We start from the raw sequence: 57,671 nt of genomic DNA, 5'->3' as shown, positions 1-57,671 counted from the left end.
CGCATCCTTTTGGCCAACTTCGCGAAAGGACGACGAAATGAGGATCACGATCATCGGCACCGGTTATGTGGGCTTGGTCACGGGCGCCTGCCTGGCCGAGCAGGGCAACGACGTGTTTTGCCTCGACCTCGACGCCGCAAAAATAGCCCTGCTCAACGACGGCGGCATTCCGATCCACGAACCTGGCCTGGTCGACGTCGTCCTGCGCAACCGCAACGCCGGCCGGCTGGTCTTCTCGAGCGATATCGGGGCCGCCGTCGCCCATGGCGAGCTGCTGTTCATCGCTGTGGGCACCCCGCCCGACGAGGACGGCTCGGCCGACCTGACGCACGTGCTGTCGGCGGCCGAGAGCATCGGCCGCCACATGACTGGTTTCAAGGTCGTGGTCGACAAATCGACCGTGCCGGTCGGAACCGGCGACCGGGTCGGCGCGATCATCGGCGGCCATCTCGCGCTGCGCGGGGTCGACGCCACGTTCTCGGTGGTCTCCAATCCCGAATTTTTAAAAGAGGGTGCCGCGGTCGAAGACTTCATGCGGCCCGACCGCATCGTCATCGGCCATGCCAACGACAAAGAGGGCGAGCGCGCGCGGCTCCTCATGACGCAATTGTACCGGCCGTTCAACCGCCACCGCGAGCGCACCCACTGGATGGACGTGCGCTCGGCCGAGTTCACCAAATACGCCGCCAACGCCATGCTCGCGACCCGCATCTCGTTCATGAACGAGCTGGCCAACCTGGCCGACCAGGTCGGGGCCGACATCGAGGCGGTGCGCCGCGGCATCGGCTCGGACCCGCGCATCGGCCACGGCTTCCTGTACGCGGGCGCCGGCTACGGCGGCTCCTGCTTCCCGAAAGACGTGCGGGCGCTCTCGCACACGGCGTCCCAGCACGACCTCGAACTGCTGATCCTGCGCGCCGTCGAGACCGTCAACGAGCGCCAGAAACAGGTGCTGGGACGCAAAGTGATGCGCCGCTTCGGCAGAGACCTCGCCGGCAAGCGATTCGCCGTCTGGGGCCTGTCCTTCAAGCCCAACACCGACGACATGCGCGGCGCGCCGGCGCGCGTGCTGCTGCGCGAACTGATCGACAGCGGCGCCAGCGTGGCCGTGTTCGACCCGGTCGCCATGGACGAGGCGGCGCGCGTGTTCGCGCGCGACTTCACCGCCGACGAGCTGGCCCGCATCGACTTCGTGGCCGGCCCGATGGAGGCGCTCGACGGCGCCGAGGCGCTCGTCATCGTGACCGAATGGAAGGCCTTCCGCAGCCCCGATTTTGCCCAAATCAAGGCGCGCCTGAATTACCCGGTCATCTTCGACGGCCGCAATCTGTTTCAGCCGCAACTCATGGCAGAATACGGCATTGAATACCACGGCATCGGCCGTTCCGCCCTGACCCGAACCCATTGACCATGACCACAGCCAACAACATCATCACAAAAACAAGCATCAGCAGCGAAATCAGCGCCGACGCCATCCCGCGCGTGGCCGCCCCGGTCCTCGACACGGTCCGCATCCTCGTGGTCGGCGACGTCATGCTCGACCGCTACTGGTTCGGCGACGTCAGCCGCATCTCGCCCGAGGCCCCGGTGCCGGTGGTGCGCATCGAGCGGCGCGAGGAGCGCCTCGGCGGCGCCGCCAACGTGGCGCGCAACGCCGCCGCGCTGGGCGCCCACTGCGGCCTGCTCGGCGTGGTCGGTGCCGACGAGGCGGGCGCGCAGGTGGCGCAATTGCTCGTCGATTCAAGCATCCACAGCTACCTGCAGCGCGACGAGGCGATCTCGACCATCATCAAGCTGCGCGTCATCGGGCGCCAGCAGCAACTGCTGCGCATCGACTTCGAGGACGCGCCGACCGAGGTCGTGCTGCGCGACAAGCTCACCCAGTTCAACGCCTTGCTGCCGGAGTACGACGTCGTCATCCTGTCCGACTACAACAAGGGCAGCTTGGTCAACGTGGCCGCGATGATCAAATCGGCGCGCGCGGCCGGCAAGATCGTCATGGTCGACCCCAAGGGCGACGATTTCTCGCCGTACGCGGGCGCGACCATGCTCACGCCCAACAAGTCCGAACTCAAACGCATCGTCGGCAGCTGGAGCAGCGAGGACAAGCTGACCGAAAAGGCGCAGGCGCTGCGCGCCGAGCTCGGCCTCGACGCCCTGCTGCTGACGCGCTCGGAGGAGGGCATGAGCCTCTACACCGAACAGCAAGTGCTGCACATGCACGCGGCCGCGCGCGAGGTCTACGACGTCTCGGGCGCGGGCGACACGGTCATCGCGACCATGGCCGCGATGCTCGGCGCCGGCATGCCGATCGGCGACGCGCTGATCACCGCCAACCGCGCCGGCGGCATCGTCGTCGGCAAGCTCGGCACGGCGACGGTCACCCGCGCGGAGTTGTTTGGCTGAAGCGGTAAATAATTTCGATACTTTAATAAGGGCCTCCCACGCTTTCGCGAGGGAGGCTTTTTTTCGCCCTTCCGCGCGTAGATAAAAATGTAACGTCATCCCCGCGAAGGTGCAAACGCATGCGTTTTCCCCATGCAGGGCTTGCCTGCACGCGGAGTTTAAAACTTCAGGCTTGGGAATCCGTGCGGAATCGTTTCGGCCAATTGCAGGAACGACGAGGAATGTTCATACCCAAGTTCTGGCGAAACGATTTCCGACCCATTTGAGGACCGGATCGGGCCCCTGCCAGCATCCCCGTTTTCGCCCTTGATTGCCCTCAATCGAAGCGGTCAACTCGGCCATTGGCGCGGCGTTGAACAGGGCAGGAAAGGCATCCGCCATTTCGTGTTCTGAATCAATGGAGATATTCAACATGATCAAGAAATTGCTTTTTGGAGTAGCAGGGATGATCGCCGCGACCGGTTTCGCGTTCGCCCAGGTCGACGTCAACAAGGCCGACGCTGCAGCGCTCGACGGCATCAAGGGCGTGGGACCAAAGATGTCGAAAGCTATCCTCGACGAGCGCACCAAGGGCGGTGCCTTCAAGGACTGGGCCGACTTCCAGACGCGCGTGAAAGGCGTCGGCGAGAAGAGCGCGGTCAAGCTCTCGACCAACGGCCTGCAAGTCAATGGCAAGGCACTCAACGGCGCCGCCGGCCCCGCGCCGTCGGCCAAACCGGCCATGCAGCCCGTGACGGCCAAATCGACCGCGCCCGCGGCGGCCGCGAAGAAGTAAACACGCGCGTCCGCAGCGGCCGCGAAAGAGTAAACACACCCGCCCGCGCAGCATTCCAACCGACCCCGCCGGCACGCCGCCGCGGGGTTTTTTTACGCCTGTCAGTACACCAAATTGCTTGGCGACATGCGAAGATGGCGCGTGCGGCGACCCGGCCGCGTCTCCCAAGGATTCGACCCATGGCAACAATTCCACCTTCCTCCCTGCTGCTGGCAGGCTTGTTCACGCTCGCCTGCGGCGGCGTTGCGGCCGACGCCCGCGCGCATGCCCCAGCGCCGGCCGCCGCCCCCGACATGGCCCGCAGAAAGCCCCAGATCGCGCGCATCGTGGCCGACATCTCGCCCAAGCGCATCGAGGCGCACATCGCCAAACTGGTCTCCTTCAAGACGCGCCACACGATGTCCGAGACAGTCTCCGAGACGGTCGGCATCGGCGCGGCGCGGCGCTGGATCAAACGCGAGCTCGAGAGCTGCGGCGCCGGCGCCGGCGCCCGCCTGCAGGTCGCGTTCGACAGCCACATCACGCCCGTCTCGGCGCGCATCTCGCGCCCCACCGAGGTCGTCAACGTGGTCGCCACGCTGCCCGGCACCCAGGGCGCGTCGAAGGAGCGCATCTACGTCGTCAGCGGCCACTACGACTCGCGCAACACCGACATCATGGACGCCACCGGCGACGCCCCCGGCGCCAACGACGACGCCTCCGGCACCGCGGCCGTGATGGAGATGGCGTGCGTGATGGCGCGCCACAAGTTCGACGCCACGCTGGTCTTCATGGCGGTGGCGGCCGAGGAGCAGGGCCTGCTGGGCGCGACCCACTGGGCCGAACAGGCGCGCCTCAACAATCTCAACATCGGCGGCATGTTCACCAACGACATCATCGGCAGTTCGCGCGCAGACGACGGCCGCGTCGACAACGGCCAGGTGCGCCTGTTCTCCGAGAGCGTGCCGGCCGCCAAGGAAATGAGCGAGACCGTGCGCACGCTGCTTAACACCGGCGGCGAGAACGATTCGCTGTCGCGCCAGTTGGCGCGCCACGTTAAGGAGGTCGGCGAGCGCTACGTGCCCGGGTTCAAGGTCAACGTGATCCAGCGGCGCGACCGCTACCTGCGCGGCGGCGACCACATGCCCTTCCTCGCGCGTGGCTACGCCGCGCTGCGCTTCACCGAGCCCAACGAGGACTTCGCGCACCAGCACCAGAACCTGCGCACCGAGAACGGCAAGGTCTACGGCGACCTGGTCGAATTCAACGACGTCGACTACATCGCCAAGGTCGCGCGCGTCAACGCGGCCGCGCTCGCGTCGCTCGCGCTGGCCCCGGCCGCGCCGCAAAAAGTGCAGATGCGCACCGACATGCTCGAGAACGATTCGCGCCTCGTGTGGCAGCCCAACAGCGAGCCCGACCTGGCCGGCTACCGCGTGGTCTGGCGCGAGACCACCGCCGCCCAGTGGCAGGGCTCGGTGTTCGTCGGGAATGTGAGCGAGGCCACGCTCAAGCTGTCGAAGGATAATTATTTCTTCGGCGTGCAGGCGGTCGACCGCGACGGCAACGTCAGCGTCGCGACCTACCCGACCCCGCTTCGTTGAGCTTCAACACGCGCCGCGCCAACTCCGATTAGAATGGTCTTTTGTTCCATTGCAAGAGACCATCCATGTCCTACCTGACACTCGAAGACACCATCGGCAACACGCCGCTGGTGCGCCTGGCGCGCCTGCCCGGGGCCGACGCGGCCGCGCGCAACAACATCATCCTCGGCAAGATGGAGGGCGACAACCCGGCCGGCTCGGTCAAGGACCGCGCCGCCATGTATATGCTCAGGGGCGCCGAGGAGAGCGGCCGGATCAAACCGGGCGACACGCTGATCGAGGCCACCAGCGGCAACACCGGCATCGCGCTGGCGATGGCAGCCGCCATCCGCGGCTACAAGCTGCTGCTGCTCATGCCCGAGACCATGTCGATCGAGCGCCGCCAAAGCATGTCGGCCTACGGGGCCCAGATCATGCTCACGCCCCAGACCGGCGGCATGGAGTACGCGCGCGACATGGCCGACCAGCTGCAAAAGGATGGCCGGGGCATCATCCTCGACCAGTTCGGCAACCAGGACAACCCGCGCGCCCACTACGAGGGCACCGGCCCCGAGATCTGGCGCGACACCGGCGGCCGCGTGACCCACTTCGTCAGCGCGATGGGCACCACCGGCACCATCATGGGCGTCTCGCGCTACCTCAAGGAGCAGAACGGGGCGGTCCGCATCATCGGCGCGCAACCCGAGGAGGGCTCGCAGATTCCGGGCATCCGCAAATGGCCCGAAGCCTACCTGCCGAAAATTTTCGACAAATCGCGCGTCGACCAGGTCGAGAGCGTGAGCCAGGCTGCGGCCGAACAGATGGCGCGCCGGATGGCCGCCGAAGAGGGGATTTTTTGCGGCATCTCGGCCGCCGGCGCCTGCGAGATCGCGCTGCGCGTGTCGCAGACGGTCGAGAACGCGACCATCGTGTTCATCGTCTGCGACCGCGGCGACCGCTACCTGTCGACCGGCGTGTTCCCGGCCTGATCGGCTGGCGTCGGGCCGCACTCAAAATCGTCCCGCCGAAACTCAAATAGCGGAAACCCACATCGGCGAGGACGATGCCTTTTCGGCTTGGTTTCTTGCCGGTCTCGCCCCTGGCGGGCAAATCACACAAGCACAAACGACAACGTCCCCGGACGGGGCGCACGCGTTGCGCGCGACCCGTCCGGGGACGTCATTGAGGCGGCGGCCGCGCCAGGCGGGCCGCCGCTTTTTTTAACTTCGACAACAAGCGCGGGGGCGGCCGGGCCGCCCGCGCGTTACGCTTGCGGCTCGCCTTCTTTCGGCTTGAACTGCTTGTCGCTGATGCGGAACTTGTTGCGGCGGTCACCCATGAGGTAGCGCAGGTCGCGGATCGACAGGTCGCTCACCTCGTGCATGCGGATCAGCAGCGATGCGCCGACCGGCAGGCGGTGGTGGCGGATCTTCGAGATCACCGGTGGCGCCACCTCGAGCGCGCGCGAGAGCGCGGCATCGTTTTTGAGGCGGAGGTTTTCGATCAGAGTGTCGAGTAATCTGTTTGGATTGTATTGCAGCAGATCATCGCCATCCGAATCGCTGTTCATATCAATGCCGACTTGGTTTGTCATGATGGTTTGGTTCCTGGTTAAGATTTCGTGCTTCGTTAAACACCCGGAGTTCGCATTGCGGTCGCGGGTTAGGCAGTACTTACGCGTGACACCGGGGTAACACTTTTTAAAAAATATACACAATTGTACAACGCATTTCGATTCTAATACTCAAGAGCAATAAAATTAGGTTATTCAGTGGCAACTCTGTTGTCTTGTCGCAACATGGATGCAGTGCAATTCTCTCACATAACCACGGCGGGTTTCATTGATTTCTTGGAATAATTGATTGTAAAATAATCGGCCATGGGTTGCCGCACGGTACGACGGGTTGAGCGACGATGCCCAGCGTTGGCTGGGGTATGCCCGATTGTGCCCGCGTCCGCATAGCGCGGCGTGGCAGATTTCCGGGGGCTCGCCCGGGGGGATTGGTGCCGCAGAAACGCAAAACGCGGCCCGCGACGGGCGCCGCGCTTACATTCATTTACAAATTATCAAGCCGCTTCGCACTGCCGGTTTGAATCTCACCTCAATTATCACGGTTGCTGCGCGCGGCGCGGCCCAATTCGATGACCGACATCGCATAGAAGAAGCTGCGGTTGTAATGGGTGATCGCGTAAAAATTGTCGGTGCCCAGCCAGTATTCGGTCGCCTCCGGGCCGTTTTGCAGGTCCACGAGGCCGAACAGCATTCCAGGCGGCAGCGGCTGGCCGCTGGCGACGCCGGCCTCGCGCAGTTCCTGCTGGCCGTACTTGGCCGCCAATCCCTGCCCGATGAATTTCTCCCACGCCATGCTCGGCGCCACGTCGACCGGATACGCGAGCGGGCCGGCCTGCTCGCGCTTCCAGCCGTGCTGGACGAGGAAATTGGCGACGCTGCCGATCACGTCGGCGCGCGAGTTGTGCAGGTCGACGACGCCGTCGAGATCGAAGTCGACGCCCCAGGCCAGCACGCTGCTCGGCATGAACTGGGGCAGGCCCATGGCGCCCGCGAACGAGCCGAGCAGCGAGAGCGGGTCGACCCCGCGCTGGCGCGCGAGCAGCAGCGCGGCCTCGAGCTCGCCGCGGAAGAAGGCCATGCGCGCCTGCTTGTTCGGGGTCTCCGGATAGGCGAAGCCGAGCGTCGTGAGGGTGTCGAGCACGCGGAAGCGGCCGGTGTTGCGGCCATAGATGGTTTCGATCCCGACGATGCCGACGATGATTTCGGCCGGCACGCCGTAGGCCTTCTCGGCGCGCGCGAGCGTCTCCGCGTTCTCGTTCCAGAACGCGGTGCCGGCCTTGATCCGGATCGGCTCGACCATCAGCGCGCTGTAGGCCTGCCAGTTTTTCGGCTTGCCCGGCGGCGCCGGTTTGACCAGCTGCACCGCCGAGTCGACGAAATTGATTTGCCCGATCAATGCGCGCAGCGCTTCGCGCTCGAAGCCGTGGCGCTCGCTCATGAGGTCGGCGAATTCGCTGACCGCCTGCCACTCGCCGAAGTTGACGCGCTCGCCCTTGTAATTGACCGCCGCGGCCGTGGCCGCGGCGTTGCGCTTGGCGTTGGCGATGGCCCTGGCCTGGGCCTTGGTCTTCGGGGCCTTTTTGGCCTGCTTGACGGCCTTGGCGTGGCGTCCGGCCTTGGCGCCGCTTTTGGTGCTATTTTTGGTGCTATTTTTGGTGCTATTTTTGGTGCTATTTTTGGTGCTATTTTTGGTGCTGGCTTTGGTGCTGGTTTTGGTGCCGGTGCCTTCGGCGGCGATCGCGCCGTGCGCCACCGGTGCGGCAGCGACGGCGAGGGCGAGCAGGGCGGGGAGCAGGGCGGACGGCTTCAGGTGCTGCAGAAATTTCATCGTGGTTTTGTCTGTGGTGCGGCCGCCGCCGGCGACGGCCGCGACCTGTGATTAATTTGTGGCCTTGGCCGCGTTCAGCAGGCGCCGCAGCGTGCCGGCCAGCTTGGGCTGGGGCGCCCGCGGGCCGTATTTGTGGGCGCTGTACAGCGCGAGGAAGCGCGTGGCCGCGGCCTTGTTCGCGGGCGCCATTGCGTGCGCGCCGACCCGCGCCGCATACGCGCCCGGCCCCTCGTGGGGGGCGCGCGCGAGGCCGGCCTTGGCCAGCTGCTGGCACAGTTGCGAGTATAACGCATCGATCGGATCGGTTCGCGAGCGCAACTGTAACGTGCGCACGAGCACCGCCCCGGCGGCGATCGCCAGCAGCGCGAGCAGCACGTCCCAGTAGCCGAGCACGGCGCGCAGCGAACCGAGGAAGCTGCGCTGGCGCTCCGGCGTGTAGTTGAGCACCCACTGGTTCCAGCCGTTGTTGACGGCGCCGATGCGCAGGCGCAGCTCGGTGAGCCACGGGCTGGTGTGGGGATTGAGGTTGATCACCGCGCCCAGGCTTTCGATCCCGAACGGCGCCTCGCGCTGGCGCGCCCGCGCGCCGCTGCTCTGGATGCGCTCGGGCGAGACGGCGGCGGTGGGGTCGACCCGGGTCCAGCCGCTGCCCTCGAACCAGACCTCGGCCCAGGCGTGGGCGTCCATCTGGCGCACCGTAAAAAAGCCGTCGAAGGGATTCGCCTCGCCGCCCTGGTAGCCGGCCACCACGCGCGCCGGCACCCCGGCCGCGCGCATCAGGAACACGAACGAGCCGGCGTAATGCTCGCAGAAACCGGCCTTGGTCGTGTACATGAATTCGTCGACCGAATCGCGCCCGAGCAGGGGCGGTTCGAGCGTGTAGCTGAAGTTCTCGCGGTTGAAGCGCGCCAGCGCCGCCTGCACCCGCTGGCGCGGGTCGTCCAGTTTGCGCAGTTCGGCGCCGGCCTGCATGGTCAGCGGGTTGTAGCCGGGGGGCAGCTCAAGCCACGCCGCCATGTTTGCCGGATCCTGCTGCGCCTGCAGCGTGAACTGCGGATTCGACACGACCTCGTAGCGCACCCGCTGCTCGAGCGCGAAGTCGGCCCGCATTTCGAGCTCGCCCGTCACGCGCACCGGATTGCCGTCCATGTAGGGCGGCTTTACGGGCGCCTCGAGCGCGAACAGCCAATTGTTCTTGAACGGCTCGAGCGTGACCTGGTGCCGGATGCCCGGGCCGCGCAGGGTCAGCACGAGCGGATCCGCTTTTGCGGCCGGCGCGCCGAGCCGCTGCGGCATCCGGCTCCAGGTGCGCCCGTCGAACCGGCTCAGGACGATGCCGCGCCAGTACATCTGCGACTGCGGCGGCGCCGGGTCGATGAACTTGACGCGGAAGGCGGTCTCCTCCGACTGCGCCAGGCTCGACAAATTACCGGGCGACATGCTGTCGGACATGCCCGTGCGGCCGGACTTGGCGTCGCCCGGCATGCCCCACAGCGGCCCCTGGATGCGCGGGAAGAACACGAACAGCAGCACCGCCAGCGGCGCGGCCAGGCCGAGGATGGTGGCGCCGAGGCGCAATCGGCCCAGCAGCGGCGGGCGCTGACCAGTGTACTGGAACGAGAGCTGGGCGGTGAGCAGGGTGACGATGGCGACGACCATCAGCAGCGCGCTGCCGATCCCCTGCGCGTAAAAGAAATGGGTCAGCTGCAGGAAGAAGCACAGGAAGATCACCACGAACAGGTCGCGCTTGGCGTGCATCTCGAGCATCTTCATGGTCACCAGCAGCACCAGCATGGCGACCCCGGCCTCGCGCCCGAGCAGCGTGTGGTAGGTCCGGTAGACGCCGAACATGGCGCCCATCGCCACCGGCAGCAGCAGCGCCAGCGGCGGCATGCGGGTGCCGCGGAAGGTGATCAGGGCGCGCCACAGCAGCATCACCGCGCACAGCGCCGAGATCCACCCCGGCAGGTGGTCCGCGTGCGGCGCGATCACCAGCAGCGCGGCGGCCAGCAGCAGCAGGGTGTCGGCCTTGTCGCGCGCCAGTCCGAAGGCTAGGCGCGCGAGCGCTCCGCGCTGGGCCGGGGCGGCGGTCGCGCTCATGCGCGCTCCCCCGCCAGAGCGTGCAGCGCGAGCGCGCGCAGGCAGGCGGCCCGGTGCGCGTCGCCGAGCGCCGGCGCGAAGTCGTGGCGGCCGATGCGCAGCGCGTAGGGCAGGGCGCGCTGCTCGGCGTCGAGCACCCAGCGCGTCATGCGCGACAGGCGCAGCTCGAGGTCGAGCGTGCCCGGCAGCGCATTGAAGTCGAGCACCAGGTCCTCGCCGGCGCCGCCCTCGAAATGCTTGGTCACGAGCTGGCCGCCAAGTTCGAGGTCGAGCCGCGCGATCTGGCGCCACGCCAGGCGCCGCATCGGGTCGCCCTGCTGGAAGCTGCGGATGCCGGCGAAGTCGTCCTCGCCGGCGCGGCCATGGCCCTCGGCGCCGGTTCCGCTGAGCAGCGGCAGCGGCTCGCCCAGCTTTTCGGGGAAGGGGTAGACCAGCACCCGCAGGTCGGGCTGCCAGTAGCTCCAGGCGTTGAACAGGCCGAGCGGGAAGCGGGTCGCCAGCCGCACCCGCGGCGCGGCCAGCCAGCCGCGCCCGATGGTGGCGCAGCTCAGCGTGGTGGCGGCCTCGCCGCCGGCGCCCGCGTCGGCCACGTGGCGCGCCTCGCCGGCGCTCTGGAAGTCGATCCACAGGGCGTAGCGCGCGCGCGCCGTGCGGTTGATGATGTGCAGCTCGAACAGCGCCTCCTCGCCCGCGAACACGGGCTGGGCGCGGCCCGGGCGCAGGTGCAGCGCCACCAGGTTGCGGTGGGTGAGGTACATGTCGACGACGGCGCACAGGCCGACCCCGAAGGTGAGCGCGTAGCCGAGCCCGAGGTTGTAGTTGACCGAGCCGACCAGCAGCAGCAGCACCAGCCCGAAGAAGCCGACCCCGGCCCCGGTGGGCAGGATGAACACGCGCCGCTGGTTCAGGTAGACCTCGCCCGGCTCGGCCCCGCGCAGCTGGAACAGCCACTTGTCGGCCTTGCGCCGCACCAGCTTTTTGACGCTCGTGAACATGCGCGGCCGTTTAGACGGGGACCGATTTCTGCAGCTGCAGCACCAGGTCGCGGCTGGCCAGGGCGATGCCGTGGGCCGACTTGAGCGGGCGCAGGCGGTGCGCGCAGACCGGCACCAGCACCGCCTGCACGTCCTCGGGGACCACGTGGTCGCGCCCCTCGAGCGCGGCCCAGCCGCGCGCCGCGTGCAGCAGCGCGATCGCCGCGCGCGGCGACAGGCCCTCGGCGAACAGGCCGTCGCGGCGCGAGGCCTGGGCCAGCGCCTGCACGTAGTCGACCAGCGCGCTTGAGGTGTGGATCTGGCGCAGCGACTGCTGGGCCGCGAGCAGCTCGGCCGGCTGCATCGCCGCCTCCAGCGACTTGAGCATGCTGCGCCGGTCCTCGCCCATCAGCAGGGCGCGCTCGGCGGCGGCGTCGGGGTAGCCCAGCGACAGGCACATCAGAAAGCGGTCGAGCTGCGACTCGGGCAGCGGGAAGGTGCCGACCTGGTGCGCCGGGTTCTGGGTCGCGATCACGAAGAACGGCTCCGGCAGCGCGCGCGTGACGCCATCGGCGCTGACCTGGCGCTCCTCCATCGCCTCGAGCAGGCCGGACTGGGTCTTGGGGGTGGCGCGGTTGATCTCGTCGGCCAGCAGCACCTGGGTGAAGATCGGCCCCGGGTGGAACACGAAGCCGTTCTTCTCGCGCTCGTAGACCGAGATGCCGGCCACGTCGGCCGGCAGCAGGTCGCTGGTGAACTGGACCCGGTTGAACTTGAGCCCGAGCGAGATCGCCAGCGCGTGCGCCAGCGTGGTCTTGCCGACCCCGGGCACGTCCTCGATCAGCAGGTGGCCGCCGGCCAGCAGGCAGGTCAGCGCCTGGCGGACCTGCAAATCCTTGCCGACCACGATCTGGGTGACCTGGTTGGCGACAGCGTGCATTTTTTTTAACATGTGTTTGTCTTTGTGAGCCAGATTGAAGTCCGCGCCGGTATTTGGGCCCGCCGCATGGTAGATTACCGCCATCGGCGCCCCGGGTGCCGTCACCACGACCCGTCCCGGCAATTCTATGCGAGAACGGCGTTGCCGGTGCAACACATTTTATGCGGCGGCCCGCGCGCTCGCCACAGAAACGACGATATGAGCACTGCGATCTATTCCCATCCCGACTGCCTGCTGCACGAGATGGGCGAGTGGCACCCCGAATGCCCCGCGCGCCTGCAGGCCATCGACGACCAGCTGATCGCCTCGGGCGTGGCGGCGCTGGTCGAACGGCGCGAGGCGCCGCTGGCCGCGCTCGCCGCGATCGAGCGCAACCACAGCGCCAACGCGATCGCGCTGGTGCGCGAGAACTGCCCGGCCGCGGCCGGCTACTACCCGATCGACGGCGACACCTCGCTCAACGCGGCCAGCTGGCGCGCCGCGCTGCGCGCGGCCGGCGCCGCCGTGGCCGCCACCGACGCCGTCATCAAAGGCGAGATCGAGAACGCGTTCTGCTCGGTGCGCCCGCCGGGCCACCACGCGCGCCGCACCGAGGCGATGGGATTTTGCCTGTTTAATAACATCGCGATCGCGGCGCGCCACGCGCTCGAGGCGCACGGCCTCGAACGGATCGCCATCGTCGACTTCGACGTGCACCACGGCAACGGCACGGCCGAGGCCTTCGCCGCCGACCCCCGGGTGCTCATGGCGAGCTTCTTCCAGCATCCGTTCTACCCGTACAGCGCGCCCGAGCCGCTCAGCGCCACCCGCGTCAACGTGCCGGTGCCGGCCAACAGCGACGGCGCGCTGGTGCGCGCGCTGGTGTCCGAGCACTGGCTGCCGGCGCTGCGCGCGCACCGCCCGCAGATGATCTTCATCTCGGCCGGCTTCGACGCCCACCGCGAGGACGACATGGGCGGCATGGGCCTGGTCGAGGCCGACTACGCCTGGATCACCCAGCAGGTGATGGCGGTCGCGCGCGAGTTCTCGCAGGGGCGCATCGTCAGCTGCCTCGAGGGCGGCTACAACCTGTCGGCGCTCGGGCGCAGCGTGGTCTCGCACGTCAAGGCGCTGGCCCGGCTCGACTGACGCCGTGCACGTCAAGGCGCCGGCGCGGCTCGACCGGGCCTCGCGCGCCAAGGCGCCGGTCCGGCGCGGCTGCTCGACGGACCCCGCGCGTAACGACATGTAGATTTTTGTATCGTTAAAAAGACAAAACCGAGCACATCCTCTAGAAATATTCAAAAAACCGAGCGTTCGCTCTAAAACACTTTGACTTAGTTTTGTGACATCGGTAGATTCAACCCAACGCCGATAGCACGGTCGTACTTTTCCCACTGTCCCAGCTTCGCCGTCTTCCGTCTTTTTTCTTCCATGTTGTCAACAAGGAGTGAATTAATGAGTAGATTCATGCGCATTGCCCTTTCCGCCCTTTTGCTGTCGCTCACCGCGGCCACCAGCATCGCCAGCGCCGCCAACTACACCCTGTGGGTCAACGGCCGGGGCGGCGGCGGCGTCGCCGGCGACTACAACAATTTCGGCGCCTGGGGGCCATCCAGCACCGCCGCCGGGGTCAACAAGAAGGCCGTCAACTGGGACGGGCGCAGCAGCATCGCGAGCCAGAACAGCAAGGTGCGCGACGCCCTCGACTGCTTCTGCACGGGCGCCAACTGGTGCTACGTCGCCACCCACAGCGCGGGCGACCTGATGATGGGCTACACCATGGCCAACTACGGCGGCTCCTCGCGCATGAAGAAGAACGCCTCGCCCGCCGCCGGCGGCGTGTGCGGCAACTCGGACGGCACCGCGCAGACCGGCTGGAACATCAAGTGGGTGCGCGCCGCCTCGGGCGCGGGTGGCGGTTCGGAGCTCTCCGACGTCGGCTCCTGGACCACCTCCGAGCCGCTGGTGCAGGACCTCAAAACCACCACCGCGCGCGCCCTGTACAACCACAACACCACGCGTGGCGTCTGGTTCTACATGTACGCCGGCGCCAAGGGGACCCTGTATTCGGGCATCCTGCCGGGCCAGGACGACGAGGCCATCGCCTACCACAGCAGCGGCGGGGTGTCGGGCAGTTCGGGCGGCGCCTACTGCAACTATGCAGACTGGTTCTGCAACGACCTGACCATGGGTTCGGGCGTCAACGAGGGCGGACAGGCCAAGTGGAGCTACCATTCGGTGGTGTTCCGCGACAACGCCGAGGCCTACAACCACTACGGCGCCGGCAACTGGCAGGGCATCGTCGGGGTGGTGCGCACCGCGATGGTCAATAGTGCCCTCTAAGGCATTGCAATGGTGGGTGGCGGGCGGCGTGCTGGCAGCCACCCTCGGCGCCGGCCTGTATGTCTGGGCCGGCGACGATCCGGCTGCGGCGCCCGAGCCGGCGCCGGCGGCGCAAGCCCCCGGCGCGCCCTTGATGGCGCCGGCGCTGGGCGCCGCGGCCACCCCGGCCGCGGCGCAGGAGCGCGCCGCGCGCAGGCAGGTCCTGAGCGAGAACGTGCAACTGACCGACCACACCTATTGCGACTACCGCGAGGCGAGCAAATACCCGGTCGAGTCGCGCCCCGTGGCCGACCATCCCGACCAGATCTACCCCAACGCCCCGATCACCGAATCGGGCCCGATGCGCACCGACGGCGGCGGCGCCGATTCAAAAGTGCGGATTCAAAGTTCGCAGTCGCGCGTGTTCCTGGCCGCCGGCGAGGGCGTCGCGTTCTCGCTGCGCGCCACCGACGCCGACGGCAAGGTGCTGCCGCTGGTGGTCACGCGCGCGCTGGCCAAGGGCGTCGCCAAAGAGGGCGCGCGCGCCACGCCGCAGGCCACGCTCGCCTTCGCCGATAACGGCGCCGGCGCCGACGCGGCGGCCGGCGACGGCGCCTTCGCCGCCGTGCTGGCGCCGGCCCAGGGCGCGCTGGCCTCGTTCAACGGCACCATCCGCACCGAGGTGCGCTACAGCGCCGGCGGCAGCAACGGCGTGATCATTTTCGACGTCATCCACACCCCCGAACTGCCGGCCACCTGGACCGGGCAGGTGCGCGAGGCGACCGAGTCCGGCTCGCTCCATTTCTACCTCGGCGCCCAGATGCGCACGGCCGGGCGCTACATCGTCACCGGCCGGGTCGACGACGCCAGGGGCCAGCCGTTCGCGCTGCTCACTTTCAACGACGTGCTGCCGGCCGGGCCCAACGAGGTCAAGCTGACCGTGTTTGGCAAGCTGCTGCTCGACAAGGCGCCGGCGCTGCCGCTGGTGCTGCGCGACGTCGATGGCCATCTGCTCAAGGAGAACACCGATCCCGACCGCGCGCTGATGCCGCGCCTGGCGGGCACGGTGTACGCCGCCAAGGGCAAGCAGATGAACAGTCTGTCGGGCGCCGAATGGGACAGCGAGGAGCGCGGCCGCTACCTCAAGGAGTTCGGCAAGGATTTGGTCGCGGCGCGCGCGGCGCTGGCGCAATTCGACCCGGCGCAGCCGCTGCCGGCGGTCGGCTGCGCGGCCGGCGCGGCGCTGGTGGCGGCGCAGGCGGGCGCCCGCTCCAACTGAAATCGGAGGTAAAAGCCGCCGTTGGCGCGCCGACCCCGTAAAATAGCGCCTCAATAGCAGAATCTGAGAGCACAGCATGTCGATACAATGGTACCCGGGCCACATGAACGCCGCGCGCAAGAAGGCGGCCGAGTCGATGGAGAACACCGACTTGGTCATCGAGGTGCTCGACGCGCGCCTGCCCGAGGCCAGCTGCAACCCGATGGTCGAGGAGTTGCGCCTGTTCCGCCAGCGCCCCTGCCTCAAGATCCTCAACAAGATCGACCTGGCCGACCCGGCCGCGACCGCCGCCTGGAGCGCCTACTACAACGCGCAGGAGGGCGTGACCGCCTACGCGATGACCACCAAAAAGCCCGGCGACGTGGCCCGCATCCCCGAGCTGTGCCAGGCGCTGGCGCCGCACCGGGGTGTGCCGACCAAGCCGCTGCGGATCATGATCATGGGCATTCCGAACGTCGGCAAATCGACCCTGATGAACGCGCTGCTCAAGAAAAAGGTCGCCAAGGTGGGCGACGAGCCGGCAGTGACCAAGATGCAGCAGAAGCTCTACCTCGGCAAGAACATGATCCTGGTCGACACGCCCGGCATGCTGTGGCCGAAAATCGCGCTCGCCAGCGACGGCCTGATGCTCGCCGCCAGCCACGCGATCGGCTCGAACGCGCTGATCGAGGACGAGGTCGCGGTGTTTTTGGCCGACGAGCTGCTGGCGCGCTATCCGCAACTGCTGACGGCGCGCTACGGCTTCAAGACCGAGGGCATGGACGGCATCGCCGTGGTCGAGGGCGTGGCGGCGCGCCGCGGCTTCCGCCAGAAGGGTGGCGACCTCGATTTCGAGAAGGCCTCGCATATCTTCCTGCAGGATTACCGCACCGGCGCGCTCGGGCGCATCAGTCTCGAGACGCCCGAGACGCGCGGCGCGCGGCTGGCGCAGCACGCGGCCGAGATGGCGGCCAAGGCCGCCGCCGCCGCCGAAAAGGCGGCCGAAAAGGCGGCCAACGCCTCGCGCGGCAAGCGCGGCACCTGAGAGGCTGAGAGTCTTTCGATCATGCCCGCTCATCACGCCAGAAAGCGCCAGTTCGTCGTTGCAAATGCTCGCCATAGCCCGCTATGGCTGTGCTTTGCGCCTCGATCTGCCGCTTTCTGGCGGGCTGCTCGGACACGCACGAAAAACTCTCAGCCTCTGAGTGCGCAGCTAGGCACGCAGCAAGGCACGCGGCCAGGCAACCCGCCGAGCACTCGGCTGAGCATTCGTCTAAACACGAACGCACCATGGTGGGGTGGACCCGCAACCCTGTCGGGCATCCATGCTCGTTTTGCTTGCTCGTTTAGTCGCGTTTGCCGTTATTCCGTCTCTGTTTGATTGCGCAAACTAGCGCGAGCGCGGATGCGAAAAAACGAGCACGAACCAGACGGGCAAACGCGCACGAATGCCGGAGAGGGCCGCTGCCGCCCCTCCTAGGGCCGCTCGGCTACTGCCCAGACGGCTTTTCCGTTTTGCGGTGCATTCCCAGAATGATGAGGGCCCCGATCGCTGGAAGGAACCAAACCAACGCCAACTGTGCGACTTTCTGGCCACCTTCGGAATATGGATCTCGCATCACAACCAAAGTTGCCCATAGCAGCATCAAGATATACCCCGTAATGATGCAAACTAACAAGATCTCCATTGCTGACTCCCTCGCTGCCGAATCTTCGTTAACGCATATTCTTGAATCCAGCTGTGTTCGCGTGAGCGTCTGCTCTTGGCCGACAACTCCCTAATGTACTTGACGGCTGCGGTACCGTCCGATCTCGGCAGCTGCCGCCCCGAAGCGGTCACACATATCCCAGCCCAGTTCGCTCCCTCGACGATGTGCCGCTGTGAGACAATCGGGGACATTCAATTGATCGAGACAGCCCTATGCTGACCGCACCGATGCCATCGGACGAACCGGAGCGCTTGCGGGCGCTCGAACGGCTCGGCGTCCTAGACTCCACGCCCGAACGTGAGTTCGATGCCCTGGTGGCAATCGCTGCCTTGGTGTGCGGCGTCCCGATCGCGCTGGTCAGCCTGATCGACCAGGACCGGCAATGGTTCAAAGCCAATGTTGGCCTGCCCGGAGTTACAGAGACCCCCCGCGATGTGGCGTTCTGCGCTCACTCGATCCTGGACGACGGCATTTTCGAGGTGCCTGATGCCTTGGCCGACCCTCGCTTTGCCGACAACCCGCTGGTGGCCACGGCACCAGGCATCCGATTCTACGCCGGCGCCACGCTGCGCCTGAGCGACGGTGCGAACGTGGGTACGCTGTGCGTGATCGACCGTGTGCCCCGCCGTCTGAGCGAGAAGCAACGCGAAGCGCTGCGCCTGCTGTCGATCGCTGCCGTTCAGGCGCTGGAATCGCGTCACATGGCACGGGCTTTCGCGGCCAGTGAAAACCGCTTTCGCACGCTCAGCGAGTCATCTCCGTTAGGCGTGTTCGCCACCGATGTGGCCGGCGCCTGCACCTACACAAATGCGCGCTGGCAAGCCATCTACGGCCTGAGCGACGCCGAGGCTCTGGGTGACGGCTGGAGCCACACGCTGCACCACGACGACAAGGCCGCTGTCTTCGCCCAATGGCAGCACGCAGCGGAGCTGAAGCAAGAATTCGATATGGAGTTTCGGGTCCGCCGCCACGACGGTACGGTGCGCCATGTGCGCTCTGTTGCGCGCGCCATACTCGATGGCGATGACGAAGTCACCGGTTACGTGGGGTCGGTGGAGGACATCACCGAGCGCTTGCAGTCGCGCCGGGCACTCGACGAAGAGCGCGTGCGCCTGGCAGCGATCATTGAGGGCACCGGCGCGGGCACCTGGGAGTGGAACGTTCAGACCGGCGAGACGCGATTCAATGGCCGCTGGGCCGAGATTGTTGGGGCCACCTTGGATGAGCTTTCCCCCACCACTATCCAGACCTGGGTCGATCTGGGCCACCCCGAGGACGTGGCGCGATCCAGTGTGCTGCTTCAGGCTCACTTTGCTGGCGATACGGTGGCCTACGAATGCGAGGCGCGCATGCGCCACCGCGATGGCCATTGGGTCTGGGTGCTCGACCGCGGCAAGGTACTGACCCGCACTGTAGATGGCCAGCCCGAGTGGATGTTCGGGACCCACCTGGACATCACGGCACGCAAGGCGCAGGAAGATCGGTTGCGCAAGAGTGAGGAATTGCTCAACCGAACGGGTGCCCTAGCACGGGTCGGGGGCTGGGAAGTGGACATTGCCAGCGGCAGCATCCATTGGTCCGAGCAGACCTGTCGCATCCACGGTGTGGAGCCCGGCTACCTGCCCCAGCTGGCCGAGGCAATCGACTTCTATGCGCCGGAAGCGCGCCCCGTCGTCGAGGCGGCCGTGGCGCAGGCCATGGGCGACGGTACGGGCTGGGACCTGGAACTGCCGTTCATCCAGAAGGGCGGTCGCAGGATCTGGGTGCGTGCGGTGGGCCACGCGGAGTTTGTGGACGGAAAGCCGGTGCGGCTGTACGGCGCCTTCCAAGACATCACCCTGAGCGTGCAAGATCGCTTGGCTCTAGAAGCGGCTCAACAGCGCGCCACGCTGGCGACCGAAACCGGTGGCATCGGGGTATGGGAACTGAACGTGCAAACCGGCGTACTCACTTGGGATGCCCTGATGTACGCGCTATACGGTCTGCCAGAGGGATTGGGTACGGACGGCTACGAGCTCTGGGCTCGCCATCTTCACCCCGCCGATCGAAGCCGCTCTGAGCTAGAGTTCAAGTCGTCCTTGGAAGACGGTGCCGACTTTCGCTCCGAGTTTCGTGTGATCTGGAACGACGGCTCCGTGCACTTTCTTCGTGCCGCTGGCAGTGTGACGCTTGACGCCGCGGGCCAGGCTCTGCACATCGTGGGCGTGAATTGGGATGTGACGCCACTTCGCGAGCTCGCCAACCAACTGGCCGAACAGCATGAGCTCCTGCGCGTGACTCTGCAGTCGATCGGCGACGCCGTGATCACCACCGACGCGCAAAGCCAAGTGACCTGGTTGAACCCGGCAGCCGAGCGCATGACCGGCTGGCTGTCCAGTGAAGCACTCGGGCGACCACTGACCCAGGTCTTTCACATCGTAAACGAAGAGACCCGCCATCTCACCGAGAACCCTGTGGCCACCTGCCTGGCACAGGGCAAGATCGTGGGCCTGGCCAATGACACGGTGCTCATCTCGCGCAATGGGGACGAGTTCGACATCGTCGATTCCGCTGCACCGATCCGCAACCCGAGTGGCGACGTGCTCGGCGTCGTGCTGGTCTTTCACGACGTGACTGAACAGCGGCGCCTGTCCGGCGAGATAAGCTACCGCGCCACGCACGACGCCCTCACGGGCCTAGTCAACCGGGCCGAGTTCGAGACCCGGTTGCGCCGCACCTTGGACAAGGCACACGAGGACCGCAGCGAGCATGCCATGCTGTATATCGACCTCGACCAGTTCAAGCTCGTGAACGACGCCTGCGGACATTCGGTGGGCGACCAGCTCCTGCAGCAGGTGGCCAAGCTGCTGCGCGAAGCCGTGCGTGCGCGCGACACGCTGGCCCGCCTGGGAGGCGACGAATTCGCGGTCATCCTGGAGTACTGTATGTCCGACCAGGCCCAGCGCGTGGCACAGCAGATCTGCGACCGCATGGAGGAGTTCAGGTTCGTGCACGAAGACCGGCGCTTCCGGATCGGCACCAGCATCGGCCTGGTGCCCGTGGACAGCCGCTGGGCCAACACGGCCGCCGCCATGCAGGCGGCAGACACGTCGTGCTACGCCGCCAAAGAGGCGGGCCGCAACCGCGTGCATGCCTGGTTCGACACCGACCAAGCCATGCGTACACGCCATGGCGAAATGCAGTGGGCCTCACGGTTGGAGCAGGCGCTCGATGAAGACAGGTTTGTGCTCTATGCGCAGCGCATCGAAGCCCTTGGCGAGGGCTCCACGGGCCTGCATGCGGAAGCGTTGATCCGCCTGCTGGACAGCGATGACAGCCTGATCCCTCCGGGGGCCTTCCTCCCGGCTGCAGAGCGCTTCCACATGGCCACGCGCATCGATCGCTGGGTACTCAAGCGCGCCGTGCAGCAGATCCAGGACATGCCAGATATAAATGCTCTCGACACTCTGTGCATCAACCTGTCAGGGCAGTCGGTGGGCGACCGGGCGTTTCACCGGCATGCCATCGCCGCGTTGACCGAAGCCGGCAGCGCGGTCTGCCGACGCATCTGCCTGGAGATCACGGAGACCGCCGCCGTCACCAACATGGCTGACGCCGCGATCTTCATTGAACAGGTCCGCGCTCTCGGGGCCAGGGTGGCGCTCGACGACTTCGGGGCCGGGGCTTCGTCGTTCGGCTACCTGAAGACCCTCAAGGTCGATCTGCTGAAGATCGACGGCAGCTTCATCCGCGACGTGCTCGACGACCCGCTGGACGCCGCCGCTGTGCGATGTTTTGTTGACGTGGCCCGGGTGGTGGGGGTCAAGACGGTAGCCGAGTTTGTGGACCGGTCTGAAGTGCTGGCGCGCGTTCGTGAGATCGGCATCGACTACGCACAAGGGTTCTTGCTACACAAACCCGAGCCGATCGAGAGCCTGTTCGGCGCTCCCGCGCGACTCGCGCGGGACTGAGAGGCTGAGAGTCTTTCGATCATGCCCGCTCAGCACGCCAGAAAGCGCCAGTTCGTCGTTGCAAATGCTCGCCATAGCCCGCTATGGCTGCGCTTTGCGCCTCGATCTGCCGCTTTCTGGCGGCTGCTCGTGCACGCCCGAAAAACTCTCAGCCTCTGAGTCAATTTAGCAGCTCGTCGCCACATTAAGGTGTCACGTTGACACACGTGCATGCGAGGCGCTCCGGGCCAGCGGCGGGCGACGCCTGTTCGACTCAAGCCACTGAGGTTATCTGAAGGAGGGTAGCCAGACGCGGTTGCCCACGCCCAGCCCCCGAGGAACCGTGCATGATAGTTTCCCATCACACGGCTCGAGCAGTGGAAAGGCCAGAATAACGCTGACCCGGGAACTCGGCATATACCCCGAGCACCCTTCGCGATACGCGCTTGCAGCCGTCATACATGTCTTGCGACAACGTTGGAGGCGAACACGCCCGTGCTGCTGCGTCCATTTGCTTTCCTCCACATTAACGGTTCTCCAAACTATCTCGCGATGTACCACCTGCCGGACGTGGGCCCACTTTCGTGCCAGGTATCCTTAAAACCTGTATCCGCACCATTACAGCACGGCGTTCGATTTTTCCGACATCCTACTCCCGCACCACCATAGGCAAACCTTGCGGCCGGCTGTCCCTAAAGGGAGCGATACGGGGTTTCCACGTTCCACTTGCAAAAGTACGTCGGGTTAGGCGGTTGCTTTCGACCGGGAGGCGTATGGGTCACGAAAGCGCACAGTCAAACACGCTGTTCCCACCTCCATTACCGTTTTGGTGCAAGCGTAAAAGCCACTTCCGCTTGTTCCAGTTGACGATCATTAACGCAGCGTTCAACGCCGCGATCTGTGCCGTGTTGTCCTGGTCCTGGGTAGAGACGCGGGCATATCCGATTCGCATTAGCAACCCTTCCTTACTTGAATTCGGTTGCGGCCGGGTCGGGCTGATCTGGGCTGGACCGATTCTCCAGGCGCGCCCTCGACAACGCCACCGCCTCATGCAGCTTTTGCTCCAGCAGTTGCCGGGACGGCAAGCCGGTCAGGTACTCGGCGACGTGAATGCCGCTTTGGTCAAGTTCCAGCAGTTCTATCTGTTCACGGTTCTTGCCCGTGCAAAGGATGATGCCCAGCGGCGGCGCTTCGCCCGGCTCTTGTCCATGTTTGGCCAGCCAGCGCAGGTTGAGCTCCATCTGGCCCTTGTCGGCCGCCTTGAATTCGCCGAGCTTGAGTTCGATGGCGACCAGGCGCCGCAAGCGGCGGTTGTAGAACAGCAGGTCAATGTAATAATCGTTGCTGTCAATTTGCAGCCGTTTTTGGCGGGCGACAAAGCTAAAACCAGCCCCCAACTCCAACAGAAAATTTTCCAATTCACGCAGGATGGCGTCTTCGAGATCCTTTTCAAGGTAGCGATCGCGCAACCCGAGGAAATCCAGCACATAGGGATCCTTCAGCACGAGGTTCGGGCCTAGTCCCCCTTGGTCGCGCAAGGTCGCCAGTTCGCTCGTCAGCAGCTCGTCCGGCTTGCGTGAGAGCGCCGTGCGCTCGATCAGCATGGAGTCGAGCCGACCCTGCAAGGTGCGGGTGCTCCAGCCCTCGCTGCGGCACATCTCCAGGTAGAACTCCCGCTTGAGGGGATCGTCGATATAAATCAGGCTGCGCAAATGGGTCCAGCTCAATTGTCTACTCAGCGCGTAGACAATCTCCTCGGCCTCGAACACCTCGTCAAAACGCAGCATGTGGCGCAGGTTCTTAGCGCCGAATCCGCGCCCGTGTTCGACTTCCAATTGCCGCGCCAGCGAAGCGACGAGCTGCTCGCCGTAGCCAGTGTCATTTTTAGAAGATGCCTGCACGTAACGTCAGGAGTCGGCTGCACCCGTTACTTATAGGGCGACGTATAGAGCACCTTGCCGATCTTGAGCCTTGCAGCAGCCTCGCGAACGTTCGCGAACGCCTGGCCGATCGCATGCAACTTGGCGGTTGATCTCCGGAATTTGCGGTGCTGCTTCGTCGTGCCGTGCCTGTGACTTCTGAGCACTCCCGGCATCTCGCGGCATTTCGTGCAACGGACTTCTGACACGTCACGTTCAGGAGTCATATGCAGCACGGCAGCCAGCCCAATGAACTGGTGCAGTCGTCTTCTGAAAATGACAGCCGGCACTCGTACAGCGCGTTAATCAGGATGTCCACGCGCGCCCAATGCGGGGCCGACTCGCGTTCATGCCACGCATGGACGGCCTTTACGAGCGAGCCCCAAACCTCGCAGGCCGGCAAAATGCAGCCTTGCTGCGTATTTCACGTCAAACTGGACACCCACTACGGATGCTCGGCGCGCGCCAGCTCGACCAGCGCGAACAGGCGCGCGCTGCGCATCCACGCCAGAACCAGCACCGCCAGCTGGGTCAATACAAATGCCCCGACCACGCCCGCCGTGCCCAGATACGGCAGGTTGATGCGCGCGTAGGTCAGCAGCGCCGCGGCGCACAGCCCGAGCGCGCTTAGTCCGAGGTAGAGCGCGAAGCTGGCGAGCGGGCGCCGCGCCAGCATTTTGCAACCGCTCCACCACGCCTTGAGCGCCGAGCTGCGGCGCCGGTCGAGCGCGAGCGCGGCGCGCCCGGCGTCGAGCGAGGCGTGCGCGAGCATCAGCAGCAGGGCCAGTCCCAGCACCGCCGCCAGCGCCGGCCAGCGCGCCTCGGACGGCAGGATCGCCGCCTCGCGCTGGCGTTCGGCGGCGTCGAGCAATTCGCCGCCGGCCAGCGCCGCCATCCCGAGCGGCACCACCGCCCACAACAGCATGCGCAGCATGCGCGGGTATTCGTGCAGGCCGCCGCCGACGAGCGCGCGCAGGCCGGGCACGGCCCCGCGCGCGCGCGCCGCCGTCACCACGAAGCCCGACAACAGCGGCGACAGCAGCAGGGTCAACACCAGCGCGATGGTGGCGGCATTGTTGAAGGCCGCCGCGTGGCGTCCGTGGGCGGCCAGCAGGTCGGTGATGGCGACCAGGTCGAGCTCGCGCGCGAGGCGCGCCGAATACACCGAATAATCGAGGTTGGCGCCGAGCATGGCCCACATCGGCAGCGCGAGCACGGCCGTCGGGACCAGCAGGCACAGCGTCCACAGCAGCAGCAAGCGCCATTGCAGGGCCGCGCGCGCGGCGCGGGCGAAGATGCGCGCGCCGCCGGTCGGGATCAAGGGGGAGGTCGGGTTCATCATACGTTGGCGATCAGGGAAAGGACGATCTGCACGAAGGCGGCGAAGTCGAAGCCCCAGCGGCGCGACGCGGCCGGGTCGGCGGCGAGGGTGCGGCTGTCGTCGAGCTTGCTGGTGTCGAGGTAGTGCAGGCGCTGCGGATCGAGTTCGGCCGACACCGCCCTGGCCGGTTTGATCCAGCTCAAGCGCTGCCATTTCTCGTCGTTGTTCCAGTGCGCCGTCTCGGTGCTGCCGTCGGCGAATTTGACGACCAGCGTCTGCGGCACGCTCGCGCCGCGCCGGCGCAGCGTGACGCTGGTGCGGAACGGGAACGGACCGGTGCCGGGCTTGGCCTCGGGATGGGCCTTGGCCCATTGCGCGCGCGCGGCGGCGATCTGTTTTTCCACCGCCGCCGCGTCGTGCTCGACCCGCTTGCCGCCGACCTCGTAGGTCCCCGGCTGCGGCAGTTCCTCGGCGCTGCCGAAGCGGTCGATCCGGTCGTCGACCTTGGCGACCTGGTACACCTGCTGCGCGAACACCTGTTCGACCGCGGTGCGCTCGCCGCTGGCCTCGGCCAGTGACTCGCGCAGGTCGGCCACGCTCGGATGGCGGAATTTCCATCTCTGGTAATACGCCTTGAAGGCGCGCTCCATGGCCTGCTTGCCGATGCGCGCCTCGAGGTCGCGCATGACGGTGGCGGTGCGCGAGTAGGCCGGGCCGATGCCCTGCAGCCGGTTGTACGCGTTCTGCCCGAGCGGGTCGGCCGGCTCCTCGCGCGGGGTCCGCATGCGTTCGAGCGCGAAGCTCCCGACCGCCGGGTTGATGCCCAATGCGGCGACGAACGGGGGGGCGATGTGCAGCGGCGTGCCGCGTTCTTGCAGCATGCGCTGGTTCCAGTATTCGTTGAGGCCCTCGTCGAGCATCGGCTCCTCGAATTCGTTCGAGGCGAGGATGCCGTAGAAATAGCCGTGGCCGAACTCGTGGATGGTGACGAAATCGAGTTCGGTCGCGGCCGCCGATTTCGGCGGCACCTTGTCGTAGCCGGAGGCGGTGATGAAGGTCGGGTACTCCATGCCGCCGGCCTCCTCGGCGTTGAACGGCGGGATCACCACCGTCAATGTGGTGTACGGATAGGGGCCGAGCGTCCTCGAAAAATACGCGAGCGAGTCGAGCGCGGCCCGCATGGCCGGCGCGGCACTCGCCTCGTACTCGGGCGGATACAGCACCGAGACCTTGACGTTCGGGCTGCCCGGTCCGGTCCAGGTCGCCTCGAGCGGGGCCGCGAAGCGGCGGTCGGCGGTCCAGGCGAAATCGTGGACGTCGCCCTGCACGTAGTGATGGGTCAGCATGCCGCCGCGCGCCACCGGCGCGCCCTGCAGCGCGCCCGTGGCGCCGACCCGGTAGTCCCTGGGCACGGTCAGCTTGACGTCGAAATTGCCGAAGTCGGCGTAGAACTCGGAATTGAGGTGGAACTCGTGCACGTTCCAGCGCGGCGCGGTCGCGCCCCGTTCGCCCGGCAGTTCGAGCACGCCGATCTTGGGGAACCACTGGCCGACCAGGTGGAAGCTGCCGAAGTGGCCAGTGCGCGCCACCACCCGCGGCAACTTGGTGTGGAAGTCGATCTCGAGCGTGGTCGTCGCGCCCGGCGCGACCGCCGTCGACAGGTCCAAGCGCACCACCGTGCGGTCGGTTTCCGGGCCGTTGTCGGGATGGACGAAGGTGCGCCCGACCTTGGCGCCGTCCTGGGTCACGCTGCGCAGTTCGATGTGCCCCCACTCGCCCTCGCCGGTGTCGACATCGCTGCGAAAGCCCCCGCCCAGGCGCCGTTGTTCGGTGAAAAAGGTGCTGCCGGCGCTCTCGAACGCGTTCATGTACAGGTGCACGTAGACGCTGCGGACGGCGACCGCGCTGCGGTTGCGCCAGCGCAGTTTCTGCCTGCCGTCGATGGTGTGCGCGACCGGGTCGAGCGTGGCGGCGATCTGGTAGTCGACCACCCGGTCCGACAGCGTCGCCGCGCTGCCGGTGCGCACGCCGCCCCAGGCGTCGGGCGCGCTCGGCACCGCCACCGCGGCCGCCGCTGGCGAGGCGAATCCGATGCCGACCTCGGCCGTGGGCGCCTCGATCGGCGTGATGGTGACCCCGGCGGCCCCGGCCAAACGCTCGGCGTTGAATGCGCACACGGCGGCGAGCAGGGCGGCCGTCGCACCCCACTTGAGCATGCTTGATCGGGTGCTGCTCGCTTGCATTGCATGGCTCCTGGTGGGCGGCGGGACCGCCGCGTTTTGGTGCGCACACTATAACTAGACACGTAACATAAAGCTAATGCTTTGAAGGGTTGGGACGGCCGCTGTTGCGCGCCGTGCCATATCGCCGTGCTATATTATTGCCAATTTCTTAATGCGATCCGATTGCCTACATGCAAACCAGCTTGACCGATGACCTTGCTGGATACGGCCGCGGGCGCACCCCAGGCATGCCGATGCTGCGGCTGGGCATTGTCGTCGCGCTCCACGCGCTGCTGTTTGCATGGTGGCGCATGGGCGTGCCGGCGGCGCCGCCCGACGACCCAAACCGGCCCGCGATGGTCTACATCAACGCGGCCAAGCCGCCGCCGGCACCCGCACCCGAACCGAAAAAAATGCCGCCGCCGCCGAGCGCGGCCGTCCGCGTTCCCCGCGTTCCCCGCGTTCCCGAGCCCGTGCACGAGCCAGTACCGCTGTGGTCGCCGCCGACGGTCATGGTCGCGCCCGAGCCCGAGCCCGAGCCCGAGCCCGCAAACGACGCCGCCCAGCCCAGCCTGGCGGAGCGCGCCCGCAGCGGCGCCGGCAGGGCTGACCGCGAGTTGCGCGCCGGCGAGCGCAAGGTCGGCGGCGCGGCGCCGCTGGCCGGCCCCGACAAATTCGCGGTCGCGGTGCAATCGGCCTTCAAGCCGCGCGCCACGACGATGGAGGACATCTCGACCGCCGACGGCAGGCGCATGACGCGCGTGCGCGGACGCGGCTTCAGCTATTGCATCGTCGAAGAGGCGAACCAGATGGTGCGCGGGAACGACATTTTCAAAAACAAGCAGGGCAAGCAGGTGAACTGCCCCAATTAACGCCGCCCCGGCGCTTGTGGGCCCTCCTCGTTGGTCCTCCTTGTTGGTCCGCTTTCTTGGTCCGCTTTCTTGGTCCGCTTTCTTGGTCCTCTTTCTTGGTCCTGTACAGCCTTGTTGGGTTTATAATGTCGGGGTTTTGGTGCCCGCACGCGTGACCACGCGTGCAGTTAAACGGGAAACACAAAGCTGTCAGGCCGGCAAGTCCGGTCCAGCCAAGGTGTGCTGCCCCCGCAACGGTAAACAAGCGTCGCCCCCCGCGGGCGGCAGGCTGTTCCAAGGACCACCGTGCCTTTCGGCATGGGAAGGTGGAACAGTCCGACTTGCGAGCCCGGATACCGGCCAGGACAGGTGGAGGCGCCGGCGCAGGCCGGCCCTCCGTTGAATCCGGCTTGCGGGGACGCAGGCGGGGTGCATCCCTTATCGAAACGTTTAAACAATGATCTCTCTCGTATCCCAACACCGCGCCGCGGCATTGACCTCGCTCGCCCTGTCCGGCCTCGCGCTCGCGCCGGCCCTCGCCCAGACCGCGCCCTCGCAGGTCGTCGTCACCGCCACCCGCGTGGCCCAGCCGGCCAGCGAGGTGCTTAGCGACCACGTGCTCATCGGCGCCGACGAAATCGCCGCCGCCGGCCAGGTCTCGATCGCCGAACTGCTGCAGAAAACCCGCGGCATCGAAATCAGCAGCAACGGCGGCAGCGCCAACTACGCCTCGGTGTTCCTGCGCGGCGCCTCCAACAGCCAGAGCATCGTGCTCGTCGACGGCGTGCGGGTCGGCTCGGCCGCCAACGGCGGCGCCACCTGGGCCGCCATTCCGTTGGCCCAGGTCGACCGCATCGAGATCATCTACGGCCCCCTGAGCAGCCTGTACGGCGCCGACGCGATGGGCGGCGTGGTCCAGATCTTCACCAAGCGCGGCGCCCATGGCGCGGCGCCGGCGCCGACCCTCACGCTCGGCGCCGGCAGCGACGGCCGGCGCCGCCTCGACGCCGGCGTCAGCGGCGCCGCCGGCGCGCTGCGCTACGCGTTCCAGCTCGCCAGCGAGCGCTCGGACGAGTTTTCGGCCTCGACCCCGGACGCCGGCCCCTACACCTACAACCCCGACCGCGACGGCTACGAGCGCCGCAGCGCCAGCGGCAACCTGTCGTACGCGCTGGCCAGGGGCCACGAGCTCGGCGCGCAGTTCATGCACAGCCGCCTGGCCTCGCAGTTCGACGCCGGCCCCGGCTTCGACGACCACTCCCTCGAAAAACTGGCGAGCGCCTCGTTCTGGTCGCACAACCGGATCCTGCCCAACTGGAACAGCAAGCTGCAGTTCTCGCACGCCGACGACAAGAGCGCCAGCTACGCCTCGTACGGCGACGGCTTCATCGACACCGAGCAGACCGGCCTGCTGTGGCAGAACGACGTCACGCTCGGCACCGACCTGCTGCAGGTGGTGCTCGAGCACCGCAAGGAGGAGGTGCTCGCTAACCTCGGCGCCATCTCGCGCGCGCGCAGCACGCGCTCGCTGGCGCTGGCCTACCAGCTGCGCCGCGGCGCCCACCTCGGCACCGCCAGCGTGCGGCGCGACGACAACTCGCAGTTCGGCGTGCACAACACGGGCAGCCTGGCCTACGGCTACCGCATCGGCGGCGGACTGCGCGCCAGCGCCAGCGTCGGCACCAGCTTCCGCGCCCCGACCTTCAACGAGTTGTACTACCCGGGCTTCGGGGTGGCCGCCAACCGCCCCGAAAAGGGCCGCAACGCCGAGCTCGGCCTGGCCTACGCGCGCGGCGCCACGCAACTGACCGCGAGCCTGTACCGCAACCGCCTGACCGACCTGCTGGTCTACGCGCCGACCTGCCCGGTCGAGGTGGCCAGCCACCCCTACGGCTGCGCCTACAACATCAACCAGGCCACGCTCGAGGGCCTGTCGCTGGGCGCGCGCACCGCGTGGAACGGGTTCATGCTCAACGGCTCGCTCGACTTCCAGGATCCGGTCGACGACACCACCGGCAAGCGCCTGGCGCGCCGCTCGGGCCGCCACGGCAGCGTCGGCCTCGACTACGGCATCGGCAAGTTCAAGGTCGGCGCCGACGCGCTGTTCTCGGGCGCGCGCTTCAACGACGGCGCCGAGCTGGCCCGGCTGCCCGGCTACGGCCTGCTCAACCTGCGCGCCAGCTACGCGCTGGGCGGCCAGTGGTCCGTGTTCGGCAACCTGAACAACGCCGGCGACAAGCGGTACGCGCTGGCCAAGGGCTACGCCACGGCCGGCAGGACCGTGTTCGTCGGCCTGCGCTACGGCGCCCGGTAGGGCGCGTGGCATGAACAACGTGGCCCCGTCCGACCAGCCGCCGCGCGGCAGCCGCGCCATGCGAAGCCGGGCCACGTCGATCCTGGGCGCGCTGCTCGCCTTTGCGCTGGCCAGCCTGGTGCTGGCCTGCGCGGTCGGTTCGATCAGCGTGCCGCTGGCCGAGCTGCCGGCGGCGCTCGCCGAAATTCTCCAGGGCAGGGTGGCCAGCATGAACGCCACCCTGCTCGAGCTGCGCCTCGGGCGCGCCTGCAGCGGCTTCGCCACCGGCGCCGCGCTGGCGCTGGCCGGCGTCATGATGCAGGCGCTGGTGCGCAACCCGCTGGCCGACCCGTATGTGCTGGGCATCTCGAGCGGCGCCGCCGTCGGCGCGCTCGCCGCGCTGCTGGCCGGCGCCGCGCTGTGGGTGGTCGACCTCGGCGCGCTGGCCGGCGCGCTCGGCATCTCCTTTTTGCTGTACCTGCTGGCGCGCCGCGACCTCGGCGGCAACGCGCGCGGCGACGCCGGCGGCGACACGGGCACGCTGCTGCTGACCGGCGTGATCCTGGCCTCGGCCTGCATGGCGCTGGTGACCCTGATGCTCTCGATCGCGCCCGATTCGCGCCTGCGCGGCATGGTCTTCTGGATGATCGGCGACCTCTCCGGCACCCAGTGGCGGTTGCTGCCGTGGCTGGTGCTGGCCGGGGTGCTGCCGTTCGCGCTGCTGCGCGCGCGCGCCCTCAACGTGATGGCCCTGCACGCCGACGCCGCCTCCACGCTCGGGGTCGCCACGGGCGGCCTGCGCCGCTCGCTGTTCGTCTGTTCGGGCCTGCTCACGGCGAGCGCCGTGAGCACCGCCGGCAGCATCGGCTTCGTCGGACTGATCGTGCCGCACGCCTGCCGCTACGCCTTCGGCCCCGACCACCGGGTGCTGCTGCCAGCCGCCGCGCTCGCCGGCGGCGCCTTCCTGATGCTCGCCGACACGCTCGCGCGCACCGTGCTGGCGCCCCAGCAACTGCCGGTCGGCGTGCTGACCTCGCTGATCGGGGTGCCGGTGTTCCTGGTCCAGTTGCACCAGTTGCGGGTGCGCCGGCCATGAGCGCGCCGGCCGCTCCAATGGAACTCGAAACGCGCGCGCTGACGCTGCGAGCCGGCCACCGGTTGCTGGTCGAATCGCTGGCGTGGCGCGCGCAGGCGGGCCAGTGCTGGTGCGTGATCGGGCGCAACGGCGCCGGCAAGAGCACCCTGCTGCGCACGCTCGCCGGCCTGCGCGCGCCCGACGCCGGCAGCGTGCTCCTCAACGGGCGCGCGCTCGGCGACTGGCCATTGCCGGCGCTGGCGCGCGAACGCGCGTTCCTGGCGCAGTCGCGCGGCGACGCCTTCGCCTACCGCGTGATCGAGACCGTGCTCATGGCGCGCCACCCGTTCCACACCGAGCGCTACTGGGAGGGCAGCGACGACCACCTCGCGGCCGAGGCGGCCCTGCGCGCGCTGGGCGTGTTCGACCTGGCCGAGCGCGACGTGCGCACGCTCTCGGGCGGCGAGCGCCAGCGCGTCGCCATCGCCGCCCTGCTGGCCCAGGACACGCCGCTGCTGCTGCTCGACGAGCCGGCCAACGCGCTCGACCTTGCGCACCAGGTCGGCGTGATGGGCCTGCTCGCCGGGCTGTGCGGCGCGCAGGGCAAGGGCGTGGTCATGGTCGGCCACGACCTGAACCTGGCGCACGGCGTGGCCAGCCACGCGCTGCTCCTGATGGGCGACGGGCGCTGGCTGGCCGGCCCGGCCGACGAGGTCATGCGGCCGGCCACGCTGAGCGCATGCCTAGGCCACCCGATCGAGCGGCTCGCCGTCGGCGGGCGCACCCTGTTCGTGGCGGGCCGGGCCGGCGCGGCTGCGCCGCCGGCAAATTGACACCGATACCCGACACACCAAGGAGCAAACGATGACCAAGCACTTCCACCCAGCGGCCCTGGCATTGGCGCCGACATTGGCCCTGGCATTGGGCCTGTCCCTGGCGGGCGGCGCCTGCCACGCGGCCATCACCGTGGTCGACGACGCCGGCAAGAGCGTGACCTTGCAGGCGCCGGCGCGGCGCGTGATCTCGATGTCGCCGCATGTGACCGAGCTGCTGTTCGCGGCCGGCGGCGGCGGGCGCGTCGCCGGCGCGATCAATTACAGCGACTATCCGCCCGAGGCCAAAAAAATTCCGCTGGTCGGCAGCAACACCGACCTCGACATCGAGCGCGTGATCGCGCTCAGGCCGGACCTGATCATCGTCTGGCGCAGCGGCAACACCGCGCGCCAGATCGCGCAGTTGTCGCGGCTCGGGGTGCCGCTGTTTTTCAGCGAGCCGCAGCGCATCGACGACGTCGCCACCAGCCTGACCCGTTTCGGGCGCCTGCTCGGGACCGAGGCCGTGGCGGCGGCGGCGGCGGCGCGCTACCGCGCCAGGATCGACCTCCTCGCGGGTAAATACAGCGGCGCCGCGCCGGTGCGCGTGTTCTACCAGATCTGGGACAAGCCGCTCTACACGCTCAACGGCGCGCACATCGTCAGCGACGCGATCCGCCTGTGCGGCGGCGTCAACGTGTTCGCCGGCCTCAAGGTGATCGCGCCGGCGGTCGGCGTCGAGGCGGTGCTCGGGCAGGACCCGGAGGCCATCTTCGGCGGCGACCAGCACGACCCGGCCGACGCCGGCCTGAACATCTGGAAACCCTACAAGGGCATGCTTGCCGTCAAGCGCGGCAACATGTTTACGCTGGGCGGCGAATTGCTCACCCGCGCCACGCCGCGTCTGGCCGACGGCGCCGCCGCGATGTGCGAAAAGCTGGCGCTGGCGCGCCGGCGCCGCGGTTAGCGGACGCGCCGTCGAAGCACGTAACACAAGTAAGCAAATGCAAAAAAACCGCCCGCGGCCCGAGCGAACGCCAAAAAAGTGGTAACCTCGCGGCGTTCGTTCAACTTATCTCGAAGGATTTATATGCGTCCCCTGCGTACTCTGCGTTTTGCCCTCGCCGCCGCCAGCCTGATCGCCACTGCGGCGTTCGCTTCGCCCGCCGACCCGAAAAACGGCGCGGAATACCTCACACTTGCCCAGCCGCAGCCGGTCCAGGCGGTCGGCAACAAGGTCGAAGTCATCGAATTCTTCATGTACCACTGCCCCGCGTGCAACGCGGTTGAACCACACTTCGCCCAGTGGATCAAAAAGCAGGGGGACAACATCTCGGTGCGTCGCGTGCACATGCCGCTGTCGGGCCCTAACGACCCGGAGGCGCGCTTGTACGTGACGCTCGAAGCGATGGGCAAGGTAGAACAAATGCACGCCAAGGTGTTCCGCGGCGCGCATGTCGAGCGCGTGCGCATGAACTCCGAGGCTGCCATCATCGACTGGGTCAGCAAAAACGGCATCGACAAGGCCAAATTCCTCGAGGCCTGGAATTCGTTCGGCGTCATGACCAAAATGAAACGCCTCGGCGCCACGCTTGCCGCCTACCGCGTCGACAGCACCCCGTCCTTCGTCGTCGACGGACGCTACCTCCTGACCGCGTCGTCGGTCGCCGAGGCCAACCCGGACCTGCCGCGCGCCGATCTGTTCAAGAACACGACGGTCGCGCTCGACGCCCTGGTCGCCAAGGTCCAGAAGGACAAGGGTTTCAAGCCGGCCGCCGCGGCGGCGCCGGCCAAGCCGGCGGCGCCGGCCAAAGCGGCCAAATGAACGGCCAGAAATGAACGGCAAGAAATGAGCGACAAGACATGAGCGACAAAGAAGCGAAGATCATCAAAATCTACGACGGCTCGAAACCGGTCGAGGACGACCTGTACGAGGGCAACATGATCAACCAGCTCGCCTGGACGACCGTGGTGTTCTTGTTGGGTCTCGTGTTCTGGCTCGCCATTGCGCTGATCAACGCCGAGAACCAGCGTAACGCGCTGCGCAACAACCTGTGCGCCGATCCCGTCTTCAAGGGCGAGGTCGTGCAAAGCTGCCTGGCGGTGGTCAGGTCGCGCGACCACTGGTGGGAGCATCTCTGGTACGGCCTGACGCACGTGCGTCCCGACCCGAAGTAACAGCGCATAAAAAACTCCGCCGCGGCGGAGTTTTTTTATGCCCGCGCCGGATCCTGGATGCCCGGCACGCAAGGCAGCGTGACCACGAAGCAGGCCCCGCCCAGCGCCGACTGGCCGACCCGCAGCGTGCCACCGTGCAGTAGCACGGCCTTGCGCGCGATCGAAAGGCCCAGGCCGAAGCCGCCGGTGGCGCGGTCGCGGCTGCGGTCGAGCCGGTGGAACGGCTCGAACACGCGCTCGCGCTCGGCCTCGGGAATGCCCGGGCCGTCATCCTCGACCATGATGGTGACCACGTCCGGGGCGCCCTTGGTGCGCCGGGCCGACAGCGCCACCGTGCGCTGCGCGTACTTGCCGGCGTTGCGCAGCAGGTTGTCGACCGCGCGCAGCAGCAGGCGCTGGTCGCCCTCGAACTGGCCGAGGCCGTCATCGAGGTCGAGCTCGGTCGCCGGCGCGCCCGGCGCCAGGCCGTCGACGCAGGCCCGCAGCGCCGGGCCCAGTTCGAACGGCGCGCGCGCCAGCGTCCGCACGCTGTCGAGCCTGGCCATGCCGAGCAGCTCGCCGACCAGCGCGTTGAGCTCGGCCAGGTCGCCCGCCATGGCCCCGATGCGCCGCTCGAGCGCCGGGTCGGCGGCCGCCCCGCGCAGCAGTTCGAGCGCGAACTCGAGCCGCGCGATCGGGGTGCGCAACTCGTGCGAGACCGAGTGCAGCAGCGTGCGCTGGCTCTCGAGCAAGCCCTCGATGCGTCCGGCCATGTGGTTGATGCGCTCGGCCAGCGGGTAGATGCTGGCGCCGGGCTTGAACTCGGCGCGCGCCGACAGCTTGCCCGCGCCGAACTCGTCGGCCACGCGCGAGAGCGCCTGCAGCCCGTGCCAGTGCGAGCGCGACCACAGCGCGATCGGGATCAGCAGCGCGATCGCCACGATCACATAGCGCAGCGCCTCCATCTCGAGCGCCAGGCCGAGCTCGATGGGCAGCTTGTGGACGTGGATCACGTCCGATTCGCTGCCGATGTATTTTTCGCCCGCCAGGTCGACCCGCCGGTAGAAGGCCTTGTTCGGGGCGTCGAGGATCAGTTCGCCGCGCATGAGGGCCGCCCCGGCCGCCGCCGGCAGGGCCATGCGCGCGGCGTCGATGGTGACCAGTTCGAGGCTCGCCTCGGACACCTCGCGCACCTTGTTGAGCCGTCCGAGCCACTCGTCGGCCGGCGCCTGGTCGACATATTGTTCTATCAGGAAGATCTGGGCCGAGGCCTGGCGCCGCGCGATGTCCTCAAGCGGGTCGCCGAACAGGGCGCGGATGGCAATGTAGATGAGGAAGGTGGCGACGCTGATCGAGAGCATGACGAGCAGGAAGAAGCGGTAGAACAGACGGTTCACGCGGGCAACCCCCGCCGCGCCGCGCGCACCAATTTTCCCGCCACCCGTTTCACAAGCATAGATCCCCCTGGGACGCATTGTATAAGAGCAAAGCGAGGATGGGGCATTACAAATTGGCGACAATTGGACGACAGGTGCGGGGGGATTAAATGCGCCGGGGCATCTAAGATGAAATCAAGTCAAGTTTCCGTTGACCCGCTGTCGGGCAATCGCGGTGGGTCTTTTTTATTCGCAAGTGAAGTGGCAAGTGAAGTGGCGGGTGGAGCAGTCGGGCGCGCCGCGCGCCGCGTTTAGTGTGAGAGGAGGGGGGCGTCCCCTTCCGTGTCAACCGCAGGCAAAGCTTTGTAACGAGGCGTTTTTTGGGGGTTCCGGACGGCAAGCCTTTAGAATGGCACTATTCGAACCCTCACCACAGAAAACATGAAAAAGCTTATTGCCCTGGCCCTGGCCGGCGCGTCCGGCGCGCTTTGCGCCCAAACCCCGACCGCCAATCCCATGCCCGACGGTAGCCGCGACATGTATCTCGGCCTCGGCGCCCTGTCCGAGCCGGTCTACGAGGGATCGCGCGACCGCCGCGCGGCAAGCTTGCCGGTGTTGCAATTCGCATGGAGCAATGGCGTTTTCGTCTCCGGCACCAGCGCCGGCATCCACGTTTCAAGCGACCCGACCATCGAATACGGGCCGCTCGTCGCTTTCGCGCGCGGGCGCACCGACAAGGGCTTGACCGGCACCGCCGGCGGCGTCGGACCGTCGGCCGGACTGGTCAAGCCGGGCGACTTCGAGCTGGCCAATACCCAGCGCATGCCCATGAAGGGCGAGACGCGCCTGACCGGCATGGACGAGCTCGAGAGCCGCCTGCAGGCCGGTTTCTTCCTCAACTACTACCTGGGCCAGCGGCTGCGCCTGACCAGCAGTTTCCTCGGCGGCGCGGGCGCCAAGCGCAACGGCGCGCAGCTGGACCTGGGCATCCAGCACATCGCCACCGAGATCGCGCCGCACCATTCGCTCTCGCTGAGCGCCGGGCTGACGCTGGCCAACCGCCAGTACAACGCGGCTTATTTCGGCGTGACCGAACATGAGGCCGAACGCAGCTTCAACCGCGTCTACTTGCCGCAGGGCGGCCTGAAGGACGTGTACCTCGGGGCGCGCTGGAACTGGACCTTCAATGCCGAGTGGTTGTTGACCTCGGGTTTCAAGCTGACGCGCCTGCAAGGCGACGCCAGGAACAGCCCGCTCGTCGAGCGGCCGAACAACGCGACGGTTTCGACCGCACTTGCATACCGCTTCTGAACATGCGCAAATCCCTCCACCTCTCGGCGTTTGTCGCCCTGCTGCTCGCGGTTGGCACCGCCGCGGCCGGGCCGCGCGAGGGTGAATGGGTGAGCTACCGCGACGCCTACCGCGCGATGGTGGTGTTCGAAAAATACGGCAAGCCGAAAAACCTTATCCAGAACCACTACCAGGTCGCGGCCAAGGACCAATCCACCGCCTACGACGGCGTGCAATTGGCGCTGCGGGGCAAGAGCGTGCGGATCAACTTGGCGCTCGACGCCACCGGGCGCGTGACCTTCTTCCCGCTGCTCAAGGCCGCGTACGACGAGAACGCCGAGCTCGTGCTCAGCCGCCCGCTTGGCGCGCTCTCGTTCCGCCCGCGCGTGTCGATCGTCGCGCGCGCCGACGGCGTCTACGAGGCGGGCGAATTGCGCGCCGCCTGCGAGCAGGCGCTTGCCTACCAGCGCCATGTCGACGCCTCGGCGCGCGGCAAGAAATGCGTGGGCGTGCATTTCGCGTTCGCGCCCAAGGGCGCCGGCGTGAGCGTCAAGCTGCGCGCGGCCGACAGCGCGACGCCGGCCGGCCTGCCCGTGCTCGACGGCGCCGCCTTCGGCGACGGACCGGGCGAGGGCTTCAAGACCGTCAGCTACCGCTTCGGCGCCCTGCCCGACACGGCGCAGGTGCTCACCCAGGACGCGCCGCTGGCGATCTCAGCCCTGTTCGAATAAGTTGTTTGAAAGGTCAAGTGGCAGTGACGGCGGGCGCCGTCGCGCGCTCGGGAATGCGGTCGATCAAGCGGTCGATCAAGCGGTCGATCAAGCGGTCGATCAAGCGATCAAACTGGCGGGCGAACAAGCGCTCGACCAGCGCGCGTCAATGCCAGGCCGACGGCGAGAACAAATACCCTTCGCCCCACACCGTCTTGATTTTTTCCGATTCGAGATCGTCAAACTTGCGGCGCAGTTTGGAGATGCAGTTGTCGATGCTGCGGTCGAGGCCGTCGAATTCGATGCCGCGCATTTTTTTGAGCAGGGCGTCGCGCGAGAGCACATGGCCGGCCGACTCGGCCAGCACCAGCAGCAGCTTGTACTCGGTGTTGCTAAGCACGCAAGGCTGGCCGCGCCAGCTAACGCTGCGCTCGCTGGTGGTGATCGTGAGCGCGCCGAACGTCAGTTCCTGGCCGTCGACGGCCTTGTTCTGGGCGCGCCGCAGCAGCGCCCGCAGGCGCGCCAGCAGCACGCGCGGCTGCACCGGCTTGTTGACGAAGTCGTCGGCGCCCTGTTCCAGCCCCGACACTTCGTCGTAGGAGTCCTCGCGCGCGGTCAGGATCAGGATCGGCACCTCGCTGATCTCGCGCAGGTGGCGGCACACCACCATCCCGTCGAGGCCAGGCAACATCAGGTCGAGCACGACCACGTCGGCCGGGTTGGCCTTGAAAGCCTCCACCGCCGTGTCGCCGCGCGTGACCACGTCGACCGAAAACTCGTACGCGTTCAGGTACTCGGCGACCAATTCGGCCAGTCTTGCGTCGTCCTCCACCAACATTACTCGAAACATGATACCTCCTCCCGCATATTGTATAAGAGCAATCAGGTGGAAGCACAATTGGTGACAAGCAAATACAGTTTAGCGACAATTGGAGGCAAAAAAAATCCGCCGAAGCGGATTTTTTTGATCAGGGAAACAATCAGGCGGCGTTGGCGGCCACGAAGTCCCAGTTGACCAGACCCCAGAAGGTCTCGACGTACTTGGCGCGGGCGTTGCGGTAGTCGATGTAGTAGGCGTGCTCCCAGACGTCGCAGGTGAGCAGCGGCTTGTCGCCGGTGGTCAGCGGGCAGCCGGCGTTGGAGGTGTTGGCGATGTCGACCGAACCGTCGGCCTTTTGCACCAGCCAGGTCCAGCCCGAACCGAAGTTGCCCAGGCACGACTTGGTGAATTCTTCTTTGAACTTGTCGAACGAACCCCATTTGGCGTTGATCGCGTCGCCGACCTTGCCGCCAGGCGCGCCGCCGCCGTTCGGCTTCATGCAGTTCCAGTAGAAGGTGTGGTTCCAGACCTGGGCCGCATTGTTGAACACGCCGCCGGTCGAGCCCTTGATGATCTCTTCGAGCGATTGCTCGGCGAACTCGGTGCCCTTGATCATGTTGTTGAGGTTGGTGACGTAGGTCTGGTGGTGCTTGCCATAGTGGTACTCGAGCGTCTCTTGCGAGATGTGCGGCGCGAGGGCGTCCATTGCGTACGGCAGTGCTGGCAGAGTATGTTCCATGTGTTTTTATCCTTGATTGATTGGGAAATGCGGTGAATCTGCTGAAACGACCCTTATTGTAGATCGGATGGCGTTTCGTTGCTAATTTGCTTCGCGGCGGCAATTTTCTCGGGCAGCGCGCGCAGGCTTGCCACCCCGACCTCGGCGCTGCCCCCGGCCAGGCGCAGCGTCAGCGGCTCGCCGGCGGCGATCTGCGAGGGCGCGCGCAGCACCCTGCCGGCGGCGTCGCTGACGATCGCGTAGCCGCGTTCGAGCGTGCGCTGCGGGTTGAGCATCTCGAGCTGGGCGGCCAGCGCCGCGAGCGCCTCGCGCCGCTGCCCGAGCTGGCCGGCAAAGCTGGCGCCGCAGCGCCGCTGCTGCGAGGCCAGCTCGGCGCGCAGCGCGCGCAGGTCGGGCCGGTGGCGGCCCCAGCGCGCGCGCAGCTGGGCCAGCGCGAACGCCTGCCGGTTCACGGGCGCGCGCACCGCGTGCGTGAGCGCGGTCGACAGCCCCAACAGCCTGAGGCGCTGCTGGCCGATCCGGGCGGCCGGGCTGAGCAGCCGGCGCGCGCAATTGTCGAGGCCGAGGTTGGCGTCGGCCAGCGTGCGCCGCATCGCGCGCCGCAGGTCGAGGGCGTCGGCCGCGAGCGAACCGAGCCAGTCGGCGCGCGGCGTGACGGCCAGCTCGGCCGCCGCGGTCGGGGTCGCCGCGCGCAGGTCGGCGCTGAAGTCGGCGATCGTGAAATCGGTCTCGTGGCCCACGCCGACGATCACCGGCATGCTGCAGTTGGCGATCGCCACGGCCACGATTTCCTCGTTGAAGCTCCACAAGTCCTCGATCGAGCCGCCGCCGCGGCACACCAGCAGCACGTCGGTCTCGGCGCGGCGCGAGGCGCAATCGATGGCCCGGGCGATTTTTTCGGCGGCCATCTGGCCCTGCACCGGGGTCGGGTACAGCACCACGCGCACATGCGGGGCGCGCCGCTGGAGCGCCGTGAGCACGTCGCGCAGCGCGGCCGCCTGCGGGCTCGTGACGATGCCGACGCTGCGCACGAACAGGGGCAGGGGGCGCTTGCGCCCGGGGTCGAACAGGCCCTGCGCGGCCAGCCTTTCCTTGAGCCGCAGAAAGGCTTCGTACAGCGCGCCGACGCCCGCGCGGCGGATCGCCTCGATATTGATCTGGTAGTCGCCGCGCGCGCCGTACAGGGTCACCAGCGCGCGCACCTCGACCTTGTCGCCCTCGCGCGGTACGAAGCCGGCGTACTGGGCGCGGCCGCGGAACATGACCGCGCGCACCTGGGCGGCGTCGTCCTTGAGCGTGAAATACCAGTGGCCGGAGCTGGCCTTGGTGAAGTTGGAGATTTCGCCGCCGATCCAGGTCAGCGGGAAACTGCGCTCGAGCAGGCGCGCCACCTGCTGGTTGAGGGCGGTCACGGTCAGCACGGGCGGGGCCGCGTAGACGGGGTCGAGGTCGAAATTGCTCTGCATGCGGGCGGGTCCTGGAAAAAGCTGTCCACAAAAATTTGGGGCGGTCATGCTTATGTCATATTTCAGAAGCGCCGGCAAGGGTTTTCTGCAAGTGCTTGATTCGATGGGTTTAATCCGGTCCGTGAGTTTGTGTGGGAATGGTCGTAACCCCTTGCGGATCAAGCACTTTGGTGTGGCCGGCGAGAGTTGCTCACAAAGTTATCCACAGCGGCGGCGGCGCGGCGGGCGCCACCCATGCCTCGTTCCACCGCGCGAATCCTCGATTTGTCTCGCCGTTTTTGGCGATTTTCGCGATGCACCCTATCAAAAATAGTCCATCGAAGTTCCGCGACGAGACAAAACGAGGAGCATGGCATAGAAACGAGGCTTCGGCCTCCGGGCGCTTACCCACACTGCCGCTTTAATGCGCAGTCGCTATTTTCTGTTTTAAATCAATGGTTTAACGAGAGCGCCTTGCGCTTGCTCACAATGTTGTCCACAGAACGTGTGCAGAACTGCCGCGCTCGGCGACCCGCCGGAGACCCTGTCGGCGCTGCCTCTATTTAACGCAGGAACAAATTTCCCTTTAAAATCAACGCACTTACAGCGTGTTGAGTCGCTTGCGCACAATCTTGTCCACAGAAGATGTGCAGAACACCCGCATTGGGGATAAACGGGGCTGGAACGGGCGAAACGCGTCGTTTCGGCGCGCCGATTTAGAGGATTATCGACTTAAAACGACGGATTCGGAGCAACTGCGCATGCTTTAAGCAGCGCAGAATTTCCTTTATAAATCAAAGAGTTTGCCCGCTGTCAAAGTTCTTGCGCACAAACTTATCCACAGAAGATGTGCAAAAGAATCTGTAGGAAAGGATGGCTTGCTTCCGCTCCAACATGCCGCGTTTTTGGGCGGAGGGTGTTTTTTATTTTAAATCAATCACTTACATTATTGCCCGCCACCTTGCTCACAATCTTATCCACAGTTTGTGTTCAAAACTTTTCCAATCGAAAATACCGCGATGTGGATAAGTGCTCCGGCACGCCGACGGTCCCGCCTGCCATATTTTTACGCATGAAAAAATTTCCCTTTGAAATCAAGGCCCTCGGCGGGTGCCGCCATGCTTGCCAACAGTCTTATCCACAGATTGTGTTGGCAAGTCGGACGGCTGGGGTGCGGGGCGGCGGCGTCGTCGTCCCGGCTTGCCGTCTGAGAGGCTGAGAGTCTTTCGATCATGCCCGCTCATCACGCCAGAAAGCGCCAGTTCGTCGTTGCAAATGCTCGCCATAGCCCGCTATGGCTGTGCTTTGCGCCTCGATCTGCCGCTTTCTGGCGGGCTGCTCGGACACGCCCGAAAAACTCTCAGCCTCTGACTCGACCTCGAGGAACTTGTGCCGGCGCTCACAGAAGGGTGCGCCGCGTGTTCGGCGATCCCCCGGACGGGGCGCTTTTCCACCTTTTTTACGCCTGCCTTGTTTTTGCGCAAGTCGAAATTAGCCTTTGAAATCAACGGCTTTGCGCGCGCCCAAGGCGCTTGCGCACAATCTTATCCACAGAAGGTGTGCAGAACTTTACTTGCCGAGTGGCTGGCAACACGTTACATTGCCGGATTCGGTTCATTCCAGTTTCCAACTTATTCAGGAGTTCGTCTTGCTCGCAATTATTCAAGCCGCAGGCTGGCCCATCTGGCCTTTGCTCATCGCCTCCATCGTCGCCCTGGCGCTAATCATTGAACGCTTGATTTACCTGCGCCGCCCAAAGATCCTTCCGAAGCAACTGCTGGCCGATGTGGTCCGGGTCTACCAGGGCGGCAAGATCTCGCAGGACATCATCGACAAGCTGGCGCAGAATTCGCCGCTGGGGACGGTGCTCGCCGCCGCGCTGCGCAACGTCGACGCCCCGCGCGACGTGATGAAGGAGTCGATCGAGGAGGCCGGCCGCGGCGTGGCCCACACGCTCGACCGCTTCCTGACCACGCTCGGCTCGATCGCCTCGCTGGCGCCTCTGATGGGCCTGTTCGGCACCGTGGTCGGCATGATCGAGATTTTCGGCGCCCAGAACGCGACCGGCACCAACCCGGCCGCGCTCGCGCACGGCATCTCGGTGGCGCTCTACAACACCAGTTTCGGCCTCGCCATCGCCATGCCGTCGCTGCTGTTCTACCGCCACTTCCGCGCCCTGGTCGACAGTTTCGTGATCGACATGGAACTGCAGGCGGTCAAGTTCGTCGACATCGTGCACGGTAGCCGCAAATGATGGATTTTCGACGCGGCAAGAGCCGTGAGGATCCGGAGATCAACCTGATCGCCTTCATCGACGTCCTGCTCGTGATCCTGATCTTCCTGATGGTGACGACCACCTACAGCAAGTTCACCGAGCTGCAGATCACGCTGCCGACGGCCGACGCCGAAAAGGCGCTCGACAAGCCGTTCGAGATCCAGGTCACGGTCGACGCCAAGGGCAATTACACGGTCAACAACGTGCCGGTGTCGTTCTCGACGGTGGCCGGCCTGGCCGACGACCTCAAGGCGGCCGCGCGCACCGGCCCCGACGGCGAGCCGCTGGCCAACCCCGAGAAGAGCCCGGTCGTGATCGTCAACGCCGACCAGTTCGCGATGCACCAGATGGTCATCAACGTGCTCGAGGCGGCGCGCGTGGCCGGCTACGACAAGCTGACCTTCGCGGCGCAAACGAGCGGCAAGAAGTAAGCGCACAAATTAGAAAGTGACAACAGGCTCTAGACACATCATCCTCACGGAGCGCACTCCTGTGCGGAATAAGAACTTTGACATCGCGATGGGCTGAATTGGCAGTTAAGTTGCTTCAGAAATCGTGTCGTAGACAACTTGATATCAAAATCCACGTCATCCCGCGAAAGCGGGGACCTAGGCTGAGCTTGCCTATACGCGGCGTTCAAACATTCAGGCTTGGGAACTGTGCGTCGAAACATTTGGAAGGCGCATAACTGCTTGCTCAGCATGGGTCCCCGCTTTCGCGGGGATGACGTTGATTTTTGCTATTTAAGTTCTCGCGATACGATTCTAAAGCGACTGAACGGCCTATTCGGCGCGTTGCAATATCAAGGGGATTATCCCGGACAGCAGTGCGCCTTCGCGAGGACGGTGTCGTTTGGGTTGTCGAGTTGATACAGGGATGCCATGACACCCATGAAAGCCACCTCACCCAGCCTCGGCGACAAGCTCGCGCCCGTGCTCACGCGCGCCTGGCAACGGCGCGGCGCGCTCGCCTGCGCGCTGTGGCCCGTCTCGCTGCTGTTCCGCGCGGCATCGGGCGGCCGGGCGGCCCTGTTCCGCCACGGCCTGCTCAAGTCCGAGCGACTGCCCGTGCCGGTGGTCGTGGTCGGCAACATCTTCATCGGCGGCACCGGCAAGACCCCGCTCACGATCTGGCTCGCCGAGACCCTGCGCGCGGCCGGATTCACGCCCGGCGTGATCTCGCGCGGGCATGGCGGCGACGGCACCTCCCCGATCGCATTGGATGCCGATTCGACCGCGCGACAGGTCGGCGACGAGCCGCTGCTGATCGCGCGCCGCACCGGCTGCCCGGTGGTGGTCGGACGCTCACGGGCGGCGGCGGGCAGGGCGCTGCTGGCGCTGCACCCCGGGGTCGACATCATCATCTCCGACGACGGCCTGCAGCATCACGCCCTGCGGCGCGATCTCGAAATCATCCTGTTCGACGCGCGCGGCACCGGCAACGGCTGGCTGCTGCCGGCCGGACCGCTGCGCGAGCCGCCCTCGCGCCGGCGCGACTTCACGATCGTCAACGCGCCCGCGCTCACGCCCGAACTGGTGGCGCAGGCCGGCGCCGCGCCGTTCCGGATGCAACTCGCGGGCGGCTTCGCCGAGCAGCTGGCCCGCCCCGGCGCGCGCGTGCCATTGCTTGAACTGGCCGGCAAGCGGCTGGTCGCGGCCGCCGGCATCGGCAATCCCGCGCGCTTTTTTACCATGCTGCGCGCGGCCGGACTCGCGTTCGCCGAGCTGCCCTTGCCCGACCACCACGATTTCCTCGACCAGCCGTTTGCGCACGTCGACGCCGACGTCATCCTGATCACCGAGAAGGATGCAGTAAAATGTGGGCAAATTGAAAATCTCAAACACGACCCGAGACTGTGGGTCGTGCCCGTGACGGCGCGGCTCGATGCCGCGCTGGCCGAACAAATTGTGGAGAAATGTCGTGGATGCTCGCCTGCTTGATATTCTGGTCTGCCCCTTGTGCAAGGGACCGCTCGAAACCGATAAAAAGGCCCAGGAACTGATCTGCCGGGCCGACCGCCTGGCCTTCCCGATCCGCGACGGCGTGCCCATCATGTGGGCCGACGAGGCGCGCAAGATCGAACCCCAATAAGCGGCGGAGCGAAACTGATATGACCGACCCCGCCAGCCCGTTCACCGTCATCATCCCGGCGCGCATGGCCTCGACGCGCCTGCCCGACAAGCCGCTCGCCGACCTCGGCGGCAAGCCGATGGTGGTGCGGGTGGCCGAGCGCGCCGCGCTCTCGGGCGCCGAGCGCATCATCGTCGCCACCGACCACGAGGAGATCGCCGCCGCCTGCGCCGCGCACGGGGTCGAGGTCTACATGACGCGCTCGGACCATCCCTCCGGCACCGACCGCATCGCCGAGGTCGCGCGCGGGCTGCGCCTGGCCGACGACGCCGTGGTCGTCAACCTGCAGGGCGACGAGCCGCTGATCGACCCGGCGCTGCTGGCCGCCTGCGCGCGCCTGGTCGGGCCGGGCGTGCCGATGGCCACCTGCGCCCACCCGCTGACCGGGGCGCTCGAGGCCTTCAATCCGAACGTGGTCAAGGTGGTGCTCGACAAGGCCTCGCGCGCCCTGTATTTCTCGCGCGCCACGATCCCCTGGCACCGCGACGCCTTCGCCGAGGCGACGGATACGTTGCCGACGGGCTATGTGCCGCTGCGCCACATCGGACTGTACGCATACAGCAACGATTTCCTGCAGCTGTATCCGGGCCTCGAGGCCGCGCCGCTCGAGGCCATCGAGGCGCTCGAGCAATTGCGCGTGCTCTGGCACGGCTACCCGATCGCGGTCCACGTGTGCGCCGAGGCGCCGCCGGGCGGGGTCGACACGCCCGCCGACCTCGAGCGCGTGCGCCTGCACTACCAACGGTGAACAAGTGATGCGTTGGCGCACTTTGCGCCTTGTTTCCAAAAAGGAAACCGCACGCCCATGCGAAATATCAAGCTAAAAATGGCATTTCACGCCCAGATTGGCCGCTATGCCAGACTTTTGTGGTAAGTTTCGTACCAAGGTAACAGATACGCATCAGTCAAAAAATAGCGGCGAAACCTACAAAATATTTAACAAGTCTTAGGAATTTTCATGCGTCTCATCCTGTTAGGAGCACCCGGGGCCGGCAAGGGCACCCAGGCCAATTTCATCAAAGAAAAATATAACATCCCCCAGATTTCGACCGGCGACATGCTGCGTGCCGCGATCAAGGCCGGCAGCGAGCTCGGCATGGCCGCCAAAAAAGTCATGGATGCGGGTGGCCTGGTGTCGGACGACATCATGATCGGCCTCGTCAAAAACCGCCTCACCGAGCCCGACTGCTCCGGCGGCTACCTTTTCGACGGCTTTCCGCGCACCATCGCGCAGGCCGACGCGATGAAAGACGCCGGCATCAACGTCGACTACGTGCTCGAGATCGACGTGCCCGACGAGTCGATCGTCGAGCGCATGAGCGGCCGCCGCTCGCACCCCGGCTCGGGCCGCGTGTACCACATCAGATTCAATCCGCCAAAAGCGGACAACCTCGACGACCTGACGGGCGAACCGCTGATCCAGCGCGACGACGACAAGGCCGAGACCGTGATGAAACGCCTCGCGGTGTACCACGCCCAGACCGAGGTTTTGCTCGGCTACTACAACAAATGGGCCCAATCGGGCCTGCCGGGCGCGCCGAAATACCGCCGCATCTCCGGTGTCGGACCTGTCGACCAAATCCGCGATGCGGCGTTCGCGGCATTGTCGGATTAAGCGGTAACAACGGAGCGGACCTGGTGTCCGCTTTTTTGCGCCCGGACGCCGCCCGCCGCCGTCCCCATACCAGTTTTCAGTTTCACTTGAATTAATGTTTTGCAGTACGCAGTCTGGCTGGCCGTTTCTCCACTCCCTGCGATCCCGGGTGGAGCGGCCCATCTTGTTGTGTTGTTGTGTTACGTGATTTTAGAACTCAAAAACAAAGGGGACGATATGGTGCAGCAGTTTCTCGGATTCGCAGTCGCATGTGGTGTCATCGCGGTCATCTACGGCCTCTGGTCGCGGGCCTGGATCCTCAAACAGGACCCCGGCAACGCCCGCATGCAGGAGATCGCCCAGGCGATCCAGGAGGGCGCCGCGGCCTACCTCGCGCGCCAGTACCGCACCATCGCCATCGTCGGCGTGGTGCTGCTCGTGGCGATCTTCTTCCTGCTCGACTGGCAGACCGCGCTCGGCTTCCTGATCGGCGCGGTGCTCTCGGGCGCCTGCGGCTTCATCGGCATGAACGTCTCGGTGCGCGCCAACGTGCGCACCGCGCAGGCGGCCACGCGCGGCATGAACGACGCGCTCGACGTCGCCTTCAAGGGCGGCGCCATCACCGGCATGCTCGTCGTCGGCCTCGGCCTGATCGGCGTGACCCTGTTCTACTGGATGCTGACCTATTTGGCGCAGGGCAGCAGCATGACCGCGCACGACGTCATCAAGCCTTTGATCGGGCTCGCCTTCGGCGCCTCGCTCATCTCCATCTTCGCGCGCCTCGGCGGCGGCATCTTCACCAAGGGCGCCGACGTCGGCGCCGACCTCGTCGGCAAGGTCGAGGCGGGCATCCCCGAGGACGACCCGCGCAACCCGGCCGTGATCGCCGACAACGTCGGCGACAACGTCGGCGACTGCGCCGGCATGGCCGCCGACCTGTTCGAGACCTACGTCGTGACCCTGATCGCGACCATGCTGCTCGGCGCGCTCATGTTCAAGCTCATGACGACCGAGGCGGTCATCTATCCGCTGCTGCTGGGCGCGGTGTCGATCATCGGCTCGATCGTCGGCTGCTCGCTGGTCAAGGCCAAGCCGGGCAAAAAAATCATGTCGGCCCTGTACACCGGCCTGTGGTGGGCCGCCGGCCTGTCGCTGGTCGGCTTCGCGGCCGTGACCTGGCTGGTCTGGCCCGACCAGGCGATGCGCATGAGCATGATGGGCTGCGCGCTGGTCGGCATCATCCTGACCGGCCTGATGGTCTACATCACCGAGTACTACACCGGCACCGATTTCAAGCCGGTGCGCCACATCGCCGAAGCCTCGACCACCGGCCACGGCACCAACATCATCGCCGGCCTGGGCGTGTCGATGAAGTCGACCGCGTATCCGGTGCTGGCGGTGTGCGCGGCGATCCTCGCCTCGTACCAGATGGGCCAGTTGTACGGCATCGCGATCGCCGCCACGTCCATGTTGTCGATGGCCGGCATCATCGTCGCGCTCGACGCCTACGGCCCGATCACCGACAACGCTGGCGGCATCGCCGAGATGTCGGGCATGCCCGAATCGGTGCGCGCCATCACCGACCCGCTCGACGCGGTCGGCAACACCACCAAGGCCGTCACCAAGGGTTACGCGATCGGTTCGGCCGGCCTGGCCGCGCTGGTGCTGTTCGCCGACTACACCCACGCGCTCGAATCGGTCGGCAAGGCCGTCTCGTTCGACCTGTCGAACCCGATGGTGATCGTCGGCCTGTTCATCGGCGGGCTGATCCCCTACCTGTTCGGCGCGATGGCGATGGAGGCGGTCGGCCGCGCCGCCGGCGCCGTGGTGGTCGAGGTGCGCCGCCAGTTCCGCGACATCAAGGGCATCATGGACGGCACCGGCAAGCCCGAGTACGACAAAGCGGTCGACATGCTGACCGCCTCGGCGATCCGCGAAATGATCGTGCCGTCGCTGCTGCCGGTGGTGGTGCCGATCGTGGTCGGCATGCTGCTCGGGCCGGCCGCGCTGGGCGGCCTCCTGATGGGCACCATCGTCACCGGCCTGTTCGTGGCCATCTCGATGACGACCGGCGGCGGCGCCTGGGACAACGCCAAGAAATACATCGAGGACGGCAACTTCGGAGGCAAGGGTTCGGACGCGCACAAGGCGGCCGTGACCGGCGACACCGTGGGCGACCCGTACAAGGACACGGCCGGCCCGGCCGTCAATCCCCTGATCAAGATCATCAACATCGTCGCGCTGCTGCTGGTGCCGCTGCTGCCGGTGACGGGCTGGATCGCGGTCAGCGCGCCGGCCCCGGCGCACGAGGCGACCACCATCATCATGGACCAGGCCGCGGCGCCCGCGCCGGTGGCGGCGCCCATGGCGCAGTAAATTAACGCGCTGAATAAAAAAACCGGCCTTCGCGGCCGGTTTTTTTGGAGGGCTCCGCGAGCGCGCCACAGCGGCAACCAGGGAGTAAAGATGGGAAAGAAATACGAAGCGCTGAGCGACGACATGGCCGCGTTCATCGCGCGCCAGAAGATGTTCTTCGTCGGCACGGCAACTGCCGACAGCCGTGTCAACGTGTCGCCCAAAGGCATGGATTCGCTGCGCGTACTGGGCAGCAACCGGGTGCTCTGGTTGAACGTCACCGGAAGCGGCAATGAGACCGCCGCGCACGTGCAGATCGCGCCGCGCATGACGATCATGTTTTGCGCGTTCGAGGGCGTGCCAACCATCCTGCGCCTGTACGGCAGCGCCAGGGTGATCCACAAGAACGACCCGGACTGGGATACGCTGTCGGCGCTGTTGCCGCCACTGCCAGGCGGGCGCCAGATGTTCGACATGCAGATCGACCTGGTCCAGGTTTCCTGCGGCATGGCGGTACCGGTGTATACCTACGAGGCGGACCGCGAGCTGCTCAACGACTGGGCGCAAAAGCGCGGCGCCGAAGGCCTGAATGAATACTGGCGAGAGAAAAACCAACTCAGCCTGGATGGGATTCCGACCTACCTGGTCAGCGGCAACATCGCGCCCGCGACCGGCGGCGCCGGCATTGACGCCAAGCGCGCCGAAGCATAGCCGGGCGCAAACAGCCAGAGGGAAAAGCCAGAGGCGAATAGCCCCCTGTTCTTTGGAAACGTTGGAGTCGTGAAAGCGCGGCGCGTAACCCGTACGTTTCCGCGTAACAGGGGTCTGTCCCCGGTTTCCCGGGGTCTGTCCCCGGTTCCCCCCCCAGCCGTCATTCCTGCCATTGGCAGAAATGACTCCCCGCGAAAGCGGGGACGAGTACCCGTCATCCCCGCGAAAGCGGGGACCCATAGCGAGTCTGCACAGACGTTCAGCGCGAACTTCCAGGCCCGCGGCCGTGATTTTTTTGTATTTTGTATTCAGCTACCCGCGGCACGAACACGTTTTTCCACCGCCCCTCAAAACACGCAAAGCCTGTTCGCCGCCGCCCGCAGCTCTGCCCTGAAGTGCGGATGCGCGATCGCGATCAGCGCGCTGGCGCGTTCGCGCGCCGATTTGCCGCGCAATTGCGCGACCCCGAATTCGGTGACCACATAGTTCACATCGTTCTTGCCGGTGCTGACATGGGTGCCGGCCGTGATCGTGGGCACGATGCGCGAGAGCGTGTCCGATTTGCAGGTCGACGGCAACACGATGAACGACTTCCCGCCGCGCGAGCGGTTGGCCGCGCGCACGAAGTCGCCCTGGCCGCCGGTGCCCGAATAGGGCAGGTGGCCGAGGCTCTCCGAGCCGCACTGGCCCAGCAGGTCGATCTGCAGGGTGGCGTTGATCGACATCAGGTTGTCGTTCTGCCCGGCCAAATAGGGGTCGTTGGTGATGCCCGCCGGGTGCATCTCGAGCATCGGGTGGCGGTGCATGAACCGGTACAGCTTGTTCGAGCCGAGCGCGAAGGTGGCCACCATCTTGCCCGGCAACACGTTCTTGCGGCCGTTGGTGACGGCGCCGCACTCGACCAGCGAGCGGATGCCGTCGCCGAGCATTTCGGTGTGGACGCCGAGGTCGCGCTTGCCGCTCAACTGCGTCACGACGGCGTCGGGAATGCCCCCGTAGCCGATCTGCAAGGTCGCGCCGTCGCCGATCATCTCGGCCACATACTGGCCGATCGCCTCCTGCACCGGGCCGATCGCCGGCATCCCCACCTCGAACAGCGGCGCCTCGCTCTCGACGACGGCATGCACGCGCGAGACGTGGACATGGCAGCGGCCGTGCGTGAACGGCACGTTCGGATTGACCTCGAGCACGACCGCGCGCGCCCTGGCCAGCGCCGCCATGGTGTAGTCGGTGCCCAGGCTCAGCGCGAAGTTGCCGTGCTCGTCCATCGGCGAGGCCAGCGCGAACACCACGTCGGCCGCCATCTGGCCGCTCTCGATCAGCAGCGGTATCTCGGAAAAATGGTTGGGGATGAATTCGGACCAGCCCTGCTGGCCGCCGGCGCGCGAGGCGGGCCCGAAGAACAGCGCCGCGTGGCGCACATGGGCCGCCGTCTCCGGGTCGAAATAGTCGTACTTGCGCAGCGCCAGGATCTGCGCGACCCGGATGTCGCGGAACCGGTGGCGCTGCGCCGACAGGGCCGTCAGCAGCGCGGGCGGCTCGCCGGCCCCGGTGGGAACGATGATCGTGTCGCCGTCGCGCAAGAGATCGAGCGCCGCGGCGGCGTCCATGCGTTTTTCCTGGTACTCGAGTTGGACCGTCTGCATTGTGGTTTCCTTTGTCGTGGCTTCCATGGTAAGCGCGCGGGCTGACCCGGTCCTTACGGCGCCCCAGATGCGTGTTACAAACTGTTTCCCACTCGCCTGGCGTGCGCACCCGCGGCTGCCCGATAATGGCAACGACCCTCCCGGCCCTGAAAGGCACGCCATGAAACTGCGCCCGCGCGTTCTCGCAGCACTGCTGCTGCTGACAGGCCTTGCGGCCGGCGCCGCCGAGCCCGACGTCTACGCGCCGCTGCTCTCGCCCGAGTACGCGGTCCCGGTGGCAAAGCCGGCGCCCAAGGCCGCGCCCGAGCCCGCGCCGCCCGCCGCCGGGCCGGCCAGGCGCGCCCAGCCGCCCAAAAAAGCGCCGCCGCAGCGCCGCGCGGTGCGCCAGGACATCATCACGATGCCGCCCGCCGCGCCCATCGCCCGCGCGCCGTCCCTTTCGCCCGCGGCGCCGTCCGCGGTCCCACCCGTCTCCGCCGCGCCGTCCGGCCCCGTCCAGATCAACAGTTGCGACATGGGCGGCTGCACCGACACCAACGGCAAGCGCTACAACGGCGGCGGCGGCAACGCCGTGCTCGACCCCCAGGGCCGCCTGTGCACGACCACCGGCAACACGGTGCAATGCTTTTAGTCGGCCGTTGATCAGCCGTTGATCAACCGTTGGTCGGCCGTGGATCGGCCTTCGAGTCGGTCCTTTAATCGGCATTTAATGCGCCCGCGATGCCCCGGCGGCGGTTTTTCCTGCCAAAAGTTCGATACAATCGCGGTTACTTGACGTTTACGTCAACGTCAACCGCCAACCAAGAACTTCAAGAGGACCATCCATGCAGATCCAAGACAATGTTTTCATCATCACCGGCGGGGCCTCTGGCCTGGGCGCGGCCACCGCGCGCATGCTCACGGAGGCGGGCGGCAAGGTCGTGCTGGCCGACGTGCAGGTCGAGGCGGGCACCGTGCTCGCGGCCGAACTGAACGGCACCTTCGTCAAGTGCGACGTGACCTCGGAGGCCGACGGCATGGCCGTGGTCGCCGCCGCCGTGGCGTTGGGCACCCTGCGCGGCCTGATCAATTGCGCCGGCGTCGCGCCGGCCGTCAAGACGGTCGGCAAGGACGGCCCGCACCCGCTCGAGGTGTTCCAGCGCACCGTCAACATCAACCTGGTGGGCACCTTCAACATGGCGCGCCTGGCGGCCGACGCGATGGGCAAGACCGAAGCGGGCGAGTCGGGCGAGCGCGGCGTGATCATCAACACCGCCTCGGTCGCGGCCTACGACGGCCAGATCGGGCAGGCCGCCTACGGCGCCTCGAAGGCGGCCGTGGTCGGCCTGACGCTGCCGATGGCGCGCGACCTGGCGCGCAGCGGCATTCGCGTGATGACGATCGCCCCCGGCATCTTCGAGACCCCGATGTTGATGGGCATGCCCGAAGAGGTGCGAGACGCGCTCGGCAAGATGGTGCCGTTCCCGCCGCGCCTCGGCCGTCCGGCCGAGTACGCGCACCTGGCCAAGGCCATCATCGAAAACACCATGCTCAACGGCGAAACCATCCGCCTCGACGGCGCCATCCGCATGCAGCCGAAGTAGGGAGCCGAAGTAGGGAGCCGAAGTAAGCCTCCGAAGTAAGTCGCCGGCGAAGCGGGCAGAGACCTCCGGGGGCAAATTGTTGTAGGATGCTCCCATCAGGGCGCGCGGCCTCGGTCGCGCGCCTTTTCATTTTGGAGAACCGATGACCAAGCCGCACCCACTGTTGTCCCTGCTCGCCTGCGCCGCCTTGTCGGCCGCCGGTCTCAACCCGGTCCCCGCGCGCGCCCAGGACGCCGCGCAGGAGGCGCCCGAAAGCACGGTCGCCGTCCACAGCAAACCCGGTTGGGCCGCCAAGAACTACATGATCGCGGCGGCCAATCCGCACGCCGTGGAGGCCGGCTACGAGATGCTCAGGCAGGGCGGCAGCGCGATCGACGCCGCCGTCGCCGCCCAGATGGTGCTCACGCTGGTCGAGCCGCAATCGTCGGGCATCGGCGGCGGCGCCTTTTTGATGCACTACGACGGCAAGCGGGTGCAGGCCTTCGACGGCCGCGAGACGGCGCCGTCGGCGGCCACCGAACGGCTGTTCCAAAAGCCCGAGGGCGGCCCGGTCCCGCGCGCTCTCGGCGTCGTCGGCGGCCGTTCGGTCGGCGCGCCCGGCGTGCTGCGCATGCTCGAACTGGCGCACAAACAACACGGCAAGCTGCCCTGGAAGACCCTGTTCGGACCGGCCATCGCGCTCTCGGACAAGGGCTTCGCGGTCAGCGAGCGGCTGCACGGCATGCTCGGGCGCGACGCGCACCTTAAAAAAGACCCGGTCGCGGCGCGCTACTTCTACGACCAAAACCTTCAGCCGCTGCCGGTCGGCACCTTGCTGCGCAACCCCGAACTCGGGCGCACCATGCGCGCCATCGCCGCCGGCGGCGCCGACGCCCTGCACCTTGGCCCGATCGCGCAGGCGATCGCGGACAAGGTGGCGGGCCACCCGACCAATCCGGGCCTGCTGACGGCGGCCGACATCGCCGGCTACCGGCCCAAGCTGCGCCCGCCAGTGTGCAGCGACTACCGGCGCTGGACCGTGTGCGGCATGCCGCCGCCGTCCTCGGGCGGGATCGCCGTCGCGCAGATGCTCGGCATCCTCGAGACGCGCGACATGGCCAAACTGGCCCCGGTCGACGGCGTGCCCACGGCCGAGGCGGTGCACCTGTTCTCGGAGGCGGCGCGGCTGGCCTACGCCGACCGCAACCGCTACGCGGCCGACACCGATTTCGTGCCGCTGCCCGGGCGCGGCGTGCCGGCCCTGATCGACAAGATCTACCTGCGCGCGCGCGCCGCCCTGATCGGCGAGCGCAGCATGGACGTGGCGCCGCCCGGCAAGCCGCCCGGCTTCGATGTCGCCTGGGGCCGCGACAACGCGATCGAGACCGCCTCGACCTCGCACCTGGTGGTGGTCGACGCCAACGGCGCCGGCCTGTCGATGACGACCACGATCGAGGACGCGTTCGGCGCGCGCCAGATGGTGCGCGGCTTCATGCTCAACAACCAGTTGACGGACTTCTCGTTCGACGCCCTTGACGCCGAGGGTCCGATTGCCAACCGGGTCCAGCCCGGCAAGCGCCCGCGCAGCGCGATGAGCCCGACCATCGTGTTCGAGCGCGCCAGCGGCAAGCTGGTGCTGGCGGTCGGATCGCCCGGCGGGCCGGCCATCATCAACTACGTGGCCAAGGTGCTGGTCGGAACCATGGACTGGGGCATGAACGTGCAGCAGGCGATCGCGCTGCCGAACTTCGGCAGCCGCAACGGCCCGACCGAGCTCGAGGCGGGGCGCTTCGGCCCGGCCGTGACGGAGGCGCTGCGCGCGCGCGGCCACACGCTGCGCTTTTGGGATATGAACTCGGGCCTGCACGGGATCCAGCGCGGCCAGGTGCACGGCATCCCGATCTGGTTCGGCGGCGCCGACCCGCGCCGCGAGGGCGAGGCCAAGGGCGACTAGCCGGCGATGGCAGGCAACATGCCTTCCATTCACGACAGAATTTCTAGACAGTGTTTTTCAACGATGGTCAACATCTTCGCCGCGAGGCCACTTGGTTTCTTCGCGCCCGACTCCCACTTTTGGACGGTCGAGGCGCTTACGTTGAGCGCCCTGGCAAAATAGTTCTGGCTTGCCTGGGCTGCGCTTCGAATGCGCACGACATCTTCGGCCGTCATCTGCGGGACCGAGCAAAGCCCCTCATAGTCGCGCATCGTCTTCTTATCGATCAAGCCGGCATCGGCCATGTCTTGCGCCGCCTCGAGTATCGCCGCCATGGCGCGGCTCTTAGGTTTCCTTGTGGCTGCCGAACTCTTTATCTTCGCATTCATGACAAATCTCCATTGCCGTTTTTGCCGCGACTAACTTAACCATCCCGGCCAAGCCCGCGACGCCATAGTTGGTCGACAGGTTCTTGAACCCGGCCAACTCGTCGGCATCCAAGTTATCCTTGTCGCTTTTGGCGAACATGTAGGCGAAAACCCAAAAATCCTTCGGCTTGGTCAGCACTATGGAGCGATTTCGATTTTGCTTGAGCCTTTTCTTCCAAACGTTACCGCCTAGGAGCCTGTCGGACTTAGGGAGTCGAAGCGAAAAAAGTGCTGGACGAGGCCAGATTTTGACGATTTCGCAGTGCCAATAGCGAGCTATTGGCCGAGAAAGCGGCGAAATATGGACCGTCCAGCATTTTTTGCAGCCGACGATCCTAAGTCCGACAGGCTCCTAGATTTCCCCCCTTGCCCTCCTCAAGCCATCCGCGATGGCTTGGCAAAGCTCGTCGTCTTTAATCCCTTCCTTCTTGGTATCTTTTGAAAACCGCTTTAACTTGAAAACGCGTGGCTTATCGGCGCTATCGGGCAACGCGTTCCTCGCAATCGAGCTGTTCATAGTATGGCACCTAGTGTGATGGACGAAGATTGTCGCCGCCGCTCACAGCGCCTGACAACTGTGTCTATATTCAGTATGAGCCAGATCCGGGATGGCGCATCTGCGCAGGCCCGCGTGTACATGCATTTTTGTATAACACATACCCGGGTTATTCAGAAATGCATATACGCGCCGGGGCAACAGAAAATGCATTAGCTGCAACTTTCTCCCGCAAAATGCCCGGACCCTGCTAATCTTGCCGTATGGGATTACATCAGGCATTACCTAAAAAAACCGGCTTGATATTGAGCGGAGGGGGAGCCCGCGCCGCCTACCAGGTCGGGGTGCTGCAGGCGATCTCCCAGATTCTGTGGGAGGCCGGCTGGCCGCCTTCGCGCAACCCGTTCGACATCATCTGCGGCACCTCTGCCGGCGCCATCAACGCCACCGCGCTGGCCTGCCGCGCCGACAACTTCGGCGAGGGCGTGCAAAAGCTGCTCGACGTCTGGGAGAACATGACGGTCGCCCAGGTCTACCGCGCCGACTCGCTCGGCGTGCTGCGCTCGGGCGCGCGCTGGCTCTCGCTGCTCTCGTTCGGCTGGCTGCTGCGCAAATGGCGCGCCGCGCCGCCCACCTCGCTGCTCGACAACACCCCGCTGGTGGGCCTGCTGCACCGCATGCTCGACCTGCCGCGGCTCGACGCCGCGCTCGCCGACGGCCTGCTGCACGCGCTCGCGGTCACCGCCTCGTCCTACAGCGCAGGCAACCACCTGACCTTCTACCAGACCGCCGCCGAGATCGAGCCGTGGGTGCGCATGCAGCGCATCGCGCTGCAGGACCAGATCGGGGTCGAGCACCTGCTCGCGTCCTCGGCGATCCCGTTCATCTTCCCGGCCGTGCCGCTGTACACGGGCGGCCACCGCGAGTACTGCGGCGACGGCTCGATGCGCCAGCTGGCGCCGATCTCGCCGGCGATCCACCTCGGCGCGTCCAAGGTGCTGGTGGTCGGCGCCGGCCGCCTCTCCGAGCCGGCGCACGAGGCGGCCGGCGCGGCGCGCTACCCGAGCCTGGCCCAGATCGCCGGCCACGCGCTGTCCTCGATCTTCCTCGACAGCCTCGCGGTCGACATCGAACGGCTCAACCGGATCAACCTGACGCTGTCGGTGCTGCCGCCGGAGTACCTCGGAAAAACCCCGCTCAAGCCGGTCGAGCTGCTCGTGATCGCGCCGTCCGAGCGGCTCGACGACATCGCCAGCCGCCACATCGCCAGCCTGCCGGGCACCATCCGCACCCTGCTCTCGAGCCTGGGCGCGACCGAGGCGCGCGGCTCGGCGCTGGCCTCCTACCTGCTGTTCGAGGCCAGCTACACGTGCGAACTGATCGGGCTGGGGCAGCGCGACACGCGCGCCCGCAGGGACGACGTGCTGGCGTTCTTCGGATCGTGACGGCCCCCATGATTGGAGCATCAATGAGTTGGCCGCGTCCCGATCCGCGCCGTCCGGGCGCGCGGCCGTCGCCGCGCCGGCTGGCGCTGCTGCTGCTGCTGGCCTGCGCGCTGCTGGCGTGCGCGGCCAGCCTGGCCGCGCCGGCGCGCACCTTGCGCTTCGAGCAGTTCAGCGTGGAGCAGGGGCTGGCGCAGGAGTCGGTGCTGGCGGTGGCGCAGGACAGCGACGGCTTCATGTGGTTCGGCAGCCAAGCCGGCCTGTCGCGCTACGACGGCTACCGGGTCCACAACTACCGCAACGCCGTCAACGACCGCCGCAGCCTGGCCGACAACTGGGTGCGGGTGCTGCACGTGGACCACGCGGGCCGGCTGTGGGTCGGCACCGACGGCGGCCTCGACCGCTTCGATCCGGCCACCCAGAGCTTCAGCCACCACCTGCCGCCCGAGCCGGCCAGGCGCGGCAACGGCAACCGCCACGTGCGCGCCATCGTCGGCGACGGCGGGCGCGGGCTGTGGCTGGCCACCGGCGACGGCCTGCAGCACCTCGACACCGACAGCGGCAAGTTCACCATCTACCACCACGACAAGGACGACCCGGCCAGCCTGGCCGCCGACGACGTGCACGCGCTCGCGCGCGACGCCGGCGGGCGCCTGTGGGTCGGCACCGCGGCCGGCCTCGACTCGCTCGCGCCCGGCGCGGCCGGCTTCG

The 57,671-nt window shown here is 66.6% G+C and carries 48 protein-coding genes and 1 riboswitch; of the genes, 32 read left to right on the top strand and 16 right to left on the bottom strand.

Features of this window, described 5'->3' with window-relative positions:
* Window positions 1-37 precede the first annotated feature (37 nt).
* Both C7C56_RS06455 and rfaE1 read left to right on the top strand, forming a co-directional pair.
* Window positions 38-1,408, top strand: a complete 1,371-nt coding sequence (locus tag C7C56_RS06455; RefSeq protein WP_106756639.1) for a UDP-glucose dehydrogenase family protein — start codon at window positions 38-40, stop codon at window positions 1,406-1,408.
* A 2-nt stretch (window positions 1,409-1,410) separates the two neighbouring features.
* The gene (gene rfaE1, locus C7C56_RS06450) at window positions 1,411-2,406 is read left to right on the top strand and encodes a D-glycero-beta-D-manno-heptose-7-phosphate kinase (protein ID WP_106756638.1); all 996 of its coding nucleotides are present in this window, start codon (window positions 1,411-1,413) and stop codon (window positions 2,404-2,406) included.
* A gap of 225 nt (window positions 2,407-2,631) precedes the next feature.
* Here the strand turns inward: rfaE1 and C7C56_RS27955 are convergent, their stop codons facing one another.
* Complete coding sequence (locus C7C56_RS27955; protein ID WP_146204311.1) at window positions 2,632-2,820, bottom strand: hypothetical protein; 189 nt, start codon at window positions 2,818-2,820, stop codon at window positions 2,632-2,634.
* Between the two features lie 31 nt (window positions 2,821-2,851).
* On the opposite strand from C7C56_RS27955, the gene C7C56_RS06445 reads away from it, so the two are divergent.
* From C7C56_RS06445 to cysM, 3 genes are all read left to right on the top strand, one after another.
* On the top strand, window positions 2,852-3,181 hold the full coding sequence (locus tag C7C56_RS06445) for a ComEA family DNA-binding protein (RefSeq protein ID WP_307719030.1): 330 nt from the start codon (window positions 2,852-2,854) through the stop codon (window positions 3,179-3,181).
* 179 nt (window positions 3,182-3,360) lie between these two features.
* Entirely contained in the window at window positions 3,361-4,764 is a 1,404-nt protein-coding gene (locus C7C56_RS06440) for a M20/M25/M40 family metallo-hydrolase (protein WP_106756637.1), read from the top strand.
* Window positions 4,765-4,829: 65 nt separating this feature from the next.
* On the top strand, window positions 4,830-5,732 hold the full coding sequence (gene cysM / locus C7C56_RS06435; RefSeq protein WP_106756636.1) for a cysteine synthase CysM: 903 nt from the start codon (window positions 4,830-4,832) through the stop codon (window positions 5,730-5,732).
* A gap of 275 nt (window positions 5,733-6,007) precedes the next feature.
* Here the strand turns inward: cysM and C7C56_RS06430 are convergent, their stop codons facing one another.
* The 5 genes from C7C56_RS06430 to C7C56_RS06410 form a co-directional block, all read right to left on the bottom strand.
* Window positions 6,008-6,337, bottom strand: a complete 330-nt coding sequence (locus tag C7C56_RS06430; protein ID WP_106756635.1) for a hypothetical protein — start codon at window positions 6,335-6,337, stop codon at window positions 6,008-6,010.
* Between the two features lie 508 nt (window positions 6,338-6,845).
* Window positions 6,846-8,144, bottom strand: a complete 1,299-nt coding sequence (gene mltB / locus C7C56_RS06425) for a lytic murein transglycosylase B (RefSeq protein ID WP_106756634.1) — start codon at window positions 8,142-8,144, stop codon at window positions 6,846-6,848.
* Window positions 8,145-8,195: 51 nt separating this feature from the next.
* Window positions 8,196-10,244 carry a transglutaminase TgpA family protein gene (locus C7C56_RS06420; protein ID WP_106756633.1) on the bottom strand — a complete coding sequence of 683 codons (2,049 nt, stop codon included), beginning with the start codon at window positions 10,242-10,244 and terminating at the stop codon, window positions 8,196-8,198.
* Complete coding sequence (locus tag C7C56_RS06415; protein WP_106756632.1) at window positions 10,241-11,239, bottom strand: DUF58 domain-containing protein; 999 nt, start codon at window positions 11,237-11,239, stop codon at window positions 10,241-10,243. The genes C7C56_RS06420 and C7C56_RS06415 overlap by 4 nt, the downstream gene beginning before the upstream one ends.
* Before the next feature lie 10 nt (window positions 11,240-11,249).
* A complete protein-coding gene (locus tag C7C56_RS06410; RefSeq protein ID WP_106756655.1) occupies window positions 11,250-12,170 on the bottom strand; it encodes an AAA family ATPase in 921 nt (306 codons plus the stop codon).
* A gap of 186 nt (window positions 12,171-12,356) precedes the next feature.
* Between C7C56_RS06410 and C7C56_RS06405 the strand changes: the two genes are divergently transcribed.
* The 5 genes from C7C56_RS06405 (at window position 12,357) to C7C56_RS06380 (ending at window position 21,379) form a co-directional block, all read left to right on the top strand.
* Window positions 12,357-13,286, top strand: a complete 930-nt coding sequence (locus C7C56_RS06405; RefSeq protein ID WP_106756631.1) for a histone deacetylase family protein — start codon at window positions 12,357-12,359, stop codon at window positions 13,284-13,286.
* Between the two features lie 309 nt (window positions 13,287-13,595).
* A complete protein-coding gene (locus tag C7C56_RS06400; RefSeq protein WP_219933114.1) occupies window positions 13,596-14,483 on the top strand; it encodes a hypothetical protein in 888 nt (295 codons plus the stop codon).
* Window positions 14,484-14,511: 28 nt separating this feature from the next.
* On the top strand, window positions 14,512-15,741 hold the full coding sequence (locus C7C56_RS06395) for a hypothetical protein (RefSeq protein WP_181373044.1): 1,230 nt from the start codon (window positions 14,512-14,514) through the stop codon (window positions 15,739-15,741).
* Window positions 15,742-15,844: 103 nt separating this feature from the next.
* Window positions 15,845-16,765 carry a ribosome biogenesis GTPase YlqF gene (gene ylqF, locus C7C56_RS06390; protein WP_229458225.1) on the top strand — a complete coding sequence of 307 codons (921 nt, stop codon included), beginning with the start codon at window positions 15,845-15,847 and terminating at the stop codon, window positions 16,763-16,765.
* Window positions 16,766-17,641: 876 nt separating this feature from the next.
* Complete coding sequence (locus C7C56_RS06380) at window positions 17,642-21,379, top strand: PAS domain-containing protein (protein WP_106756627.1); 3,738 nt, start codon at window positions 17,642-17,644, stop codon at window positions 21,377-21,379.
* A gap of 944 nt (window positions 21,380-22,323) precedes the next feature.
* On the opposite strand, the gene C7C56_RS06375 is transcribed toward C7C56_RS06380, so the two are convergent.
* The 3 genes from C7C56_RS06375 to C7C56_RS28630 form a co-directional block, all read right to left on the bottom strand.
* Window positions 22,324-23,259 (bottom strand): PDDEXK nuclease domain-containing protein, encoded by a 936-nt coding sequence (locus C7C56_RS06375; RefSeq protein ID WP_106756626.1) that lies wholly within the window; start codon window positions 23,257-23,259, stop codon window positions 22,324-22,326.
* A gap of 463 nt (window positions 23,260-23,722) precedes the next feature.
* Window positions 23,723-24,616, bottom strand: coding sequence for a hypothetical protein (locus C7C56_RS06365; RefSeq protein ID WP_106756624.1), 894 nt, complete (start codon window positions 24,614-24,616; stop codon window positions 23,723-23,725).
* Window positions 24,616-26,841, bottom strand: a complete 2,226-nt coding sequence (locus C7C56_RS28630; RefSeq protein WP_181373043.1) for a M1 family metallopeptidase — start codon at window positions 26,839-26,841, stop codon at window positions 24,616-24,618. The genes C7C56_RS06365 and C7C56_RS28630 overlap by 1 nt, the downstream gene beginning before the upstream one ends.
* A 170-nt stretch (window positions 26,842-27,011) precedes the next feature.
* Between C7C56_RS28630 and C7C56_RS06355 the strand changes: the two genes are divergently transcribed.
* The 7 genes from C7C56_RS06355 (at window position 27,012) to C7C56_RS06325 (ending at window position 34,029) form a co-directional block, all read left to right on the top strand.
* Window positions 27,012-27,692, top strand: coding sequence for a hypothetical protein (locus C7C56_RS06355; protein WP_106756623.1), 681 nt, complete (start codon window positions 27,012-27,014; stop codon window positions 27,690-27,692).
* 120 nt (window positions 27,693-27,812) lie between these two features.
* Window positions 27,813-28,050: riboswitch (cobalamin riboswitch) on the top strand.
* Between the two features lie 78 nt (window positions 28,051-28,128).
* Window positions 28,129-29,985 (top strand): TonB-dependent receptor domain-containing protein, encoded by a 1,857-nt coding sequence (locus C7C56_RS06350; RefSeq protein ID WP_106756622.1) that lies wholly within the window; start codon window positions 28,129-28,131, stop codon window positions 29,983-29,985.
* A gap of 10 nt (window positions 29,986-29,995) precedes the next feature.
* Window positions 29,996-31,060: a FecCD family ABC transporter permease gene (locus C7C56_RS06345; RefSeq protein WP_106756621.1), complete on the top strand. Its 1,065-nt coding sequence runs from the start codon at window positions 29,996-29,998 to the stop codon at window positions 31,058-31,060.
* Window positions 31,061-31,077: 17 nt separating this feature from the next.
* Entirely contained in the window at window positions 31,078-31,872 is a 795-nt protein-coding gene (locus C7C56_RS06340; protein WP_106756620.1) for an ABC transporter ATP-binding protein, read from the top strand.
* Between the two features lie 31 nt (window positions 31,873-31,903).
* Entirely contained in the window at window positions 31,904-32,818 is a 915-nt protein-coding gene (locus C7C56_RS06335; RefSeq protein ID WP_106756619.1) for a cobalamin-binding protein, read from the top strand.
* Between the two features lie 123 nt (window positions 32,819-32,941).
* Entirely contained in the window at window positions 32,942-33,676 is a 735-nt protein-coding gene (locus C7C56_RS06330) for a thiol:disulfide interchange protein DsbA/DsbL (protein ID WP_307719029.1), read from the top strand.
* 38 nt (window positions 33,677-33,714) lie between these two features.
* On the top strand, window positions 33,715-34,029 hold the full coding sequence (locus tag C7C56_RS06325; RefSeq protein ID WP_106756618.1) for a hypothetical protein: 315 nt from the start codon (window positions 33,715-33,717) through the stop codon (window positions 34,027-34,029).
* 35 nt (window positions 34,030-34,064) lie between these two features.
* Here C7C56_RS06325 and C7C56_RS06320 read toward each other — a convergent pair whose 3' ends face one another.
* Window positions 34,065-35,405 carry an ATP-binding protein gene (locus tag C7C56_RS06320; protein ID WP_106756617.1) on the bottom strand — a complete coding sequence of 447 codons (1,341 nt, stop codon included), beginning with the start codon at window positions 35,403-35,405 and terminating at the stop codon, window positions 34,065-34,067.
* A gap of 420 nt (window positions 35,406-35,825) precedes the next feature.
* On the opposite strand from C7C56_RS06320, the gene C7C56_RS06315 reads away from it, so the two are divergent.
* Window positions 35,826-36,695, top strand: coding sequence for a MipA/OmpV family protein (locus tag C7C56_RS06315; RefSeq protein ID WP_106756616.1), 870 nt, complete (start codon window positions 35,826-35,828; stop codon window positions 36,693-36,695).
* 2 nt (window positions 36,696-36,697) lie between these two features.
* Window positions 36,698-37,405 carry a hypothetical protein gene (locus C7C56_RS06310; RefSeq protein ID WP_106756615.1) on the top strand — a complete coding sequence of 236 codons (708 nt, stop codon included), beginning with the start codon at window positions 36,698-36,700 and terminating at the stop codon, window positions 37,403-37,405.
* Between the two features lie 145 nt (window positions 37,406-37,550).
* Here C7C56_RS06310 and C7C56_RS06305 read toward each other — a convergent pair whose 3' ends face one another.
* The 3 genes from C7C56_RS06305 to xseA form a co-directional block, all read right to left on the bottom strand.
* Entirely contained in the window at window positions 37,551-38,234 is a 684-nt protein-coding gene (locus C7C56_RS06305) for a response regulator (RefSeq protein ID WP_106756614.1), read from the bottom strand.
* 130 nt (window positions 38,235-38,364) lie between these two features.
* A complete protein-coding gene (locus C7C56_RS06300) occupies window positions 38,365-38,943 on the bottom strand; it encodes a superoxide dismutase (RefSeq protein ID WP_106756613.1) in 579 nt (192 codons plus the stop codon).
* Between the two features lie 53 nt (window positions 38,944-38,996).
* Entirely contained in the window at window positions 38,997-40,409 is a 1,413-nt protein-coding gene (xseA, locus tag C7C56_RS06295; RefSeq protein WP_106756612.1) for an exodeoxyribonuclease VII large subunit, read from the bottom strand.
* 1,627 nt (window positions 40,410-42,036) lie between these two features.
* On the opposite strand from xseA, the gene C7C56_RS06290 reads away from it, so the two are divergent.
* From C7C56_RS06290 to C7C56_RS06255, 8 genes are all read left to right on the top strand, one after another.
* On the top strand, window positions 42,037-42,642 hold the full coding sequence (locus C7C56_RS06290) for a MotA/TolQ/ExbB proton channel family protein (protein ID WP_106756611.1): 606 nt from the start codon (window positions 42,037-42,039) through the stop codon (window positions 42,640-42,642).
* Window positions 42,642-43,094: an ExbD/TolR family protein gene (locus tag C7C56_RS06285; protein WP_106756610.1), complete on the top strand. Its 453-nt coding sequence runs from the start codon at window positions 42,642-42,644 to the stop codon at window positions 43,092-43,094. The genes C7C56_RS06290 and C7C56_RS06285 overlap by 1 nt, the downstream gene beginning before the upstream one ends.
* A gap of 459 nt (window positions 43,095-43,553) precedes the next feature.
* Window positions 43,554-44,603, top strand: coding sequence for a tetraacyldisaccharide 4'-kinase (lpxK, locus tag C7C56_RS06280; RefSeq protein WP_106756609.1), 1,050 nt, complete (start codon window positions 43,554-43,556; stop codon window positions 44,601-44,603).
* On the top strand, window positions 44,584-44,754 hold the full coding sequence (locus C7C56_RS06275; protein ID WP_106756608.1) for a Trm112 family protein: 171 nt from the start codon (window positions 44,584-44,586) through the stop codon (window positions 44,752-44,754). Before lpxK ends, C7C56_RS06275 begins: the two co-directional genes overlap by 20 nt.
* A gap of 19 nt (window positions 44,755-44,773) precedes the next feature.
* Window positions 44,774-45,541, top strand: a complete 768-nt coding sequence (kdsB, locus tag C7C56_RS06270) for a 3-deoxy-manno-octulosonate cytidylyltransferase (protein ID WP_106756607.1) — start codon at window positions 44,774-44,776, stop codon at window positions 45,539-45,541.
* A gap of 210 nt (window positions 45,542-45,751) precedes the next feature.
* The gene (gene adk, locus C7C56_RS06265) at window positions 45,752-46,408 is read left to right on the top strand and encodes an adenylate kinase (RefSeq protein WP_106756606.1); all 657 of its coding nucleotides are present in this window, start codon (window positions 45,752-45,754) and stop codon (window positions 46,406-46,408) included.
* A 216-nt stretch (window positions 46,409-46,624) separates the two neighbouring features.
* Window positions 46,625-48,763 carry a sodium-translocating pyrophosphatase gene (locus tag C7C56_RS06260; RefSeq protein WP_106756605.1) on the top strand — a complete coding sequence of 713 codons (2,139 nt, stop codon included), beginning with the start codon at window positions 46,625-46,627 and terminating at the stop codon, window positions 48,761-48,763.
* Between the two features lie 90 nt (window positions 48,764-48,853).
* Complete coding sequence (locus C7C56_RS06255; protein WP_106756604.1) at window positions 48,854-49,453, top strand: pyridoxamine 5'-phosphate oxidase family protein; 600 nt, start codon at window positions 48,854-48,856, stop codon at window positions 49,451-49,453.
* Window positions 49,454-49,800: 347 nt separating this feature from the next.
* On the opposite strand, the gene C7C56_RS06250 is transcribed toward C7C56_RS06255, so the two are convergent.
* Window positions 49,801-51,099, bottom strand: coding sequence for an acetyl-CoA hydrolase/transferase family protein (locus C7C56_RS06250; RefSeq protein WP_106756603.1), 1,299 nt, complete (start codon window positions 51,097-51,099; stop codon window positions 49,801-49,803).
* A 160-nt stretch (window positions 51,100-51,259) separates the two neighbouring features.
* Between C7C56_RS06250 and C7C56_RS06245 the strand changes: the two genes are divergently transcribed.
* From C7C56_RS06245 to C7C56_RS06235, 3 genes are all read left to right on the top strand, one after another.
* Entirely contained in the window at window positions 51,260-51,730 is a 471-nt protein-coding gene (locus C7C56_RS06245) for a hypothetical protein (protein ID WP_106756602.1), read from the top strand.
* 193 nt (window positions 51,731-51,923) lie between these two features.
* Complete coding sequence (locus C7C56_RS06240; protein ID WP_106756601.1) at window positions 51,924-52,682, top strand: 3-hydroxyacyl-CoA dehydrogenase; 759 nt, start codon at window positions 51,924-51,926, stop codon at window positions 52,680-52,682.
* 142 nt (window positions 52,683-52,824) lie between these two features.
* Window positions 52,825-54,615 carry a gamma-glutamyltransferase family protein gene (locus tag C7C56_RS06235; RefSeq protein ID WP_106756600.1) on the top strand — a complete coding sequence of 597 codons (1,791 nt, stop codon included), beginning with the start codon at window positions 52,825-52,827 and terminating at the stop codon, window positions 54,613-54,615.
* A gap of 29 nt (window positions 54,616-54,644) precedes the next feature.
* Here the strand turns inward: C7C56_RS06235 and C7C56_RS06230 are convergent, their stop codons facing one another.
* Both C7C56_RS06230 and C7C56_RS29645 read right to left on the bottom strand, forming a co-directional pair.
* The gene (locus tag C7C56_RS06230; RefSeq protein ID WP_106756599.1) at window positions 54,645-54,983 is read right to left on the bottom strand and encodes a helix-turn-helix domain-containing protein; all 339 of its coding nucleotides are present in this window, start codon (window positions 54,981-54,983) and stop codon (window positions 54,645-54,647) included.
* Window positions 54,940-55,269: a type II toxin-antitoxin system RelE/ParE family toxin gene (locus C7C56_RS29645; protein ID WP_267874671.1), complete on the bottom strand. Its 330-nt coding sequence runs from the start codon at window positions 55,267-55,269 to the stop codon at window positions 54,940-54,942. Before C7C56_RS29645 ends, C7C56_RS06230 begins: the two co-directional genes overlap by 44 nt.
* 512 nt (window positions 55,270-55,781) lie before the next feature.
* Here C7C56_RS29645 and C7C56_RS06220 point away from each other — a divergent pair.
* Window positions 55,782-56,963 (top strand): patatin-like phospholipase family protein, encoded by a 1,182-nt coding sequence (locus tag C7C56_RS06220; RefSeq protein ID WP_106756597.1) that lies wholly within the window; start codon window positions 55,782-55,784, stop codon window positions 56,961-56,963.
* A gap of 23 nt (window positions 56,964-56,986) precedes the next feature.
* A partial coding sequence (locus C7C56_RS06215) for a ligand-binding sensor domain-containing protein (RefSeq protein WP_307719028.1) occupies window positions 56,987-57,671 on the top strand: 685 nt, incomplete at its 3' end.

The sequence above is a fragment of the Massilia glaciei genome (assembly GCF_003011895.2).
In the GTDB taxonomy this organism is placed as follows: domain Bacteria; phylum Pseudomonadota; class Gammaproteobacteria; order Burkholderiales; family Burkholderiaceae_D; genus Telluria_A; species Telluria_A glaciei.
Note: the sequence above shows the minus strand (reverse complement) of the source record. Positions and strands in the feature narration are given on the sequence as shown.

Coding starts and splice junctions, on each gene's coding strand:
- C7C56_RS06455 (WP_106756639.1), top strand. CDS start 38: ATGAGGATCACGATCATCGGCACCGGTTATGTGGGCTTGGTCACGGGC.
- rfaE1 (WP_106756638.1), top strand. CDS start 1,411: ATGACCACAGCCAACAACATCATCACAAAAACAAGCATCAGCAGCGAA.
- C7C56_RS27955 (WP_146204311.1), bottom strand. CDS start 2,820: ATGTTGAATATCTCCATTGATTCAGAACACGAAATGGCGGATGCCTTT.
- C7C56_RS06445 (WP_307719030.1), top strand. CDS start 2,852: ATGATCGCCGCGACCGGTTTCGCGTTCGCCCAGGTCGACGTCAACAAG.
- C7C56_RS06440 (WP_106756637.1), top strand. CDS start 3,361: ATGGCAACAATTCCACCTTCCTCCCTGCTGCTGGCAGGCTTGTTCACG.
- cysM (WP_106756636.1), top strand. CDS start 4,830: ATGTCCTACCTGACACTCGAAGACACCATCGGCAACACGCCGCTGGTG.
- C7C56_RS06430 (WP_106756635.1), bottom strand. CDS start 6,337: ATGACAAACCAAGTCGGCATTGATATGAACAGCGATTCGGATGGCGAT.
- mltB (WP_106756634.1), bottom strand. CDS start 8,144: ATGAAATTTCTGCAGCACCTGAAGCCGTCCGCCCTGCTCCCCGCCCTG.
- C7C56_RS06420 (WP_106756633.1), bottom strand. CDS start 10,244: ATGAGCGCGACCGCCGCCCCGGCCCAGCGCGGAGCGCTCGCGCGCCTA.
- C7C56_RS06415 (WP_106756632.1), bottom strand. CDS start 11,239: ATGTTCACGAGCGTCAAAAAGCTGGTGCGGCGCAAGGCCGACAAGTGG.
- C7C56_RS06410 (WP_106756655.1), bottom strand. CDS start 12,170: ATGTTAAAAAAAATGCACGCTGTCGCCAACCAGGTCACCCAGATCGTG.
- C7C56_RS06405 (WP_106756631.1), top strand. CDS start 12,357: ATGAGCACTGCGATCTATTCCCATCCCGACTGCCTGCTGCACGAGATG.
- C7C56_RS06400 (WP_219933114.1), top strand. CDS start 13,596: ATGAGTAGATTCATGCGCATTGCCCTTTCCGCCCTTTTGCTGTCGCTC.
- ylqF (WP_229458225.1), top strand. CDS start 15,845: ATGAACGCCGCGCGCAAGAAGGCGGCCGAGTCGATGGAGAACACCGAC.
- C7C56_RS06380 (WP_106756627.1), top strand. CDS start 17,642: ATGCTGACCGCACCGATGCCATCGGACGAACCGGAGCGCTTGCGGGCG.
- C7C56_RS06365 (WP_106756624.1), bottom strand. CDS start 24,616: ATGAACCCGACCTCCCCCTTGATCCCGACCGGCGGCGCGCGCATCTTC.
- C7C56_RS28630 (WP_181373043.1), bottom strand. CDS start 26,841: ATGCAAGCGAGCAGCACCCGATCAAGCATGCTCAAGTGGGGTGCGACG.
- C7C56_RS06355 (WP_106756623.1), top strand. CDS start 27,012: ATGCAAACCAGCTTGACCGATGACCTTGCTGGATACGGCCGCGGGCGC.
- C7C56_RS06350 (WP_106756622.1), top strand. CDS start 28,129: ATGATCTCTCTCGTATCCCAACACCGCGCCGCGGCATTGACCTCGCTC.
- C7C56_RS06345 (WP_106756621.1), top strand. CDS start 29,996: ATGAACAACGTGGCCCCGTCCGACCAGCCGCCGCGCGGCAGCCGCGCC.
- C7C56_RS06340 (WP_106756620.1), top strand. CDS start 31,078: ATGGAACTCGAAACGCGCGCGCTGACGCTGCGAGCCGGCCACCGGTTG.
- C7C56_RS06335 (WP_106756619.1), top strand. CDS start 31,904: ATGACCAAGCACTTCCACCCAGCGGCCCTGGCATTGGCGCCGACATTG.
- C7C56_RS06330 (WP_307719029.1), top strand. CDS start 32,942: ATGCGTCCCCTGCGTACTCTGCGTTTTGCCCTCGCCGCCGCCAGCCTG.
- C7C56_RS06325 (WP_106756618.1), top strand. CDS start 33,715: ATGAGCGACAAAGAAGCGAAGATCATCAAAATCTACGACGGCTCGAAA.
- C7C56_RS06315 (WP_106756616.1), top strand. CDS start 35,826: ATGAAAAAGCTTATTGCCCTGGCCCTGGCCGGCGCGTCCGGCGCGCTT.
- C7C56_RS06310 (WP_106756615.1), top strand. CDS start 36,698: ATGCGCAAATCCCTCCACCTCTCGGCGTTTGTCGCCCTGCTGCTCGCG.
- C7C56_RS06305 (WP_106756614.1), bottom strand. CDS start 38,234: ATGTTTCGAGTAATGTTGGTGGAGGACGACGCAAGACTGGCCGAATTG.
- C7C56_RS06300 (WP_106756613.1), bottom strand. CDS start 38,943: ATGGAACATACTCTGCCAGCACTGCCGTACGCAATGGACGCCCTCGCG.
- xseA (WP_106756612.1), bottom strand. CDS start 40,409: ATGCAGAGCAATTTCGACCTCGACCCCGTCTACGCGGCCCCGCCCGTG.
- C7C56_RS06285 (WP_106756610.1), top strand. CDS start 42,642: ATGGATTTTCGACGCGGCAAGAGCCGTGAGGATCCGGAGATCAACCTG.
- lpxK (WP_106756609.1), top strand. CDS start 43,554: ATGAAAGCCACCTCACCCAGCCTCGGCGACAAGCTCGCGCCCGTGCTC.
- kdsB (WP_106756607.1), top strand. CDS start 44,774: ATGACCGACCCCGCCAGCCCGTTCACCGTCATCATCCCGGCGCGCATG.
- adk (WP_106756606.1), top strand. CDS start 45,752: ATGCGTCTCATCCTGTTAGGAGCACCCGGGGCCGGCAAGGGCACCCAG.
- C7C56_RS06260 (WP_106756605.1), top strand. CDS start 46,625: ATGGTGCAGCAGTTTCTCGGATTCGCAGTCGCATGTGGTGTCATCGCG.
- C7C56_RS06255 (WP_106756604.1), top strand. CDS start 48,854: ATGGGAAAGAAATACGAAGCGCTGAGCGACGACATGGCCGCGTTCATC.
- C7C56_RS06250 (WP_106756603.1), bottom strand. CDS start 51,099: ATGCAGACGGTCCAACTCGAGTACCAGGAAAAACGCATGGACGCCGCC.
- C7C56_RS06245 (WP_106756602.1), top strand. CDS start 51,260: ATGAAACTGCGCCCGCGCGTTCTCGCAGCACTGCTGCTGCTGACAGGC.
- C7C56_RS06240 (WP_106756601.1), top strand. CDS start 51,924: ATGCAGATCCAAGACAATGTTTTCATCATCACCGGCGGGGCCTCTGGC.
- C7C56_RS06235 (WP_106756600.1), top strand. CDS start 52,825: ATGACCAAGCCGCACCCACTGTTGTCCCTGCTCGCCTGCGCCGCCTTG.
- C7C56_RS06230 (WP_106756599.1), bottom strand. CDS start 54,983: ATGAATGCGAAGATAAAGAGTTCGGCAGCCACAAGGAAACCTAAGAGC.
- C7C56_RS06220 (WP_106756597.1), top strand. CDS start 55,782: ATGGGATTACATCAGGCATTACCTAAAAAAACCGGCTTGATATTGAGC.